Source organism: Emticicia sp. BO119, assembly GCF_013912375.1.
Lineage (GTDB): Bacteria > Bacteroidota > Bacteroidia > Cytophagales > Spirosomataceae > Emticicia.
Genome location: NZ_JACETV010000013.1, coordinates 57672 through 104965 on the forward strand (window position 1 = coordinate 57672; position 47294 = coordinate 104965).

A 47294-nucleotide genomic window follows, 5' to 3' on the forward strand; every position below is an offset into this window, starting at 1 on the left:
TTGATTTTACTCCATAAACCACCCATGCGGCGAATATCCTGTTCACCACTCATGGCATGTATCACGCTACCTGCTGCTAAGAATAGGAGAGCTTTGAAAAAAGCGTGTGTTATAACGTGGAAGAAGCCCGACGTATAAGCAGATACACCCAATCCCATAAACATATATCCTAACTGACTCACAGTCGAATAAGCCAGTACTTTCTTAATATCATTCTGGAAGATACCGATTGTGGCAGCTACAACGGCAGTAGCAACGCCAATCCAGGCTACAAATTCCAGTGTTTCAGGCGCAAGAGTATAGAGAATATTCGAACGAACAATCATATAAATACCCGAAGTAACCATCGTAGCAGCATGGATTAAAGCCGATACCGGAGTAGGGCCAGCCATTGCATCAGGTAACCACGTATATAAAGGTATCTGTGCCGATTTACCCATCGCACCAATGAACAGGAAGCCCGTAATGGCAATGATAGTACTATCGCCTATGGTTAATCCTTTTGCTTTTTCAAATACCTCTGTGTATTCAACCGAGCCAAAATTCAATATAATCAGGAAAATACCGATTAAAAAGCCTAAATCACCAATACGGTTCATAATAAAGGCTTTTCTTGCGGCATTGCCATATTCTGTATTTTTATTCCAGAATCCAATGAGTAGATAAGAACACAAACCTACACCTTCCCAACCAATAAACATCACAATATAATTTGAACCCATCACCAATAATAACATCGAGAATAAGAACAAATTAAGGAACGACATAAACTTGCCATAGCCTTCGTCATCATGCATATAGCCCATCGAATACATATGTATGAGTGTTCCTACACCTGTAATTACAAAAAGCATAATAATAGATAGTTGGTCTATCTGGAATGAGAAGTTAATCTGTAAGGTTCCGACTGTAATCCAGTCAAAAACATTCACAAGAATAGGTTGGTTGGTTTCAACAAGCTGGGTATAGGCTATTACAGTACCAATAAATGATAACAAAGAAGCCCCTACACCGATTGGCCCGGCTAAACTGGTAGGAATTTTACGAAACCCAAGGCCGTTGATTAAAAAACCAATGAGTGGAAATAAAGGTATTAGAGTAATGATTGACATATATTAATAGCCCCGGCCTCAAAGGCATGTTAAATAAGGTTTAAAAACTATTATATTCATGAAGAGATTACCATTTCAATTTATCCAACAAACTGACGTCAATAGAACGGATATTTCTATAAATCATCACAATAATAGCCAGACCAACGGCTACTTCGGCTGCGGCAACTGCCATAATAAAAAATACAAAAACCTGCCCTGATGAATCAGCCCGGTAAGAAGAGAACGCTATCAATAAAAGGTTAACAGCATTAAGCATTAACTCGATTGACATAAATATGATGATAGCATTGCGGCGTATCAATACACCCACGACCCCAATGATGAATAAAATACTTGCCAATAAGACATAATTTAGCAAAGGGACGGTCTGGATAATGTCTGGTATTTTACTTTGCATTTGCAGATTTATGGTTGTTTTCCGAAAAGATTTCGCAAAAATAATGAACAATTATCAATAAACAATTTTCAACCCGAATTTTAACGTCGGTCAATTTCTTAGTAAAATACTATTTTCTGAACTGGAAAATCGTATCCTAAGTGCTAAAAAATCACTTTTCAAGCATCATTTTCAGCTTTATTTCTGTTAATTTTCTTTTGGTGTCTAACGGGAAATCGCCATTAATCATCCAATCATAATATTGAGGTTCTTGCTTTAATACATATTTAACAGCTTTACCATTGTGTTTGCCGAAATTAAACATAATTTCTCCTTTGGCATTACGTGTCATTCTTTGTGCAAAATCAACAATATTTGCCGATGTCAACTGGTGCAATACGTCCATGTCGTTTTTTACGGGCTCGTATTCTTCGCCTTTATCATTTTTCAGTTTAACACCATCATATTTGTCAACCTGCGCACAAAGTACCTCTAAGGTAGCTAAAGTATCTACTTCTGCACTATGTGCTCCGTCTAATTCTTTATGACAATACAAACGATAGGCCGCTGAAAGCGTACGGGGCTCCATCAGGTGGAAAATCCGTTGGGCATCAATCAGCTTGCGGTTCTTCGTATCAAAATCCACATCAATTCTTAAAAACTCTTCTACCAGCATGGGCACATCAAAACGATTGCTGTTAAAGCCCGCCAGATCACAACCTTCTAAAAACTGCGCTAAAGATTTACCTATCTGCTTGAAACTTGGCGCATCTTTCACATCTTCATCATAAATCCCATGTATCATACTCGTCTCAGGCGGAATCGGTACACCCGGATTAATCAATTTTGTCTTTACTTCAACCGTTCCGTCAAGTTTGGCTTTAGCAATACACAATTCTACAATTCTGTCTTTGGTAATATTTACTCCGGTAGTTTCGAGGTCGATTACGGCGAGGGGTTTTCGGAGTTTAAGAGAATGAGTAAGCATTATTGGTTATTTAAATCAAAGATACAAAGGTAGGAAATAATCAAACGGATTGAATTAATGTATCACGATTTTTTAAATCGATGCTATGGACTGGTATAGCAATATATTCTGTTTTGTGTTTCGAATAAGTATCTGATTTGATCATGAGTGGAAAGAGGCGATATCATTAAATGTCACAGAATAATCTTTTAGGCGGTGTATTGCATACAAGCAAAAATGCCACCTCTTACCAAGATGGCATTACCAGAGGGTATATCATTTACTCTCATTTCTTCTCAATCACTTCATCAATCACAAAGAAAGGGCGTTTTTTTACTTCAATATAGATTCTGCCTATGTATTCTCCTAAAATACCTAAGATAATCAGAATAACACCGCCTAAGAAATACATGCCTACTGCCAACGAAGCCGTTCCCGGGGTTTCTTCAGGTGCATGACCAAAAACCTTAAAGCCTATCAATCGATGTAGAACGAAGAAAATGCCCAGGAAAAACGAAGGAATAGAGATAATAAAACCCATATAAGTAGCCAGACGGAGCGGGAAACTTGAAAAGCCAAATAAACCATCTAACGCTAACTGAACTAATTTCTTAAAGGTATATTTTACTTCTCCTGCGGCTCTTTCGGCTCTTTCATAGGTAACACCAACCTGTTTAAATCCGGCAAAGGCACGCATACCGCGTACAAATCTTAATTGTTCAGGCATTTCGTGTACCAGCACGTTTACTACCTTTCTGTCCATCACACAGAAATCACCCGAATCAAGAGGAATCTCAATATCAGAAATCCAGGCTAATATTCTGTAAAAAGTGGAATAAGCCATTTTCTTGAAAAAACCTTCTTTGCGTTTGGTTCTGATGGCAAAAACCACTTCATACCCCTCACGCCATTTATCCAGAAATCTGTGTAATTCTTCCGGCGGGTCTTGCAGATCACCATCCATAATCACAATAGCATCACCTTTAGCCATTTTTATGCCTGCTGAAATAGCAGGTTGATGACCAAAATTGCGAGAAAGTTTGACAACCCTTACATGCACGTCTTTTTCAGCCATCACTCTCATCATGGTTAATGAACTATCACGAGAGCCATCATCAACTAATACAATTTCGTAATCTTCTCCCCAGGAAGGAGCAGCAGCAGTTAATCGATTATATAGATTTTGTAGGTTTTCTTCTTCGTTAAAAATGGGAATTACAATAGAAATCATTATAACAAGGGCTTAGTGCGAATGTTTGAGTCGCAAAGATAGGGTATTTGAAACACAAAAGGGCAAAGAAGAAAGAGATAGCAACAAAAAAGTCCTGCTTTTTTATCGAAGCAAGACTTTCCTTTGAAAACGCGTATGATGTTTAAACGCTTATCCATACCCAAAAGTTTCGCACTTGAAAAATAGTTGTATTATTTTTCAGAATTGTTTCCAAATCCAATCTTTCCAGAAAGTGAAGCACCATAAGGAACAAAATCACTATTCATTCCCATAACCTTACAAGCTTCGGCCGCTACCCTGATAGAGTTATTGGTACTACGTTCATCAGGATAAATATGCGCCATATTAGCTATATACAAGTTTTTGGTTGAAGTTTCGGAAGCAGGTACTTTCTCGGAGAAGTTCAAATCACAAACGGTAGCAGCCGTATTGGTTTTGAAAACATACACATTTTTAATCCAATCTTCCGAAAACTCCGGATTAATACGTTTCAATGGCGGAATCATCACAGCCTTAATATCCTCATTGCTCATTTTTGCCAAATCTTCACTCATGGCAAAGTAGCGTGATAAGTACATAATGTGCGAGCCGTTATACTGTTCTTTCGGAATGAAATTGGTATGCTCAATCACACCCCCAAACGGGAAGCCCTGGTCGGCTACGTTCATCCAGTAGATATGGCTGAATGATTTCTTCAATTCTAAAATTGTACAAACAGCTCCGAAGTACTCAATGCCATTGGCATCCAACGGAGAGTTTTTAATTTTATCAAAATAGATAGAGGGGATAGTTAATAAGAACTTATCGCCGTCATTCCCAATTTGCAGGTTTTTGGTCTTGATGCCCTTTATCTCATTATTCTCAATCTTAAATGCTTCAACAGGTTCATTTTTAATGAGTTCCACACCCATTTCTTCTAATCGTTTCACAAGCGTGTCCATCAATGTTTTCCAGCTTCCCTGAATATAACCTAAACTTTCATCACCATCTTTACGAGACCCCAGACGCTGCGCCATACGACCAATCATCCACGATAACGGCACCTGATTAGAGTAAGGACCAAACTTGATATTAAGCATAGGTTTCCAGAGAGCATCGGTTATGTCTTTGCCTGCCCATTTATAAAACCAGTCCAAAGTAGATATTTCTTCATTTTCACGCCACTTGGCAAATTTCCCCAAAAAAATACTGGTCAGCCCAAAACGGATTTTTCCGATAAATCCAACAGGTTTAAATTTCAACAGGTCGATTGGCGAGTTAAAATTATATATCCTGCCATTTCTGAAAACCCCCATTGTGGTTTTTTTGTAGAAGGCTTTATCTGAAATTCCTAAGTCTTTTAACAACCAACGCAATTCGGCATCTTGCGTAAAAAAGTGATGGTAATAGTATTCCAATTGATTTCCACCTATTTCAAAAGTGTTCAATAATCCGCCAAACTTATCACTCCCCTCAACTATGGTTACTTTAATCCCTTGTTTGGCTGCTATATAAGCTGCTGCCAATCCGGTCATTCCACCACCTATTATATTTAATTTCATATCGAAGGCTATTATTTAGTTTATCTATTGAATGCTGATTGTTTGTTCTTTAATGACTTTAAACTGATTATTTTCCAGCTTGCCGATTTTCATGCTGAATTGTCCACTTGGTAAATCCGGTTTGGCTACAATGGCATCAATCCTGTTGTTGTAGAATCTCCGTGTACTTATAAAGTTGGTAAACTTATTAGCCTGTGTTTCCAAAGGGAATGCCAGACGATTTTTACCATTGCTGAAAATGGCATAATACCCATCATAGCGGGTTCCGAATGGAACAAAAACATTATCCAATTCTATATGGAATGTATTCGAGCCATCAGTTACTTTTACTGTTTCGCTACCTGTATTCGTTACCTGATTTTCGTACAAAGCTTTATTCATTACATCGATTTCCGCCGGAGGGGTATAGTTTTTGAAATGTACCCTGCTAATCCAGAGTATATCATTGACATATTTCATCACACCTGGCACAAAGCCAGCATAATTATATGGAGGGATAGGTAACTTCTGATATTGTGTAATAGGCGCGTGGTCATCCGGATTCCGGGAGTTTTCAAACGCATAATAGTAGTAACGACCATTGTTTTTCCAGTTCAGGATAGTAGTTCCAAAGAAACGGCGTCGGTTCTCTACATCGTCCCAGCTTTCGTAATAAGAAAAAAGATTAAATAGTAAGGTTACCACAATTGAAATCCGCAGATATTTTTTCCATTGACTAACAGGCAAAATATTAAATGAACTCAGATAGAGAATAATAAACAGAATAATGGATACTGTTTTATAACGACTGGCAAAGGCCTGCTCTAAGCCCTGGCTTGCTCTCGAAACTGAAAACGCAGCACCACTCAAAGCCACAAAAACAAAAGCCGCCAATAAATAAAGATTGAATTTCGGATATTGTAATAGTTTCTCGTACAACCGATAAAACCAGTTGTGCATATTCTTTTTCGCTTTAGGCCAGAAACGATAATATAGGAAAGTGAATAGTAGTACCGCCAACCAGCCTATCATGGCCAAACCCACTACAATAGCTATAACATGCTTAACGGTAATATCATAAACCTGCACAGTACTATCAATCGGTGAGCCAAAGAAAGCAAAGAAATCACCTAAGATAATATGTGGGTATTGGGTTATATTCACCATTACATCAGGTCTGATACCCGGCTTCTTAAAATCGTGAAAGTATAACCAGAAACTTAAAATGACAATAACCAGATACAGTATTTTTTCGCTTTTGGTGCGTGCATATAAAACCAAAGGTATGGCGGCCAGAAATGAAAACATCCCATTACCATTGGTAAACATAGCTAAGAAAAACAGCCCATTGGCCAGATAAAAAGCCCATCCTTTTTTATTAAAAAGAAGCAAGCAAAAACCCAGGAGCCCGAAAATAATAACCGTGTTCGGCTGTAAAGAAGTAATAGCCCAGAAAATATTCTCAATAGGTTGAGTATTGAAAATAATAAATATAACTGGCACAAGATAAGCAAGTCCGGCATTAATTTCTTTCAGTAAACGATAGAAAACAAAGGGTAGAATCAAAAGGTAAGATACACCCATCAGCATAAGTATTTTATAATTTACTTCGCCAAAAAGGTTATAACAAAGTAGCGTGCTTAATCTTACGTAAATAATGCGGTGTTCACACATTTGCGAAAACAGCAATTCTATTTTTTCGCCAAAAGTGGTTTGTTGCATCCAACTGGCTAAAAATCCTTCAATACCGTGCCAGTCGTCGTTCCAGCCAATATTAAAAGCATTTTTCTCTACAAAAATATAAAATGCAATGATTGGCGCTAAAATCAGAAAAAATATACCTGCTTTATTTTTCATTTAAAAGTCAATGTGTTTGTGCAATCAATTTAGGATTATCAGAATTTCTCAACAGACTCGACATAATCCTGAAAATGCGCTGCCGGAAGAAAATTAAAATTTACCCGATAGGAGAGAACCGTAAAAACCAATATTAAAGCACTTAAAAAAGCCTGCATTAATATACCGAAAAATATCAGCACTGCCCAGCTGGGAATATAGCTGCTATAAATAAATACTGTAATAATGCCGGCAATAGCAACCAGAATAAGCGATGAAATAGCAATTAATAGCCGAACAGAAACCGTATCAATATAAACCGCTACAGCACTCAGCCCATGTATTACCAAAGAAGTATAATTCATCTTGGATTTGCCGGTATATCTTGTACCACGCTCTAAACCTACTGATTTATATAAAAGCCGCGAACGGATAATGCCACCAGGATAATGGTTCCAGATGTCAGAAACGTGCGTAACCTTATCTAAAAGTTTCTTAGGAATCACCGAAAAATTGCCGAAGTTAATCACTTTCCCCGTCAGGAAAATAAAAGCATATTTATAAATTTTGTAGAAAATCTTAAAGAGGAAGCTTTCCTTTCTTTTGGTACGGCGTGCAAAAAGGATTTCCTTACCTCCATTTCCAGATGCTTCATCAAGCAGTATAGGCAAATGTTCAGGTTTATCTTCGCCGTCGCTATCCATTACCACAAAAAAATCATCATTAGAATGAGCATTCAGATAAGACAACCCAATGGCAATAGCTTTCTGGTGGCCGAGGTTTTTATTCAGATGTAAAACTTCGATGGGATGCCCTTTCAGTTTATCTTTTTCTACTTCCAGGCTTGAGCAGTCGTCAACCACTAATATCCGGTAATCATTGTATTTAGTAGGCGTCAGCACTAATCGAATCTGTTCGATAAGCTGATACAAACAATCCCAGTCATTAAAAAGTGGAGTAACAATGGTAATTTTCATACAATAAACCTCTTAATCTTTTGAGGGTATCTATTCAAAAAATCGGTTGTGCTACAAAATTAGGAAAAATTACGCTCCTATGCTTCAATTTGTTCGTCGTATCGGCTTAAAGTTTCCTTAACGGTTGCATCGTATGCATAATCAAGCCATTCGTTTACATCCATAAACATTTGTTTCCGGTTTTTCAGAAAACCCACATTAGTCACAGATTGTATATTACTCAAACCCCCACGATGTTTTCTATACACGCCCATCGTTTCAGGAATATAATGAATGTCTCCACGTGCCGCTAATTGTATCACCATCGCCCAGTCTCCTGCGGCGGCTCTGCTATGCCAGTCAGCAAAATCATGATTGCGGAAGTAATTACGGTAGAAAGTACTGGCAGTAGCAATAAACCAGCGGTCTTCTAATATGTCCTTTATTGTTGAGTGTATCTTTTGGTCTGGCTCATTAAAAAAATGTTCAGGAGACTTGTCCTCATAAATCACTTTCATATTATGATGGCAAATCATATAGCCTTTGTTGGCCTCCATGAAATCAAACTGCTTTTGCAATTTTAATGGATCCGTCCAGTAATCATCACCTTCACATAGTGCTACATAATCACCTTTGCAGGCTTTTAATAGCATCAAAACATTATTACGCCCGGCAAATTCTTTAGGTTCTTTGGGTCCTTGGTTTTCTTCATGTAGAAAAGCATTAAAAAGATGAGGGTACTGCTCTGCATATTCTCGTATTATAGCGGGAGCATTATCAGTCGAAGCATCATCACCAATCACTATCTCTATCTCAAAATCAGTTTTCTGCATCAGCACTCCGTCAAGCGTCTGACGGATAAACTGCTCATGGTTATAAGTAGGAATACAAACACTGACTTTGGGGTGTTTCATATGTGGCGGTTTTAGCTGTTATTTTTAATGCGATGGGGTAGTAAAGCAAAAAAACTATAAGTCTTACTCAACCATTTAGGGAAGATATACTCTCGTATAATTTCTTTGGTTATGGCTGATGATGGCTTTCCTAAACGGAGATACTGAATAGCAGCTGACACCTGCTTGAAGTATTTATCGACATATTGTTTGCTATCCAACATCATTCGATAATATCGGGCAATGTTTTTATTGAGCGTTTCATGGAAACGATAGTTCAACTCATGGTCAATGCCTTTGTACATCCCTATGCGATTTTTCAAAAACTCGGCATCGGCATATCCGTCTGTAAAACTCATACCACTGTTGCGGTTTTTGCGATAGACCGACATTACCTCCTTCATATACCTGAACTTACCACCTCCTTTACCCAATAAAATATAACGAGGAATATCACCGCTTTTAGACTCATGAAACCATTGAGGATAATGGTTAATAACCCCATGACGGAACAGAATAGCCGAGGTGGCAATAAACCAAACTTCATCTTCTCCGATAAAATCTTCTACAGTTACTATTTCCTTTTGATCCGGTGGGTTTACAAATTGGTTCGGATGAGAATCATCGTCGAAGATGATTTCGGCATTATGAAAACAGGCCACATAATCCGGGTGAGTATCCAGAAAATCAGCCATTTTTTGTAGTTTGCTGTCATCAGTCCAGTAATCATCACCATCCATAGGGGCAATGTATTGCCCTTTGGCTTTTTCTAATGCTCTTAGTGTATTATTTTTTCCGAATCCACCGAGGTTTTTCTCATGGAGCATCGGAACAATAATGTCAGGGTATTGCTGATGATATTCCTTAATAATGGCTTGTGTATTATCAGGCGAGGCATCATCCCCTACCAATATCTCATATCTGAAGTTTACTTTCTGGCTAAGAATGGAATCCAGCGTCTTACGAATGAATTTTTCGTGCTTATACGTCAGAACCATTACACTTACTTTTACCATCTCATTCACTTATTTTATACGCTCCGCAATACGCAATTTCGCACTTCTGGCTCTTGGGTTCAGTTGTCTTTCTTCTTCTGTGGCTTCTATTGCTTTCCTATTAACGGCTTCCAGGGGTTTTAAATCATTTCCAAAAAAATCTTTTTCTACCTCTCCACTAAATTTCCCGCTTCTGATAAAATTTTTCACCAGTCGGTCTTCTAATGAATGGTAAGACATTACTACCAGTCTTCCTCCTTCCGCCAATACGTCAGGTGTTTGTTGCAAAAATTCTTCCAGCACAGCCATTTCCTGATTTACCTCAATGCGCAAAGCCTGAAACACCTGCGCAAAGTACTTGTTTTCTTTACCACGTGGTGTAAACTTCTGCAAGATACCTTTCAGATCGTTGATAGTCTCTATGCTTTTGTTTAATCTGGCCGTATAAATGGCCTGTGCGGCTGTGCGGGCATTTTGTATTTCGCCATACATGCCTAAAATTTTGTGCAGTTGTTCCACCGGATACTCGTTTACGATATTTTTGGCTGTAATATCAGCGTTCTGATTCATGCGCATATCTAACTCGGCATCAAACCTTGTTGAGAAACCGCGCTCAGGTGTATCAATCTGATGGGAAGATATACCTAAATCAGCTAAAATACCATCTACTTTTTTTACGCCAAATAAACGCAGATATTGCTTGAGATTACGAAAATTGGCATCAACAAAGCTAAAATTTTTATTTTCTATCAGTTTAGATTCTGCTTTGGCATCAGCATCCTGATCGAAACCATAGAGTTTACCAGTGGTGAGGTGTTCGAGAATGGCTCTTGAGTGTCCGCCACCACCAAATGTTACGTCTACATAAACGCCATCGGGCTTGATATGAAGGCCATTGAGGCATTCTTTGAGCATAACGGGCACATGGTAGGCAGGCATATAAAGCAATTAAATATCGATAATAATTGCAAAAATAGTGAAAAATGAAAACAATCGTGCAGGCTTCTGTTTTTCTATCAGCAAATCAATAGAAATCAGTAGAATAAAGAAGGACAAGTATTTGCTTTTATACTTCAAGCCTCAATTCATAAGGAACAAATTCATTATATTCAATAAATCGCTTTAAAAGCCTTAAGTACATCGCCCAGCAATAGTTCGAGATTCTATAATGCTCGTTAGCTTCCGGCCAGCCGGTATGGTAAAACTCTACTTGAGTATAGGTGTTTTTATCTATCAGCCAGAAACCTACTTTGCTACCATCCCAGTCATCATCAGATTTGTTAAAAGTCAGCTCAAATTCAGTACAGGGATTGTATTTTGAAACAACCCCTGCCCAGTGGTATTCTTCTCCAAAGACAAATTCGTACACTTCGCCTAACCCAGTTGTACCTCTCGATTCTATGCTCCACCAATTGTTGATACCCTCAGGTGTTGAAATAGTCTCAAATACTTTTTCAGGTGAAGCATTAATAGGGAAATAGTGAAAAATATTAGCCATAATCTTAATGAATTTTAGGTACTGTAATTAGCGAGACCCCTAAGAATACAAAAATTAATCCTGTCATAATAATAGGAGGAAGAAAAGCATAAACCATTATGAGACCAAAACAGATACCAAAAACGATTAAATTAAAAGTGATTATCCCTTTTACCACCTCAGAACTAACCTTTTTCTGAAGTATATACCAGTTAATAAGACCGCCCAATAAGCAAAGCAAAGAAAGGCAAGCACTCAACGGTGTCATTATTTCATTCATTGTTCGGTGAAATCCGGCACCGAAATCGAGTTTATAGGTGCCCATTAAATCTAATAACTCCTTTTCCTTATCATTCTCAGGAATAGGATCAGTAAAAAGACTGATTGAATGAACAATAGCAGTAAGAAACTGCATAATTGAAGCGGCCTTTAGCCAGAAAGTATAATTTTTCATACGCCATATTTAGGTTATAAGGATTAAAAGTAATTCTAAGAATTGAAGAGAAATATCTGCTCAGAAATACCTGAAAAACGCCGACAATAAAAGCAGATAAAATCTCTTATTTTGTGTGAATACTATTCAGATATGGTTTGTGGAGAGGAGCCTGAGATACAAAAATGATTAAAATGTATCTTTATATTTAATATTCATGATACGTATATTAGGTTTAAAGCTAAAAAACTTATCTTATCAATTCAAATATATCATTAAAATAGATTTCTTACGTTTAATTGTTGTTAAGTAAATATTGAATGAAAACAAATTAAACTGCTAATTTTGGTTTTGCAGATAAATAAATTCAGTTACCATTTATTGACAAAAAAGATACACCTTTATCCAAAAACTATATTAAAATCTAATTCTTCATGGCACGACGAGAGGTGTTTGTAAATATCTATGAGCAGATTACAGGTTGGCGGTTTGTTGCAATTATTATATTGCTACTTATAGGTATCGGCATTTTGTATTATTTCAATCAGTTAGGTAAAACCCTTGAAGATCGAGAAAAGAAATACGCCAGACTCTATGCTGAAGGGATTAAATTTACGGTTGAGCAAAGCCTTAATAGCACGTGCGATTATACATATGTGCAGGAAATGCTGGAGGCTAATGAAACAGTACCAATGATTATGGTTTTGAATGGTAGACCTACGCAGTATTCTCAGAATATCCCTGAACTGGAAGATAAAAATATGAAATGGACTGAAAAGGAAAAACTTAATTTCCAGTATGCTGTGGTAGGTGAAATGGGGCAGGAACACCCTCCCATTGAGTTTGTAGTTGGCAAGGATAAAGGATATGTCTATTACAGCAATTCGGTAGTAGTAAAGCAACTGCGGTATTTCCCTTATATTCTATTAGGTACTTTTCTGATTTTTGGCTCTTTGGCCTATATCGCTTATAGTTCATCACGCAAAGCTGAGCAAAACCGTGTATGGGTAGGTTTGGCAAAAGAAACGGCCCATCAGTTAGGTACACCTATATCGGCTCTGATGGCATGGGTAGAAGTATTAAGAGGAAACCCTGAATTTGATGCAAGTATAGGCGATGAAATGGAAAAAGATGTGAAGCGGCTTGAAACCATTACTACCCGTTTCTCAAATATTGGCTCTATTCCACAGATGAGTCAGGAGAAAATAGTGGAAATGGTAGAGCAGACGTTGAAATACCTGGAAAGAAGAATTTCGACTAAAGTAAAAGTACATTTTGCCAGCCATATATCTACTGACACCATGGTACAAGTAAACAGACATTTATTTGAATGGGTAATAGAAAACCTTTGTAAAAATGCCGTAGATGCTATGGTCGGTAAAGGCGAATTATATGTGTCAGTATTACAACTTAATAAAAACCGAATTGCCATTGATGTGATGGATACGGGTAAGGGGATTTCAAAGAGTAATCTTCGTAAAATATTTAAACCAGGCTTTAGTACCAAGAAAAGAGGCTGGGGACTTGGGCTGACATTAGCCAAGCGTATCATCGAAAACTACCATGATGGCAGGCTCTATGTAAAAGATACCCAGGTTGATAAGGGAACAACTTTCAGGATAATATTGGATGCAAAAGGTGTATGACAATTAAAAAAAATTGTCATACATCCATCATTTCGCTCTTAAAAAAGCCAGAATCTCCTTAGCAAAGGCTTCTGAAATTGATGTGCTACCATGATTACCCGGAACGGTTTTCAAGGTAGAATTAGGTATCATTTTAGCTAAGGCAGGAACATCTCCGTTATCACTATCCTGGTCGCCTGAAATGACAAGTACAGGTTTTTTAACTTTGGCTAATTCAGAAGGTAGCGTAGTAGGCTGTACTTTTTGCAGATAACCCATTACCAGGGTATCAACTCCATTTCTTTTAGCACTTTCAATAGCTCCTTTGGTTTCAGGGTATAAATGGGCTTTCCCTGAAAATGCTTCTGCAAACATTTTTCTTCGTTCCCAGTTCGGGTTGGTGAAATCAACACCTGCACCACCAATCACCGCTTTCATGATGTGTTTATCTAATATCAATTGCTTGGCAACCAGAATCGCCCCCCTCGAATAACCTACTACATGGTATTTCTTGAAGCCTAAATGCTTCATTAATTCCATCACATCACGTAGTTCAGCATTATCCTGATAGGCTTCCAAAGCATGCGGTTTATCAGATACCCCGTTTCCTCTTAAATCAACGTTAATCACTTTAAAACCATTATCAGCTAATGTCTGAATCAATACTCCTCTTTTCCACGATTTACTACTACTCATAAATCCATGAAGCAATACTACGGGCGTGCCCTCGCCGGTTACCTCATAATGAATTTTTGTGCCATCGAATGACGTAAATAATGGCTCTCTTTCAGTCTGAGCCAAAGCCAGTAAGGGACATATAAATATCAATAGTAAGATTTTCATAAATGAGAATGTATTTATTTTAATGTACAGTTGATTTTTCTTAATTTGCCATTGAAAGCTATGCTAAAAAAGACAGACTATATTTTTTTGAATTAATAATAACACCCTCCGATACGTTTATGGTAAAAGGTTGTGTTAGCAACAAAACGTTTAGTAACCAACAAACCCGTTGATGAATTGTTTTAGTCTTACTGTACCTTTTAAAAAACGACAAAAACAAGACAATATTTGTGTTTTTTAAAGATTTAATAAAAATAATTGAAGTTTTTCCGGGTTGAGAAATGTTTTGTAACATTTGCCTCAGCGTGGACAAAACGTTTGGTAATCAACAAAATATTTATGAGTTATCCGGCAAGCATGAAAAGGCCTGTTGTTCGGTTGATGAATTAAGGTTATTTACCTTTCCTGACATCCAGACCATAACCTTTCAGAATACCTCTCGCTAAGGCTGTTTTATGTACTTCGTCAGCGCCATCATAAATACGTGCGGCTCTTTCATGCGAATACCAGTGCGACAACAGTATATCGTTAGTCATACCTAATGCTCCGTGTGTCTGTATAGCTCTGTCAATTACCCGAAGCATCATATTAGCCGTAAAGAACTTAATCATTGATATTTCGTCACGCACGGCTGATGCTCCCCGCTCATCTATATTTTTGGCTGTTCGTAGTACCAAAAGGCGTGCTGCATCAATCTCTGCCCTGCTTTCAGCAATGAAACCCTGGATAAACTGTTTCTCTCCTAATGCCACCCCTTCTTCCATTTCTCTTGAAACGGCATACTGACACATTAGCTCAAAACTACGTTCGGCAATACCAATAAAGCGCATACAATGGTGGATTCTGCCCGGCCCTAAGCGTTCCTGGGCTAAAAGAAACCCCGCCCCCTCTATGCCAATCAGGTTAGCCTGAGGTACTCTCACGTTCTCATAGGTCACTTCGGCATGACTTGCCCAGCTATCCCCAGCATGCCCCATAATCGGGATATTCCTTACCAAGGTAAAGCCAGGAGTATCAGTAGGAACCAGTATCTGACTGGCTCTTTTATGTGGAGCTGCATCGGGGTTAGTTACTGCCATTACTACGGCAAAAGCCGCCCCGTCAGCCGATGAAGTAAACCACTTATGTCCGTTTATTAAATAATCATTACCATCTTTCACCGCTGTTGTACCCATACGAGTAGGGTTTGAGCCTGCAAACTCAGGTTCAGTCATAGAGAAACAACTTCTGATAGCACCATCCATCAAAGGTTTCAGGTATTGGTCTTTCAGATGCTCAGGAGCATATTTATGCATAAGTTCAGTATTACCAATATCAGGAGCCTGTGTATTAAACACAAAATGCCCAAAGGGGGTCATGGCTAAAATCTCACTGATTTGCCCGAACTCACACAAGCTTAAGTTTAAGCCTCCGTCTTCTTCAGGCAGATGCAAACCCCATAATCCGGCTTTTTTTACTAAGGTTCTTTTCTGTTGCAGAACAGGTTCTATACAGGAGAAATTATGCGTAAGATTTTCAGTAGTTTCTAAAGGATATAACTCATTTACGACAAATTCTTTGATACGAGGTAATAGCGTACTGATTTTCTCGGTAATAAACAATCGCTCCATAAACAGGTTTTTAAGGTTGAATCTGTAAATATGGCAATAATTTAGCTTTCATGTATTATTTGTAAAATTTAACTCTGATTGTTTTCTCATTTTTTTCATAGAAATAGTTTAATTTTGGGCTTTCAAATTATAAATACCTTTCATCTTTGGGTTCACAAACGAAACTTCCTACCTGCCCCTTTTGAATGAATAAATTCAAGCACTTTTTCCTGTTTTGTTTTTTACAGATGTGTTATTGCCAAAGCTTTGCTGCTGATTCGGTATTTGTTCACCAGATACAGATAAAAGGGAATATCCGTACAAAAGACAAAATCATTCTGCGAGAAGTAGGAGTAAAACCCGGAGATAGCCTGAAAAAAGCTACACTGAATGAAGTATTGGAGATTGACCGTAGGAAAATTGTTAATACTAACCTGTTTATTACCGTAAATATAGCCGTTACAGACATAAGTGATTCGGTGATAGATATAGAGATTGAAGTAAAAGAGCGTCTATACTTTGTGGCTTTTCCGGTGTTTTATTTGGCCGACCGTAATTTTAATGAATGGTGGTATGAACGCAAACGGGATTTAAGGCGGACAATTTATGGCGTATATACCAAGCATTCAAACCTGACAGGAAATAACGACCAGTTGAAGCTAAGAGCTGAATTTGGCTTTGTACCTAATTTTGAAATAGCGTATTCAACGCCCTATTTAGATAAAGATCTGACCAAACGGATTTCTGTAGGGGTATTGTATGTCATGAATAAAACAATGGCTTACCGAACCTGGCAGGATAAACTGCAGTTTTTCCAGAGTGAAAGTAAACAAAGAGAGCGGATATATGTGTATTCGGTTTTTAGTCAGCGTAAAGGGTTTTATCAGAGCCAGCAATTAGAGTTAAGTTATACACAAGTACAGATAGGCGATACCATTGCCATACTGAATCCGAACTATCTGTTAGATGCCCGACAGAAACAAAACTATTTTCTGGCAAGTTATGCATATATATATGATAAGAGAGATAACCGGCAATATGCTTTAGATGGATATTCTGTTAGCTTTGGTGCTACAAAATATGGACTGTTGCCAAGTGATAACGTTAACTTATTGAGCCTATCTGCTGGTTTTACACAATACATTCCCTTAGGTAAGAAGTTCTACGCCAATTATAGTGTGCGAGGCAGAGTTTCTTTTCCAAAGAAACAACCTTTCTTACAAACGTTAGGCTTAGGTTACCGTAACGACCTGGTGAGAGGTTATGAACTATATGTAATAGACGGACAACGATACGGACTTGTAAAAACTAACCTTAAATACCAGTTATTTAACCGCACCTTTGATTTAAAAAAATACCTTAAAATCAAACAATTCAATACTTTTCCGATAGCGGCATACTTAAATTCATTTATTGACGTTGGGTACGTGACGAATGAGTTTTCGGTATTAAATAATAGTCGTCTGGCTAATACATTCATAGCCGGAACCGGTTTAGGACTTGATGTAGTAACATTTTATAACGTAGTCGGCAGACTCAATTATTCATTAAACGGCTTAGGGGAAAGAAGAGTTTTTTTTGCAGTTACAAGAGATTTTTAATGTAAGATTATATTTATAATAGATTAAATACTGATACAATAAGTTCAAAATCATGAAAATCTACATTTTTGTTTTATTTTTGTTTATTCTTGCTTGTAGTAACCCAAAAGAAACCCAGAAAGTGGAAGTAAGTGTCCCATCCCCACCAGCTGCACCAGCCTCAAGCAATGTGCAAAACTTAGCTCGTGCCATCATGGGTACTGGCGAAGGTCTTTTAAGAGGTGTTAAATTTGGCGATTCAATTGAAGAGGTAAAAAAGAAAGAGACAATCGAACTTTTTGAAGAAGAAGATTCGCATATTGGCTATTCTTTTGATACCGACAATCTCGAAACCGTTGATATTCTTTATGAAAGAAATAGTCAGAACCGTGTTTCAGGAATTGAATTAGACATTTATATGAACACCGACCAAGCAAATGAAGGTTTGAAACAAGAACTGAGTAATTTGTTTTCAGTACGCTACGGTAAGCCTGTATCTGAGAATCCGATACTTGTATGGAAAATTAAACCCGCAGGACAAGTCAGCATTAAAGTTGTGAAGAATAAATTGGATAGAGGTCTTGAGGTAAGATTTATGCAACAGCCAAAGTCAATTTAACAACCGGAACCCTCTGAGAGAAATAAGCTTAGAGGGTTTTTTGTAGACTAATTTTGATAGTTTTAAGGGATTCTAACAAAATACATTTCTATATATGGGCATGAAAACAAAACTATTTCCATTTGTCTTGATTAGCAGTCTACTAATAATAGCTTGCGAAGGCCCACAGGGGCCTGATGGAGCAGCTGGACCTCAAGGAGCCAACGGTGCAACCGGCGCAACAGGAAGCACCGGTGCAACCGGATCAGCCGGTGCTACAGGAGCGACAGGTACCACAGGAGCTAAAGGTGATAAAGGAGACTCTGGCGCTCAGGGAACCAACGGCACTAATGGAGAAAAAGGAGATAAAGGCGATCCAGGAACTGCCAATGTGATTTACTCGGGTTGGTTTACACCCAATGCTGGCGACTGGCAGAAAGTATCAGAAATTAACTATACTTATACCATTCCTGAAGGAAAAATTACACAGGATATTGTAGATAGAGGTGTAGTATTAGCTTACAGCCGCCAGAATGCCAACAGTGTGAGTTTTTTGTTACCGTTTACCTTAACTACTGCTTCGAGCATCAGTAATTATAATGTTGGTATGAGTATGGATAAGGTGGTTATCAATTTCTTAGAATTATTAGAGCCATCGGGCAAACCAGCCAATAATTTGCAGTTCCGTTACGTTATTATACCCGGAGGCGTACAAACAAGAGCCAATTTAGATTACACTGATTTTGATGCTGTTGCGCGTGCCTTCGGAATCCCAGAATAGTTTGGAAAATTTGTCAGGAAATGGGATTGTAAAGACACTCTTCGGGGTGTCTTTGCTTTTAATATGCTTTGCATATATTGATTTTGACTTAAAAATCTTGCCCTCAAGTCGATAAATGCCTAAATTAGTATTTTAATTTTATACGCAATTCCACAAAACGACCTACTAAAATGTGTTATCATCTGTCACTAAAAGCCGATTCTGAAAGGCTGAAAGAACGCTACAGAGCCAACCAGTTGAAAAAGCTGGAGAAGTTAGAACCCGTGTACCATACTATTGCTTTTAGTTATATGCCTTGGCCTGTAATTACCTCGGCTGAGCCTGATACTATTCAACTGATGGAATGGGGGTTGATACCTTCCTGGACAAAAAACCATGAGGATGCTATAAAATTGAGAAAAAATACCCCCAATGCACGTATAGAAACCGTTTTTGAAAAAGCGTCTTTCAGACAAGCTGCCCATAAAAAACATTGCCTGGTGCCTGCCACTGGCTTTTTTGAATGGCAGACTATCAAAGGCAAAAAGTATCCTCATTATATTTATCTGAAAGACCAAGAGATTTTCAGCCTTGCCGGAATCTGGGAGACATGGACAGATAAAGAGAGTGGAGAAACAAAAGAAACTTTTTCGATTCTTACTACAGAAGCTAACCCTTTAATGGCAACCATACACAATTCAAAAGAAAGAATGCCCGTTATATTAGCTAAGGAAACTGAACTGGATTGGCTTCATAAAGGGTTTGACGAAACTACCATTGACTCTTTTGCCACACCTTTCGATGAAAACGAAATGGCTGCTTATACCATAAGCCGCAAGATTTCGGAGAGAGATTCCAATACACCTGAGGTACTTAAACCCTATACCTATCCGGAGTTTACACAGACCAGTCTTTTTTAATTGTATGATTATTATGAAAGTTAGAAATTTATCTCTTTATAAGAGCGGTATAGCTATTGTCTTTTTTGCCATGTCTTTAGTGTCGGTTACCAGTTTTGCTCAGAAATGTAACCATGCCAGTGAAGTACAGACGCTTTTTGCACAACTGAAGAGTAATGGCTTTAATGAGCTGGAACCTGTTGACTATCATTACTTTTTCATAGATAGCGACCCCAAAGATATAGTGCATCTGAAAGAGGTATTGATAAAACAGGATTATCAGTATGTAGGTATTGCCAAAGTTCGTGGGAAATACCAGTTGGAGGTCAGTAAAAAAGAGGCTCACACGGCTGGGTCTGCCATCGAGCGGGGAAAAGAACTCAAAGCCATTGCTATTCACAATAATGTCGAAATATTTGATGGCTTTGAATTGAAACTGGAAGATAATAGTAACGACACAGTAGAGAGCGATTTAAAAGAGGAAGTCAATAAAATTCCATCACCGCAGCTTTTTAAAAAAGCGTTGGATTTTTATAACAGAAACGAAACCGAAAAAGCATTGGTCGCATTCGACCGCTGCATCAATTTAGGGATTAATCCTGAAACAAGTTATTATAAGAGGGGGAATTGTAAAACAGCATTAGGTAATGTAAATGGGGCCATCGCAGATCTCGAATCAGTAGTGCGTTTGAATCCAAAACATTATGAAGCTAATTTCAATCTGGGTGGTTTATACCTTGACAAAGAAAATTATGACAGGGCAATTGGTTATTACCAGAGGGCTGTTACGACTAATCCGCAAAGTGATAATGGATTTTACCGATTAGCAGAAGCTTATCAGAGGAAGGGTGATAAAAAAACAGCACTTCAATACTGCGAAAAATCATTAGATGTAAATCCGGGTAATTCCTATGCCAAAGAATTATTAAAGAAACTGAATTGATAATATAGCTACTTACAGATAAGAGGGAGTTGGTATCTGACCAACTCCCTCTGCCATTTTGTGACGTTTTAACATATCTTAAAAATAAATGAATGACAATTTGTCATTTGTTTTCTTAGACAAATAAAAAATATATGCCATTTTGTCTTGATTTTTGTGGTGGTATACAAATTGATAATATAGATACGTCGCCACAAGGTTGTGGCAAATAAATGTTAAACAAGATAAAATTTATAAAAACCATGGCAACATTAGTAAGAAGTTTCGGTCCAACATTTCCATCTGTATTACAAAACATTTTTAATGATTTTGAGCGCGTAGCGCCTACACATCAGCATTCATTCCCTGCAGTAAATGTATTAGAGGCTGAGAATGAATACAAGATTGAGTTAGCAGCTCCAGGCTTGAAAAAAGAAGATTTTAAAATCAATGTTCACGAAAATGTTTTGACAATTTCGGCCGAACAAAAAACGGAAAGCGAAGAAAACAAAGACAACGGTAAGTACACCCGTAAAGAATTTAATTATTCTTCATTCAAACGTTCGTTTACTTTACCAAAAACAATTGATGGCGATAAAATCGTGGCTTCTTATAATGAAGGAGTTTTAGGCTTGTCATTGCCTAAAAAAGAAGAAGCAAAACCAAAAGAACCACGTTTAATTGAAATTGCATAAGCAGTTAAGATGTTTTATAAAAGGGCAGGATTCTAAAGCGTTTCTTGCCCTTTAATTATATCAGAAAAGCCCATCGTTAAAATTTGTTAAAAAACAATAGTACTTCGAATTATCATAAATAGTTTTGCGTTAGATTTGTATAAAACAACAAAACACTATTTTTTGTTACCCTATAAAAAAAGAGAGTCGGATTTGAAAATATTTTACTTATGATTGGAGTCCCGATCAGTGTAATCAGAATAATTCAGTTTTAAATCAGCAGTCAAGAACTATGAACAACACATTAAAAACAATCGGTATTGCTCTTGCCAGTAGTATCGTTACCATAGGTGGGTATCGTATGCTGGGTTTTGAAGGAAAAGATGTAATTTTTAACGAAGCCTCATCACCAACCTCTATCAATCGTTTAGCCAACTACCCGGGAGGTGGCGCCGTTCCGGGCGATTTCACCTATGCAGCAGAATTATCAACTCCTTCAGTAGTACACATCAAAGCAAAATCATCACGAATGGTGCGTCAACAACGCTCTATCTTCGATGATTTCTTCGGCGATGATTCTCCGTTTGGCATGCCACGCGGTGGCGGCGGAAGTCAGCAACAAGAATCTTCGGGTTCGGGTGTAATCATTTCAAACGATGGATACATTGCCACTAACAACCACGTAGTAGAAGGTGCTGATGAATTAGAAGTAGTAACTTCTGATCACCGTTCTTATAAAGCTAAAGTTTTAGGTACAGATCCATCGACTGATATTGCAGTTATTAAAATAGAAGGTTCAAACTTCCCTGCAATGGCATTTGCTAACTCTGATAACGTAAAAGTAGGCGAGTGGGTATTAGCGGTAGGTAACCCTTTCAACCTGGAGTCTACCGTAACTGCAGGTATTGTGAGCGCAAAAGGTCGTAGTATCGGTATTTTAGCACAAAAGCAACAACAGATGTTCAGACGTAACGGCGATGACCGTCAACAAAGAACAAGCGATGCTATTGAGTCATTTATTCAGACGGATGCAGCTGTAAACCCTGGAAACAGCGGTGGAGCATTAGTAAATCTGAAAGGTGAGTTAATCGGTATTAATACAGCTATTGCAAGCCCGAATGGTGCTTATGCTGGTTATGCCTTTGCAGTTCCGTCAAGCATTGTGAAGAAAGTAACCGCCGATATTGTGAAATACGGTAACGTACAACGTGGATATTTAGGAATTAATCTGGTAGAGTTAGATAGCAAACGTGCAGAAGAAGTTGGTTCTAAGGTATCTGAAGGTATCTATGTAGCCGATGTAGTTGATAACGGTGCTGCTAAAGCTGCCGGTATCCAGAAAGGCGATGTAATTGTAAAAGTAGATGGTGTAGATACTAAAAGCGGTCCAAGATTACAGGAAATGATTGGTCGTAAACGTCCGGGAGAATCAGCAACTGTTACTGTATCACGCGATGGTAAACTGAAAGACTTTGAAGTAACCTTACGCAACCGTGATGGAGGCAAAGACTTTCTGAAAAAAGAAGTAGTTGAAAGCAACAGTACTTTTGAAAAGTTAGGTGTTGATTTAGCCGAACTTTCATCAGCAGAAAAACAAAAATTCGGTGTGTCGGGTGGTGTGGTAGTAAAGAGAATTTATGATGGTGATATTGCAGACTATACTCAAATGCGTGAAGGATTTGTGGTATTGAAAGTAGGCGAAAAGAAAGTCAACAATGTAAACGACTTCAAAGCAGCGATTAAAGAAGCGAAACAAAATGGAGATGAAGGAGTCATGATTTGTGGTACTTATCAAAGTGCATCACGTACGACTTGTTATGGTTTGAGTTTGGAATAGTGGCGCAGAGAATAGCGTAAAACAAAAATCCCAGCCTGATGGTTGGGATTTTTTTGTGCCTGTATAGTAACATTCATACATTCTATTGTAAGTAAATAATAAAAACAATACCAGTATTTGTATGCGTCAGGGTTTTCAGTATATTCGCACGCACTCAATACCTAAACACCAGACATGGACTCACGTCGAAACTTCATCCAAAAACTATCCGCTATTACAGGAGTATCTCTTCTGCCATCGCTGAAAGTACTTTCTAAAGATAACCTGGTTAGAATCAGTCAGTTAAAGCCTGATAAAACAGCAGAAGAATTAGCTTCTGATGAAGATTACTGGTATCAGATTCAGCAAGCATATACTGTTTCCCCCCAAATTGTCAACTTGAATAATGGCGGTGTTAGTCCTGCCCCTTTAGTAGTGCAAAATGCGGTTGAGCGTTATGGCAAATTGGCAAATGAAGCTCCCAGTTATTTTATGTGGCGCATCTTAGACCAAGGCAGAGAACCGCTGAGGGAAAACCTGGCAAAATATGCCGGAGTATCATCTGAAGAGGTTGCCATTAACCGTAATGCAACTGAGGCGTTAGATACGGTCATATTAGGTTTGCCATTGCAACGAGGAGACGAGATTGTCATGTCTCTTTATGATTACCCCAATATGTTGCATGCCTACCGACAAAGAGAATTGAGAGAGGGACTTAAAATCAATTATGTTGATTTGGATTTGCCTGCTGAAGACAATGATTTGATTGTAAAAAAGTATGTGGCGCAAATGACCCCTAAAACCAAAGTAGTACATATTACGCATGTCATAAACTGGAATGGCCAGATATTACCTGTCAAACGAATTGCAGACGAAGCACATAAAAGAGGAATTGAAGTAGTAATTGACGGCGCACACTCATTTGCCCATTTAGAATATAAAATCCCTGATTTAGGAGGTGATTATTACGGCACAAGTTTGCATAAATGGCTATCAGCCCCAATCGGCTCAGGTATGCTATGGATGAAGAAAGAGAAGATCAGCAAAGTATTCCCATTGCTACCAAATGATAAACCAAATTCAGATAATATCAGAAAATTTGAGAACCTTGGTACAAGATCTTTTATGATTGAACAGGCCATTGGTCAGGCACTTAATTTTCAGTTGGCTATTGGCAATGCCCGCAAGGAAGCACGCTTAAGATACCTGAAAAACTACTGGGCAAAAGAAGCACAAAGTAATATTCCTAAATTTAAACTAAATACATCACTCAAACAGGAGTTTTCGGGTGCCTTAGCACACTTTGGTATAGAGGGTTTAGAAGGAGGAAAAATTGAGGGGGAATTATTAGGTAAATTTAAAATTCATACCTCACCTGTGAAATGGGAGAAACTGGATGGCGTTCGCGTAACTCCGCACGTTTACACTACTTTGAATGATTTGGATAGATTGCTAGATGGTATTAAACATATAGCTAAGACATAAAAAAAGGTGGAGATTTCTCCACCTTTTCTATATCTATGAGAATCTTATTTAACTACTTCAACTTTCACCAACAATAAGAATTCATCCATCTCAATCTCACTGGCATCCTGAATACCGTCTTGTAAGATATTTAAAGAGAGTGCCTGTACTTCTTGACAGATATACTCTTTATTTGCTGCTATCGCTGTTACAAGTGCCTCATTATTATTTTGTAACGTGATATTGATTTTGTCAGTTACCTCAAAACCATTGTCTTTTCTGTAGTTCTGGATACGATTCACAAAATCACGGGCGATGCCCTCATTCCTTAACTCTTCTGAGATTGTCATATCTAAAGCTACTGTAATGCCTCCCTCGCTGGCTACTAACCATCCCGGAACATCTTCTGTCAATATCTCCACATCTTCCAATTTCAGGTATGAGAAAGCTGCCAAAGCCGAGTTCGTGAAAAGCTCACCGCCTTTCTCTAATTCTTTCAATTGCTCGGCTGTCATAGAATTGATAAAGTTACCTACTTCTTTCATATCTTTGCCATACTTAGGGCCTAAGACTTTGAAATTAGGTTTTACTTTCTTCTTCAGGATACCCGAATCATCATCCAGGTATTCAACAGCTTTGATATTTACTTCCGACTTGATGATTTCTTCTACATGGCGGATTTTCTCACGTGTGCTTTCAGACAATACCGGAATCAACACTCTTTGCAAAGGCTGACGAACCTTGATTTTATGTCCTTTACGCAACGAGTGAACCAAAGAAGATATTCTCTGCGCCAAATCCATCGATTCTTCTAAATCCGCATCAACCATGCTCGCATCATACTCATTCCATTGCGTAAAGTGTACTGACTCGTGCAAGAAATGAGTTCTCTTCGCTTTCGCTTCTTCACGGATACAATCAGTCATATTTCTATACAACCAATCGCCATAGAACGGAGCGATAGGCGACATCAATTGCGAAACAACCACCAAACAATGTTGAAGCGTTTCATAAGCGGCTTGCTTATTCTCTGTCATTTCGCCTTGCCAGAAACGACGACGGCACAAACGCACATACCAGTTAGAGAGTTGGTCGCAAACAAAATCCTGTACCAATCGCCCTGCTTTCGTAGGGTTATAGGTTTCGTATTGCTCGCCCACTTCCTTTACCAATGTATTTAATTTTGATAGAATCCAACGGTCCATTTCGGGCAAACGCTCGTATGGCACACGGTCAGACTCCGTCATTTTATAATTATCCAGATTGGCATACAGCGCAAAGAAATTGTATGTATTGGTAAGCGTACCAAAGAACTTACGTTGCACTTCCGTGATTCCCTCGATATTAAACTTCAGGTTATCCCAGGGCTCTGCATTGGTAATCATATACCAGCGGGTTGGGTCTGCACCGAAATTCTTAAGCGTTTCAAACGGATTCACCGCATTACCCAAACGCTTCGACATCTTATTGCCATTTTTATCCAATACCAATCCGGTTGATACCACGTTTTTAAAGGCAATAGAATCATATAACATACCCGAAATAGCATGCAAGGTAAAGAACCAGCCACGGGTCTGGTCAACACCCTCTGAAATGAAATCGGCCGGATAGCTATTATCAAAGATTTCCTTGTTTTCAAACGGATAATGCCATTGTGCAAAAGGCATTGCTCCTGAATCAAACCAGACATCTATCAGGTCGCTTTCACGTTGCATCACTTTGCCACTTGTCGAAACCAGATATACCTCATCTACATAAGGTCGGTGTAAATCTTCTTTTTTTTCAGCTAACAACTCCAGGAAATAAGCATTCTTCTGTTTTTGTTCTGCTGATAACGCATCATCTTTCAAGGCATGAGTAATGCCATTTTTCAACTCTTCTAAAGATCCTATACAAACCTCCTCGCCATCTTCACTTCTCCAGATTGGTAGTGGTGTTCCCCAGTAACGGCTACGAGATAAGTTCCAGTCAACGGCATTTTCCAGCCAGTTACCAAAACGTCCGGTACCGGTGCTTTCCGGTTGCCAGTTAATGGTTTTATTTAGAGCCACCAATCGGTCTTTCATAGCCGTAGTGCGGATAAACCAGCTATCCAGAGGATAATACAATACAGGTTTATCAGTACGCCAGCAATGTGGGTAAGGGTGGTCAAACTTCTGAACGTTGAAAGCCTTATTTTCAGTTTTTAGTTTGATACTGATACGCTCATCAACCGACAAATATTTATCACGGCCTTGTTTCTGGCACTCTGTTTCTTTTTCTGCTTCTGTCAGATATTGCTCTTTTACATATTCCAGAGCAAAATCTGTAATCTCTTTTACAAAACGGCCACGTTTGTCAACAATCGGTACATCTTTGCCTGTTTCATCCTTAACCATGATGGGCGGAATACCATTTTGTTGTGCTACACGAAAGTCGTCAGCACCAAAGGTAGGCGAAGTATGCACAACCCCTGTACCGTCTTCTGTAGTCACAAAATCACCGATGATTACCCTGAATGCGGCTACCTCAGGTTGCACATAAGGCAATAATTGTTCGTATTCAATACCTTCTAGTTCTGAACCATTAAATTCTCCAAGAATCGTCCATGGAATCAGTTTTTTATCTGATGTTTCAAAACCTTCAAAATCTCCATCGTGCCCTTTTTCTGATAAATATTTGCTTACCAGAACTTTTGCCAAAACCACATTTACAGGTAAATAAGTATATGGATTAAAGGTCTTCACCAATACATAATCAATATTTTTACCTACCGTAAGCGCAGAGTTAGCAGGAAGTGTCCAGGGCGTAGTTGTCCATGCTAATATATAGACATTATCTTCTTGTGCTGCTTCAAATAAAAAGTCCGATTTCTCCGATTTTTTTACTTTAAACTGGGCCGTCAAAGAAGTATCCTTTACTTCCTTATAAGTACCAGGCATATTCAACTCATGTGACGAAAGCCCTGTTCCGGCCGCAGGAGAGTATGGCTGAATGGTATAGCCTTTATATAATAAACCTTTGTTGTAAAACTCTTTCAGCAAATACCAGATACTCTCTATGTATTCGTTTTTATAAGTGATATAGGGATCATCCAAATCAACCCAATAACCCATTTTTTCGGTCAGGTCATTCCACTGGTCTGTAAAACGCATCACCGTTTCACGACATTGCTTATTATAATCTTCAACCGAAATCTTAACACCTATATCTTCTTTGGTAATACCCAGTTCTTTTTCTACTTGTAACTCAATCGGCAATCCATGTGTATCCCAGCCGCCTTTACGTTTTACCTGATACCCACGAAGTGTTTTATAGCGACAAAAAATATCTTTAATCGTACGAGCCATCACATGGTGAATACCCGGCGTTCCATTTGCTGAGGGTGGTCCTTCAAAGAAAGTAAAAGTAGGTGCACCCTCTCTTACCTCGATAGATTGCTCGAATATTTTGTTCTCTTTCCAGAATTCAAGAATCTCGTCAGCAATTGCTGCGTAGTTGACTGATTTATACTCTTTGTAGTGCATAATAATAAGCGAAAATGGGTCCTTACCCAAATAGAGTGCAAAGATACGCATTTTTAGTCCAAGGCGTAATACTGATAGCAGAGATTTAGGCTGCCATATAGATAGAAAACAGATTTAAGACAAAAAAAATCAAGAAATGAGATTAAATCTTACCAGACAACCTTTCATACATTAAACCTTGGTCTGTTTTTCTCAATCTAAACCAATGTACCTTAACCATTAAGCTATGTTACAAAAGCATGCCCAACATCTATTCTGGCGAGCCGGATTCGGAGAAACGCTTTCTGTTGTGAAAGAGGCCGAAAAACATTCCGCAAAGCAGGTTTTCAAAAAAATGCTAAAAGAATCAGAAAACTTCGTGCCTATTGCTGTGGTAGAACCGCCTGATGTAGCCGGAGATTTTAGAAAGTTGCGGGAAATGAGAATGGAAAAGAAAGAGAATGGTGCAGGAGGATTCGACCGCGACAAGCTGAAAGAACTTCAAAAAGAACGAAGAGAAGAACAAGCCAAACTGAATATTGCCTGGCTTGATTTAATGAGTATAGATAAAGGTGTTTTAAGAGAAAAAATGGCTTTTTTCTGGCATGGGCATTTAGTCGCGAGGAGTATCAACGCTTCCTTTTCACAGAGTTATGTCAATACACTTCGCAAATATGCGCTGGGTAACTTTGGAGATTTGTTGCTGGCGGTTTCAAAAGAACCATCCATGCTGCAATTCCTAAATAATAAGCAGAATAAAAAACGAAGCCCTAACGAAAACTTCGCCCGTGAATTAATGGAGCTATTTACACTTGGGCGAGGAAATTATACAGAGAAAGACATCAAAGAAGTAGCCAAAGCTTTCACCGGTTGGGATTTTGACATCAAAGGCAATTTCATCTTCCGTGAAAGACAGCATGATGAAGAAGAAAAAACGGTTTTTGGTAAAAAGGGATTCTTCAAGGGGGAGGACATTATTCAGATGATTTTGGAGAATAAACAAACGGCTGTCTTTATTACCACTAAAATCTATCAGAATTTCGTCAACGAAAACACTTCTAATCCCTGGCATCAGGGAAAAATAAAAGATTTAGCTGCAAAATTTTACAAAACGAACTACGATATAGCCGACCTGCTCGAAAATATCTATACTTCAGATTGGTTTTATGACAAGCAGAATATTGGTACTCATGTCAAATCTCCGGTTGAATTATTAGTTGGCTTAAAAAGAACTTTAGGGCTAAGTTTCGAAGAAGAACAGACGAACCTCTTTATTCAAAGGGTATTAGGTCAGGTATTGTTATACCCACCTAATGTAGCAGGCTGGCCGGGCGGCAAAAACTGGATTGATAGCTCAAGTCTACTATTCAGAATGCAAATTCCGGCATTGATTTTTACGGATAAACAGCCTGAAATAAATGCCAAAAGTGATGGTGATATTAATACCGACTATCAGACCCGCAAAAGAAGTTTCCGCGCTAATATAAACTGGGAAATCTATGCCAAAGATTTTCCTGATAAAGAACCAAAACTCATGGCTGAAATAAATGATTTTGTTTTGCAGGTTTCTTCAACTAAAGCAGTTGTTCAAGGCATTCAGGATAAAATCAAAACTGATTCCAAACCTGAAAATGTCAAAAAAGCTTCAATAGCACTGATGATGCTACCGGAGTATCAGCTTTGCTGATGTCTCCCCAATGAGTTTAAAAGATTTTCTACTATTCAAAATATATATAGCTATGGCATTACGAAGAGAGTTTATCAAACAATCCGCTTTAGCAACAGTAGGAGGGATGTTAATACCTAATTTTCTGAAAGCCTACGAAAGAGAGCATTTGGGTATTAGTCAGACATCAAATAAAACCTTAGTCATTGTTCAACTATCAGGCGGAAACGATGGACTGAATACAATTATTCCATTCCGCAACGACATCTACTACCAATCCCGACCAACGATAGGCATTGCGCCTGATAAAGTGCTAAAATTGAATGATAATTTAGGGCTGAATCCGGCTATGGATGGCATTCGTCGCTTATATGACGAGGGCTTGGTAAGTATTATTAATAATGTGGGTTATCCTAATCCCGACCGCTCACATTTCCGTTCGATGGATATCTGGCACACAGCCAGTGAATCAACAGAGTACCTGAACACCGGTTGGATAGGCCGCTATTTAGATAATAATTGCGAAGGTAAATGTGTGCCATATCGTGCCTTGGAAATAGATGATACCTTGAGTTTATCAATGAAGGGAGAGAAGGTAAAAGCATTAGCAGTAAAGGATCCTGAAAAATTATATAAGCAGGTAAGCAGAGAGTTTGTCAACAAAGTTTCTCAGGTTACGCCAATGGGTCAGAACGAAAATCTGGCGTATATGTATAAAACGTTGGCTGAAACTTCATCTTCTGCCGAGTTTTTACACGCCAAATCAAAGTTTTATAAAAGCCAGAGCCAATACCCACAGGGTGAATTAGGGCAAAGACTTAAAACTATTGCCGAGTTGATTGTGTCCGAAATGCCAACGAATGTCTACTATGTAAGTATTTCAGGTTTTGATACCCACTTCAATCAGTTAAATCAGCAGGAAAGGTTATTGAAAAACTATGCTGACTCCATGAATACATTTGTAAGCGATTTACAGAAAAATAATAAACTGAATGAAGTAGTTATCATGACTTTTTCGGAGTTTGGCAGAAGAGTAAAACAAAATGCCAGCGTAGGCACAGACCACGGCACAGCTAATAATGTTTTTCTGATAGGTGGGAACCTAAAACGCCCGAAAGTATTGAATGAAGCACCGGATTTAACTAATCTGGATGAAGGTGATTTAAAGTTTTCACTTGATTTCCGACAAATTTATGCCTCACTACTACAAGACTGGTTGGACATGAAAGGTAAAATAGTGTTGGGAAAAGAATTTGAGAGCCTGCGTTTAGTCTGATTAGTTATATTTTTAGCACAAAAGATAAATATGACCATTAAATAAAAAACAAAAGAAAAACAGAATTATTGTTGTCTTGATACGTTATTTATTAGGAAATTTGTAGTCCGGATATTTGCTAATTTTTAAAAGTAAATGAAGAGTTTATTGAGAATAATTGTACTTCTTCTTGTTTCAATTTCAGCCTATTCTCAAGGCATTTGCGATATGACAGCCGCGAATGGTATTGAAGTAGGTAATTTTGATGCTACTGTTGTGGCTTGTGTTGGTCAACAAGTCGATGTTAAAGACTTATCAGGTGGAACTAATATAAAGTATGTCTTCGGTTATAGTGGGCAAGCCATCTCAGCACTTCCAGGCATTCCTGCTAAAGATGGGCCTAATGCCGACTGGGCTTTTGCGCAACCAGCTAACTACATTGTCTTACAATATGGGAAGAAAAACGGGAAAGATATGTATGCCTGTAAAGTAGTTACGGTAAGAGCCACTAATAAACCAGACGTTAGCTACGAGGCATGTAACAATTCTATTCTTAGACTGACTATCAGAGATACTCCTGCTAATAATTACACTTCTTATAGAATTAAATGGAGTGATGGAAGTATAGTCAATGTGCCTGTAGCAACAGTACTGCCATATACTATTCAAAAGAGTTTTCCTGCTGCTCCAACCCAGAACGTTCTTGTAGAAGGGTTTGGTTCTACACTAACTAGTTGTCCGGCAGCTACACCAATGACTATTATCATGGATAGAGGTGATATGTTTCCTAGGATTGAGAAAATTGATTTAAATGAAGCAGGGACAGAAGCTACAATTACACTTGAGGGTAACCCTGATGCTGAATATAATATTTTCAGTCGCTCAATTGACCAGCAAGGGAATCTAGCAAATCCTTTGCCTAACAAGGTAAAGGCCGGAACCTTTAAAATGCCTGTAACTGATAAAACAAAAAGTCAGTGTTTTCTTGTTGCGAGATTAGGTACTGTCTGTTCAGAATATTCAAATGAGGTTTGTACTATGCCTTTTAAACTGGAAGCGAGTGATGATGATAATAAATTAACTTGGAATGGGTTTACAGTTGGACGAGTCCCAAAGACCGCAGCCTACACGAATATTAATCAATCAGAGACGAAGATCATCAGAAGTGAGGATGGAACAACAACAAGTACTACATTTAATAATGTATCCAGTCCTTTTTTAGATGATGCGGCTGATTGCAATAAAAAATACTGTTATACACTTTCGACAAAAGTTACTAGCTCCTATGCCGGATATACAGGTTCTACTTATATAGAGACAGCGGTAGTTTCTCAGACCCAATGTATTGATAGAAAAACTATTGTACCAGATGCCTTGACAGAAACTGTTGCAAGTGTAAATGATAACAACACAGTAAAAATAGATTTTAGAGATAATAGTAACTGGAAACTGGATATTGAAAAATACCGACTTCATCAGCTAGACAATAGTAGTTTTGAAAAAATAGATAGTATTCCATCTACGGCTTCAAAGAATTTTTTAGACGGATCTGTAGATGCCAGTAAAGAATCATATTGTTATGCAATAGATTTTATAGATAAATGCGGGAGTACTTCAGCACTATCTCCATCATTCTGTACCATCTTTCTATCGGAAGCGTCTAAAAATGAATTAGTATGGACCGATAGACCCCCTTTTGGTGATACAGGCATTGATACTTTTGAAGTAGAAAGCTATGATGAACATACTGGGGCAATATCTACTGTAATTTCTTTAGCTGCAACTCAATTGAAGTATATACCAAATTTAAGTAAGTTTGAAGAAGAGGCCAAATTTAGAATAAAAACTACTGGATCAGATGGTACAATAAGTTATTCTAATATTTATACAATGCCTGTATCTGTTAAACTACTTTTACCAGACGCCTTTACACCAAACAATGATGGATGGAATGATAATCTTGAAGTAAAAGGTACATTCAGAAGAATTGCTAACTTTGACTTTCAGATTTATAACAGATGGGGAAATCCTGTCTTTAGTTCTGATAATCCACTTAGAACTTGGGACGGGAGTTTTCAAGGAACTTCAGCACCTGTTGATACTTATACTTATAAAATTTACGCTAAATTATTCGATGGAACAGAAGTAAATAAGACTGGTAGATTTTTGCTTATAAGATAAAACATACTCTATGATAAAAAATTTCCTTACACTCCTTTCTATATTATTTTTTCTGAATAGTTATACTAATGCTCAAAATCAAAAAATACTTTCAGATATTAAGTATCAAGTAGGAACGGGCACTTACCTATCAGGAAAGACTCCATTCTGGATGCGAGCCAATAAATATGGTCTTATACCAATTGAAGGCCCTTTTGTAGCCTTACAAGCTAGTGCTCACAAAGAATATGACTCTACTAAGAATGACCTTAAGAAAATAAGAAAATTTAGCTTTGGATATGGTGTTCAGCTTGCGGTGAATGCGGGCAAGCAGAGTCAAATATTTTTGCCGGAAGCCTATGTAAAGTTTCGTTTTAAGAGCTTTGAATTTTATACAGGACGAAGAAAAGAGATAGTAGGGCTTGTTGATACAACTCTCGGTGCTGGTTCTTTTATTTGGTCTGGTAATGCGTTACCAATGCCTAAAGTCCAAATAGCGATACCCAATTACACCTCAATTATTGGCCATGGGTTAATTTCTATTAAAGGTGCTTATGTCCATGGCTGGTTTGGTAATCAACACTATACGAAAGGATATTATTTACACCAAAAATGGATATATGGTAAAATCGGCCGAGATTCATGGAACGTAAATTTCTATGGAGGAATCAACCATCAAGTGCAATGGGGGGGGTATTCAGAGATTTTTAAAGACAATACTTTTTATACAAGAGATGGCTTCTTTTCAGCAGATCCCTTCGTTTATTTAAATATCGTTTTACCCTTTGGGTGGAAAATTCCTCCAAATGCAAGATACAATGGGTACGAAACACTTAATCGGTTCGGGAATCATTTGGGGAGTGTAGATTTAGGCGTTCTAATAAAGACATCGTTGGCGGATATTTCTTTCTATCGTCAAACCCCTTATGAAGATGGTCAAATGCCGGAAGTTTTTTTATCAATGGATGGGAATTATTCATTGAGTTTTGATTTTAAAAATGAAAAACAGCAGTTATATAAAATTAACTTCGGCTATATTGATTCTAGAAGGCAGGGTAAAGGTATTACTAAATTTGCCAAATGGATAGGGAAAAAAGAAACCCACTATGGAGAGAGGCAAGACTATTTTAATCATGGGCAGTATAGAGACGGGTGGGCATATTTAGATAATTCTATTGGAAATGCTTTAATTCTTCCAAATATAGACCTTGTAAAAAAAATAAAACTGAATGAGTACCCTGTATTTACTGTTGATAATCGTATTCAGGCATATTATATCGCTTTAATGGGGAAAGCTGGTAAATATAATTACGAGATAAAATCTTCATTAGTTTCAAGTTTGGGCTCCTTTAGTTTTAGAAGAGATAAAAACGATGAACAATTTTCCAGCTTAATTTCTGTTAGCTACCCTATTATAAAGCAAAATGTTAATTTGAAATTTAATTTAGCCTTAGATCAAGGCCAACTCTATGGTAAGAATATAGGTATTAGTTTTTTTATTATTAAAAAATGGTAGTAATTTGCAAAAAACACCTATCTATGCATTTAGTATATAAAATTATTCTTTTATTTTTTCTAACTAAGTTCTGCGCTTTAGGGCAAAGTTTTTTTAAAAAGATAAATTATGAATTAGAAAGCGGTATTTATCTTTCAACTTCTGGAAAAACACCATTTTTAATCCACGCAAATCAATATGGCATAGTTCCATTAGAGACTCCTTTTATTGCCCTGAAAGGAGCTGCTGTTAAAGAATATGACTCTACATATACTAGCAATAATAAATTAAATAGATTTTCTTACGGATATGGAGTAAATACTATTTTAAATGTTGGAAAAGCAAATCAGATACTCTTACCAGAAGCGTATTTCAAGATAAGATATGGTGTATTTGAATTTTATGTCGGACGACGGAAAGAATTGGTAGGACTTGTTGATACCACACTTTCTTCAGGTTCATATATTTGGTCAGGAAATGCTTTGCCTTTACCTAAAATTCAATTGTCCATTCCTAATTACACGCCAATTCTTGGAAATGGATTGATCTCTATCAAAGGAGCTTTTAGTCATGGCTTGTTTGATAATGGGAAAGTCCGAAACTTTTATCTTCATCAAAAATATCTCTACGCAAGGCTAGGAAAGCCAAATTGGAAAATTAAACTTTATTCAGGGTTTAGTCATCAAGTTCAATGGGGGGGACAACCAGTAACACCATTTATTGACAATCTAACGGGAGATTTAATTTCAAGATTTCCATCAGATTTCAACACTTACTTAAAAGTAGTGACTGGTGTAAGCCTGAATAAGAATGGAGAAGGTTTGAATACCGGAAGTCCTAAGAATGAAGCTTGGAATAGAGCAGGCAATCATTTAGGATCAATTGATTTGGCTACAGAATTTAATTTAAGAAATTTTGATATATTATTTTATAGACAAAGTATCTATGATGATGGATCTTTGTTTTATTTAAACAATATACAAGATGGTTTATTGGGAATTTCTATAAAAAGGAAAAATGCATTTAAAGGGATTATTCGGATTAATTTTGAATATCTGAATACAATGAATCAAGGTGGAAGACCTGAGGATAGAAATGATGATATTCCACAATTAAGGGGGGGGGATAACTATTTTAATAATTCAATTTATCCAGATAGTTGGACTTATAGAAATAATACTATTGGAACACCATTATTATCGCCTATTAATTTTGTAGATAAGAATGTCTTAGCCAATAGAAATTTGGAGAAATATTCTTCTTCGTATATCCTAAATAGAGTAGAATCATATTCCTTCGGAATAGAGGGTAAAGGGAAAAATGTAGAATATTGCTCAAAAATAGTATTAATTCATAACTTAGGTAGTTACTTTTTACCGATAAATGATAGAGCTACTACATTTTTATGCAAGTTTAAATATAATTTACTTAAATTTAGTATAATTACTAATATTGCAGTAAATGAGGGTAAATTATTCCCATACACTTTAGGTGGTTATTTAGCTATTCAAAGAACTTTCTTCTAATGTATCTAAATTTTCATAAATCGAATTGTTACTAATATATTCTGGAATTAATTTTTTTAGCTCTGTAACAATAAGATTATTGTCGGTCTTAGCAATAGCCAGTTCTATATTTTTTATGGCTATGTTTAATAAATCATAATCTTCAGGTATAACTTTAGCAATCATGATTTTATGATGATAAGTCGGTTGAGTATTTTCATTACTGTTTAATAACTCTTCATACAACTTCTCACCTGGTCTTAAACCTGTAAAAGTAATTTGAATATCTCTACCTAACTCAAGTCCTGATAATTGCACCATTTTCTTTGCCAAGTCTAATATTTTTACAGGCTTGCCCATGTCAAAGACATAAATTTCTCCACCTTTCCCCATCGTTCCTGCTTCAAGTACTAATTGACATGCCTCAGGAATTGTCATAAAGTATCTGATAATATCTTTATGCGTTACTGTAATAGGGCCACCTTTCTCAATTTGTTTTTTAAACAAAGGAATTACAGAACCATTCGAGCCAAGTACATTACCAAAACGAGTTATAATAAATCTTGTGTTGTTATTATGATGACTATCTAACCCTTGTACATACATTTCAGCTAAACGCTTGGTAGCTCCCATTACATTAGTTGGATTTACGGCTTTATCAGTCGAAATCATAACAAATTTTTCTGTATTATATTTAGATGCAAGATTTGCAACAATTTTTGTTCCCAACATATTCACTCTAACAGCTTGATAAGGATTCTTTTCCATTAAAGGAACATGCTTATATGCAGCCGCATGAAATATTACTTGCGGTTGTTCCTCATAAAAAAGGTTATCCATTAATTTTTCATTAGTTACATCGTAGACATCAACTCTTATATTGGGTACTTCTCTATCTTCAGATAATGATGTACGAATTAGTTCGCTTTCTAAGTCATACAATGCTGATTCAGCTTGATCTACCAAAATAATCTTTTTTGGAGAAAATTTTATTAATTGCTTTACTAATTCACTTCCGATTGAACCAGCTGCTCCAGTCACCAAAATTCTTTTATTATTAATGAATCTTTCTACAAACTTGTTATTAATAGCAATTGGGTCCCTTTCTAGAAGGTCATCAATTTCAATCCTTTGTATTTGCTTGGTAGTTAGTTCTCCTTTTATCCACTTATTAATAGGGGGTATAGACTTTAAAATAATTCCTTTTGTAAGGAAATCTTCTGCGATTTTTGCTTTAGCCAATGGACTAATATTTTGTATAGCAAATATTACTTCAATATTTTCTTCTTTTGAATTAGAATTAGTTAGATACTTCTCAATAGCTTCATCTCTAGATAGTACTCTAATCCCCTCAACAGTTTTATTAATTTTTTGAGAGTTATCGTCTATAAAACACAAAACCTTGTAATTCTTAACTTTATCATTTAATAAACTATTTTTCGTTATCAAGCCCATATATCCTGTTCCATAAATAATTACAGAACTGGTTAGTTTAATTTTTCTAAAGAAAGAGTCATATAAACCCTTTACAAGGAAACGACTAAAAATAAGAGCAAAAAGAGTAATAAAGTAGCTTATGATAGTGATTCGAGGAGGTATACACAGATAGATAATATTATGATAACAACCGAAATTAGAAAGTAAGAAAATGAAAATACTACTTATAGTTACAACTTTTAGTAATAAAGCTGCATCTTCCATACTTGTGTGTCTAATGATACCTTCGTATGATTTAAAGAAAATAAAGAATATGGCTCTAATACTTAAGACAAACAATAAGTGGTACTTATAAATAGAAGGTTCTACATAAGTTAATTCAAAGTTAAAATGGACAAAAATAGCTATTGTAAATGTAACAAAGCAGATAAGTAAATCAACCAAAAGAATTAACCATTTCGAAGCAAACTTTTCGGTATATTTACGTAAAAAGTTGGTCATAGGGAAATATATTTTATTGTTATGGATAGAAAATTAAACAAATATAGTTACTGTTTAATTTAAGACAAACTTTTACGGGAAAACAACTTGGAAATTTATTAATCGGTAATTCGAAATAATAAATAAACTAAAAAACTATTGTTGCTCATAGGATTGTGCAAATAAAAAACCCTTTGGCTTATTGTCAAAGGGTTTTTTCTAAGATTTAATTATTTTTGCTCAATAGCTTTTCTAAAGTTTACATTTTCAGCTTTCAACGACTTAATCTCTTTATTCATTTCAATTATATAAAGAGTTAATTCTTCAATTTTTTCCATTAATTTCGCGCTTGTTTGCGAAACATCCAAGCCATTTTTAGACATATCTTCAGCAGAAGGCACATTTGGTAGATGTTTATTTTCTTTTACAAAAGACTCAACTTTATCTAAAGACATTAACTGATAAGATGGTTCAAAAACATAATCAGCCCAATCATTAGTACCTTTCACGGCAACTTTTATCTTTTCAGTAATAATACCATCTTGTACAATCAAACGGTATGAATTAGCTGTTGAAGTTAAAGCGCCTGGCATTGGGAAGGATGAATCAAAATTACCTACCGCTAAAAAACCGACAGTTGATGATTTTGTAGCACCTAAGTTAATTTTCAAATTTTTATTATCAAATTCGCCTTTAATAAGTGGATTTGCTGTGCTAGAGTTAGCTATATATAATTTGTCGGAACCTAGTTCGCTTCTACCTGCCTGATATCCTAGAAGGATATTATTTGAACCTGTACTGTTTTCCCCAGCTCCCCAGCCTATTGCTAAATTATTAGCACCTGTTAAATTATTGTATAAAGAGTATGTACCAATTGCTAAATTATTGTTTCCAGTTGTGTTTTTTCTTAAACTAGATCTTCCAATACCAACGTTATCACTACCAGTAGTATTATCATACAAAGTTGTTGAACCAATAGCCATATTACTAGAACCAGTCGTTAAACTAAATAATGTAAGTGCACCTACCCCAGTATTAGCAGTACCTGTTATTGCTGCTCTTTTATCATATACACCAACTGCACTTCCAGCACTTTTGTATCCAGCAAAGTAGTTAAAATTAACATTATCTATATAACCAGACAAGTAATTCCCAGAAACAATTCTAAAAGGTTCTGAATTTTTAGTTCCTATAAAGCTGCCTGCTGGGGCAGTGTTGCCTAACAATGTCCAGTCTCCGTCTACACCAGCAATCGAATTTGATTTTGCATCTGCGCCTAATGTTTTCCATTCATCACCATTGTAAAAATAAAATCCAGCTACCATATCGGTCTGATAAATCAACAAACCTTTAGCTGGACTTTGAATAGCTGAACGTTGTTGTAATGTCATACGTGGAGTTAAAAAACCTTTAGTTTGAGAATTTAGATCTAAAACTGCTGATTGATCTGGCTTTGTAGTACCAATACCCACATTGTCTTTTTGCGCGAAAACACTACTAAAAGTAGTAATGCTGAGAAATAATAATACAAGTTTTTTCATAACAATATAAAATTTAAATGCTCCTCTTATTTTTATGCAACGAAGATATAGGAAAGTTTTAGAGAATTAAAACATTTAAGATAAATTTTATTTAATGGTAAAGCAAATTTATTTAATAATTTTTAAAACGGTTTCAAAAATTACTTTAATGTCATTAGAGAGGTTTTTTCTACTATTAATGTACGCTAAATTAATGTTTATTTTCTCAGGCATAATTTCAGTAATATAAGTTTTTTCTGGATTTTCAGATTGAGCTAATATTTCATTTTCATAGAAAAACTTTAAAGATGCATAGTCAGTTATTCCCGGTTTATGTTTTAATACTTCTCTTTGAGCATTAGTATAAAAGTCTACATACTTTTTTACCTCTGGTCGTGGTCCAACAAAACTCATCTCTCCTTTTAATATATTTATTAATTGAGGTAACTCATCAAGTTTATATTTGCGCAAATAATAGCCAATTTTTGTTATTCTATAGTCATTCATGCCGATAGTTAATAAGCTCTTTTTATCAGAGTTCATATACATAGTTCTAAATTTAAATAACCTAAATGGTTTTTCATTTTGCCCAATTCGCTCTTGTAGATAAAAGAAACTTCCTTTACTTTCAAGTTTAATAAACAAGCATATTAAAAAAACGATTGGACTAATAAGCAACAAACCTAATAAGGAAAGAAAAAAATCAAATACTCTTTTCATTGCATTATTGTTTCATTATATGATTCTATAATAGCATTTGCAATAATAGATATCTGTTCATCAGTAAGTGAGAAATATACTGGAAGGGATATTTCACTTTCCCATAGTTTCTTACTCACAGGAAAATCATTCATTTTATAGCCTAAATTCTTGTAAAAAGTTAATTCAGGTAAAGGTTTATAATGGACATTTACTGAAACATCTTTGTCAAAAACCTTTTTTATTATTTCATTTCTTTGTAAAATAGTGCAACCTTTAATTCTTAAAAGATACAGGTGATATGAAGATTCTCTATAAAGATCAATGGTAGTAGGTAAAAGAGCCCATTCATAATTTCTTAGAATGGTATTATATTTTTCTACTATTTGCTTTCTTCTAATTAAGATCTCAGATTTATATCTTTTTAGCTCAACTAAACCAATAGAAGCAAGAATATCAGTCATATTACACTTATATCCAGAAGTTATAACATCATATTCCCATGCGCCTTTCTGAGTTTTTGCTAAGGCATCCTTAGTTTGGCCATGTAAAGACCAAATATTTAGTTCTTTATAGACTTCACTGTTATCAAATGGTTCGGGTAGGTTTATACATATTGCTCCTCCTTCAGCAGTAGTTAGGTTTTTTACAGCATGAAATGAAAATACTGTAAAATCAGCAAAAGCTCCTACGTAAGCATTATCAATTAATCCTCCAAAGGAATGAGCAGCATCTGAAAGTAGTAAAATTTTACCTAGTTTCTGTTGCTTTTCATTATTAGGCTGAAAAATGTCCCTATTTTCATAAATTACTTTATTTAAGGCACTGTAATTTACTGGTAAGCCACCTATATCTACGGGAATAATAGCTTTTGTTTTTGAAGTTATAGCTTTTTTAACAGCTTCAATATCTATACAAAAATCTTCGGTAACATCTACCATTACAGGAGTTGCTCCACAATGAATAATTATATTTGCTGTTGCACAGTAAGTGTAAGCAGGAATAATAATTTCATCGCCTGGCTGTATTCCAAACCAATGTAATAGCAATTCTGCTCCTGCAGTCCAAGAGTTTACGGCCAAAACGTGAGAAATATTGCAGAATTTCGCAATCTTATGTTCAAATTCTTTTGTTTTAGGGCCTGTTGTTATCCACCCTGAATTTAATGTTTCAGTAACAGCCTCAATAATGCTATTGTCAATATATGGAGGAGAAAATGGAATCATTTATATTATTTTTTTATTACTGCTATTAAATGTGTTCTTAAAAAAGGTAAAAAAAAGTTAAGAATATTATATAGTTTCCCAATTCGTCTGCCAATAGGAGGAGCTAAAGTAACATTATAAAATTCTATATCTTTTGCCAATGGAAAAAGCATTTTTATTTCTTTTTTGCCAATCCCTTTTACATCTAGATTATTAGGATTGTTATACTTAAAATCATACCAAAGAATAATTCCAGTTGTTTTTACCATTTCCCACATAGTATCTGCTAGCTTTTTTTTGAATTCATCATCTAATATTGAAGTGAAAACGGTAGATTGAAAAACTATATCAAATTCTTCATTATAATTAAGTTCACAAGCATCACCAATATAAATATTTGGAATAGGTAGATTTTTTTTTAAAACAGCTCCTCTATCTTCAAGTAATTCATTTGCATATATATTTGTAAAAGGAATCCCCATTCGGTGAAAAAACAATAAGTTACTCCCAGTTCCGGCTCCTATTTCAATTATCTTAATTTTACTTAATTGAGAAGTGAATTTTCTTACTATCTTAGTATAAATAAATTCTCGTTCTGATTGAATAAAGAAGCTGAAAATCCAATTAGTATCATGATTTTTCCCCTTTCTTTTATCATATCTAAGTTTAATTTTTAATACTTCGCTATTTTTATCCATATAATAATAATTTGCTTAGGATTGTATATTTAGAGTTACAGTTATATGAAACATAGAATTTAGTATTGCATATGCATTTTACAAAGAAAAATTCAAACAATTAAAAATACAATCATTAATAAAATAGGACTTTCGCTTAGAGATGGATTATAAAGCTAAAATCTGCGGTTTTCTTAATTACATTTTTAAAAAATCTGTCAATAATTTATTTCTAACTTGATATAAAGATTGATTTAGCTCTTTGGCTTTGATTTTAATAGATAACTAAGCGTAATAACAAAAAGCTAAGTGGTTTCTTTGTGAATGAGCGGTACGACATTGGCACTTTTCAGCGCCAGCTAATTGTTTTTACCCTTTGTGAGACTCCTCAACCTGCCATCTGACGGCATTACTTTCTTTTCCGTCGTTAGCCCTAAAGTTGTGGTCTAGGGAATTAGTAATCACCAAGTCAATGTGCCCGTCTTGGGACACTATCTTGAACAGTTTCACTAAGAAAGGAACCTCTTTTAACTTGACCATATTACCCATTTGAAGTGTCTTTTCAGATCATTCAATAATATCAAGATGAATGTATCCTTGCTCTTTACTGATACTAACTGTACGATTGCTCTTTAGTGTTGTAAAGAAAGTCCAACCGCTTCGGTTTATCAGTTTGAGATTATCTACTGAAGCATACCAACTATCAAATAAGATAGTTCGTGCTTTGAGATTTTTATCAGTAATAGCTCTGAGAAACATCTCCTGAAAATGATCATTCTTGGTTTTGCCATCTGTATCAGGTGTATAAATGCGATAATCAATCGGGTAAAAATCGCCATCCTTACCTGATGAATGTATTAAATTTACTAATTCAATACCTTTAACGGTTCCATGTTCATTACCAGAATATTGTTTCTTGACTAATTCTTTAAAACGTGTGTATCGCCTATATTGAACGTTATCATCACAGATAAGATAACTTTCAGAATCATCTTGTTTGAATACGGCTTTGTTAGTTCTCATAGTTGTTAGTCAGTAAAGCTTTCCCGTTTTAGAAAATCACATATTGAATCACGGCTAACATTATCTAAATGATTTGCAAAATTCGTACTTGTATAATCGAGTGATATACTCAATAAATATTCAACATATTGTTTTTTCGTTAGCATATAAACAATTTAACCATTTTTAAAAGATTTCGCAAAGGCGAAAGTCTTATAAAAAATTCTTAGATAGATTTTTACTCTAGAATAAAATCTATAAAATCTTGTGCAATAATATTACGATCGAACTTTAATTTAACAAGTTTTAACCCATTTTCTCCTAATTCTTTTTGTAAGTTAGTATTATTGTAAAGGTTTATTATTTGCTCTTTTAATTCTATTTCATTTTCTGGCTCAAAATATAGAGCACATTGTCCTTGAACAGCAAAAATTTCTTTTGCCTCACCATCAACTCCTAATAAAATAGGCTTTTTAGTAACAAGATTTTCGAATATTTTTGATGGAATAGCACCTTTAAACAAATCTATTTTTCGCAATGGAACAATACTTGCGTTGATAGCATTTAATATATCATACATTTTATCTTTTTTTTGCCCATTTAAAAAAACAACATTTTCTAACTGAAGTTTTTCTTTTATGGATATTAAGCTATCTTTCTCAGGGCCTTCTCCAACAATAAAAAATTTTATTTTAGAGTAATCTCCAAGAAGATTGGCAGCTTTTAGTATTACTTCTAAACCTTGAGCATGGCCAATAATTCCCGCATATAATAGTAAAAAAAAGTCTTTGCTTATTCCCATTTCACGTCTCCAATCATTAAGTACATACTTATTTTTATATGATAATAAATTGACGCCATTTTTTAACCAGAATATTTTCTTATCTGGAAATCTGTCCTTTATATTTTTTACAATACCTTGCGTTTGCCCAGTTATATAATCTGACTTTTTATAAATATATTCTTCAAGATAAATACTATACTTTAAGAGAAACTTATTAGTTACTAACCCTAATTTTTCTGCTGTTTCTGGCCATAAGTCTGAAACGTTAAAGATAAGTTTTGATTTTTTTAACCATGATAAGAAAATGGCAGAAATTCCCAAAAAGAGAGGAGGTGATTCACATAATATATAGTCATATTTTTTTCTTAAAAAAAGACAAGCTATTACAGAACTAAATACAAAAGAGAAATAATTGAGTAATCGCTTAAAGAAAGTTTTTTTTGAAGGCACATATATCCATGAGTGGATAATTGTCAATTGGTTTACCTTTTTTCGTACTATAAATTTATTTCTAAATTCTTTATGAATCTTCATTTCGGGATAATTTGGCAACGCTGTTAAAACAGTTACATCAAATTCTTTTTGAGACAGAAAATTTGCTAACTCCCATAGTCTATTTTGAGGTGCTCCAACCTCGGGTGGAAAGTATTGAGTTAAAATTAATATAGTTTTCAACTTTTTATAAGGCGTGGTTATTTAAAAAATCTACAATTTTATTACCAGCATCTCCCTGCCCATACAAGGTCGTATTAAAATAATTATTAGTGTTAAGCATGTAATGAAACGCATATAGTATTCTTTCCTTATTAGTTCCAACACATATATTATAGCCATTATCTACTAGCTCTTTCCATTCTGTTTGATCTCTCAATGTTATACAATTCTTTTGGAAATAATATGCCTCTTTTTGCAAGCCTCCACTATCGGTCATCACTAGTTTACAGTGTTTTAACAATTCAATCATATCAAAATATCCAACAGGCTCAATAACTGTAAAATTCATGTTTAGCCCACTTCTTTGGATAATTTTCTTTGTTCGTGGATGTATAGGTAATATTATAGGGCATGTAAGACTAATTTCATTTAAAGAATTTACTATATTTTCTAAGCGAATTATAGAATCAGTATTTTCGGCTCTGTGTATTGTAGATAATATAAAAGGTTGATTAATATTAAGATATTTTATAATATTAGATTTTTTGCTTGCATGTTCAGCATAGAATAGAGCAGCATCAAACATTACATCTCCGCTTTCTACAATTTTACAAGGAAAATTATTAAATCCTTCCCTTTGTAAGTTTTCATATGCTATTTTTGTAGGACAAAATAATATATCGCTTATTCTATCAGTAATAATACGATTTATCTCCTCAGGCATTTTCATTTCAAAACTACGAAGTCCTGCTTCAACGTGTATTACAGGAATACATAGTTTTTTTGCTGCTAATGCTCCAGCTAAAGTAGAATTTGTATCACCATACACAAGCATATAATCAGGTTTCTCTTGTAGTAGTATATTTTCAATTCCTTCTAGCATTTGTCCTGTCATAGCACTATGTGAGAGGCCATTTATATTCAGGTTTATATGTGGTTTAGGTATTTGCATTTCTTCAAAGAAAATATCAGACATTTGCGAGTCAAAATGTTGCCCTGTATGAATAATCAATTCTTGGATATTAGAATATTGGGCAAAGGCTCTGCTCACAACGGCTGCTTTAATAAATTGTGGACGTGCACCCACTACGGTGATTATTTTCACTTTTTTATTATTATTTTATTATAAAAATTAATTAACTTTTTTTCCTCATTCTCCCAATTGTACTTATCCAGTACTAACCTTCGTCCATTATTACCCATCTTTTTGGATACTTCAGGATTATTAACTAAATAATTCAGTGCAGCTAAAATTTCATCAGATGAATTAGGATTTATACAAATTCCACAAAAATTATCGACAATAATTTCTTTCCATAAGGGAAAATTTGAACCAATAATTGCTAACCCATTAGCCATATATTCAAATATTTTATTAGGCTGAGCATTAATATGATTAGGTTCTGGTAAAAAATTTACTATGCCTATAAAACTTTCAGACCATAGATTAATAAGCTTTTCTCTATTTAAATTGCCATGATATACAATTTGATCTGTTTCTTTTAAAATATTTTTTTTTAAAGATTCATTTTCAAATTCGCCAGCTAGTTGTAAAACATGATTACTGCCTCTAATAGCATTTAATAAGAAATAAATGCCTCTAATCGAAGTGATACCGCCCGTATAGCATATTTTATTTCTAATAGCAGAATTATTGTGAAGATTCTTATTTAAAAGAAGTTCATCTAATAATGGATAGTTATTAATATTAACTGTATTAACATTTATTTTTTCAAATCTTTTGGCAATAGAAGGAGTAGCAGCAATAATCCCATCAAAAAATATAGAGAAAAAATCTTCTATAATTTCAAAGCTAAAGGAGAGTATTTTTTTGAATATAGGATTTATATAGGATTTGCTTAACAATTGCCTTGGCAGGTCTTCATGTGAATCATAGATTACCTTCTTTCTTCTAAGTTTCAGGAGATACCCAAAAGGTAGCAATTCTGGATCGTGAAAGTGGTAAATATCTGCATTAAGCTCAATTGCTGTTTGGTAAACACTATAAGTAGAGTTTAACATCCTTTTCAATCTACTATTTTTTTTGCCTACATCTATAATTTTCACTCCTTTTCTCTCTTCATTTCCTTTGCTGTCAGCTACTATAAAAAAAACTTTAAATCCACTTTTGACAAGAGAATTACATTCCTTGTGAAAAATTCGTATATCGTCTCTTGAATGTACTGAGGAGAGGTGACAAATAATTTTACACATCTTTATAAAAATTATTTTCTATTTTTTAAATGCTTAAAGTAGATAAAAGACTAAAGGTGAGAAGCTATAATATTCATAATTTTTTTTAGCTTTAAACATTGCCAAATTTGTTGGTTGTACTACCAAATTTTCAAAGAAATTAACCATTCAACATCTTTTGATAAAATTACTTACTTTGTATTTTACTCATATTGTCTCAAATGCAATTAATTGGACACTTTAATTGATTTAATTGTTTTGTAAATCAGCTTCATGAATGGGATTTTTCATGTCTACATTCCTTTGAAGTAAATATTTATAGGGGCTTTTATACCCCAAGCCTCCATGAATTCTGTTAAAGTTATAAAACTCTCTGAAACGGTTCATAATGTCTCTTACATTTTCTAAATTTTCAAATTCCATTCTTTGGCAAACAGCACTTTCGAGTATTGAATGATACGATTCAATATGCGCATTTTGCTGAGGAGTTGCAGGTAGAGTAAACTCC

The 47294-nt window shown here is 35.8% G+C and carries 39 protein-coding genes (1 of these 39 only partly in view); 14 read left to right on the forward strand and 25 right to left on the reverse strand.

Translation table 11 applies throughout. The annotated features are described in order from the left end of the window. The 12 genes from nuoL to H1R81_RS26230 all read right to left on the reverse strand — a co-directional run. A protein-coding gene (gene nuoL, locus H1R81_RS26175; protein ID WP_181843717.1) for an NADH-quinone oxidoreductase subunit L crosses the window boundary here: on the reverse strand, positions 1-1112 show its 5' portion. Its footprint begins 832 nt before the window's first position; only the first 1112 of its 1944 coding nucleotides appear in the window; it begins with the start codon at positions 1110-1112; its stop codon lies beyond the left edge, outside the window. A gap of 67 nt (positions 1113-1179) precedes the next feature. Then, positions 1180-1512: an NADH-quinone oxidoreductase subunit NuoK gene (gene nuoK, locus H1R81_RS26180; protein WP_181843718.1), complete on the reverse strand. Its 333-nt coding sequence runs from the start codon at positions 1510-1512 to the stop codon at positions 1180-1182. A 151-nt stretch (positions 1513-1663) separates the two neighbouring features. Then, entirely contained in the window at positions 1664-2479 is an 816-nt protein-coding gene (locus H1R81_RS26185) for a 3'-5' exonuclease (protein WP_181843719.1), read from the reverse strand. A gap of 265 nt (positions 2480-2744) precedes the next feature. Then, positions 2745-3689, reverse strand: coding sequence for a glycosyltransferase family 2 protein (locus H1R81_RS26190; RefSeq protein WP_181843720.1), 945 nt, complete (start codon positions 3687-3689; stop codon positions 2745-2747). 191 nt (positions 3690-3880) lie between these two features. Beyond that, the gene (locus tag H1R81_RS26195; protein ID WP_181843721.1) at positions 3881-5230 is read right to left on the reverse strand and encodes an NAD(P)/FAD-dependent oxidoreductase; all 1350 of its coding nucleotides are present in this window, start codon (positions 5228-5230) and stop codon (positions 3881-3883) included. Positions 5231-5254: 24 nt separating this feature from the next. Next, on the reverse strand, positions 5255-7066 hold the full coding sequence (locus H1R81_RS26200; protein WP_181843722.1) for a hypothetical protein: 1812 nt from the start codon (positions 7064-7066) through the stop codon (positions 5255-5257). Positions 7067-7104: 38 nt separating this feature from the next. Beyond that, a complete protein-coding gene (locus H1R81_RS26205; RefSeq protein WP_181843723.1) occupies positions 7105-8022 on the reverse strand; it encodes a glycosyltransferase in 918 nt (305 codons plus the stop codon). A gap of 77 nt (positions 8023-8099) precedes the next feature. Further along, entirely contained in the window at positions 8100-8915 is an 816-nt protein-coding gene (locus tag H1R81_RS26210; RefSeq protein WP_181843724.1) for a glycosyltransferase, read from the reverse strand. 11 nt (positions 8916-8926) lie between these two features. After that, entirely contained in the window at positions 8927-9910 is a 984-nt protein-coding gene (locus tag H1R81_RS26215; RefSeq protein WP_181843725.1) for a glycosyltransferase family 2 protein, read from the reverse strand. Between the two features lie 9 nt (positions 9911-9919). Beyond that, positions 9920-10828: a 16S rRNA (cytosine(1402)-N(4))-methyltransferase RsmH gene (gene rsmH, locus H1R81_RS26220; RefSeq protein WP_181843726.1), complete on the reverse strand. Its 909-nt coding sequence runs from the start codon at positions 10826-10828 to the stop codon at positions 9920-9922. Positions 10829-10955: 127 nt separating this feature from the next. Then, complete coding sequence (locus H1R81_RS26225; RefSeq protein ID WP_181843727.1) at positions 10956-11387, reverse strand: SRPBCC domain-containing protein; 432 nt, start codon at positions 11385-11387, stop codon at positions 10956-10958. A 4-nt stretch (positions 11388-11391) separates the two neighbouring features. Continuing rightward, on the reverse strand, positions 11392-11820 hold the full coding sequence (locus H1R81_RS26230; protein ID WP_181843728.1) for an LIC_13387 family protein: 429 nt from the start codon (positions 11818-11820) through the stop codon (positions 11392-11394). A gap of 413 nt (positions 11821-12233) precedes the next feature. Between H1R81_RS26230 and H1R81_RS26235 the strand changes: the two genes are divergently transcribed. Continuing rightward, positions 12234-13445, forward strand: a complete 1212-nt coding sequence (locus H1R81_RS26235) for a PAS domain-containing sensor histidine kinase (RefSeq protein WP_181843729.1) — start codon at positions 12234-12236, stop codon at positions 13443-13445. A 27-nt stretch (positions 13446-13472) separates the two neighbouring features. On the opposite strand, the gene H1R81_RS26240 is transcribed toward H1R81_RS26235, so the two are convergent. Further along, positions 13473-14267, reverse strand: a complete 795-nt coding sequence (locus tag H1R81_RS26240) for an alpha/beta fold hydrolase (RefSeq protein ID WP_181843730.1) — start codon at positions 14265-14267, stop codon at positions 13473-13475. A gap of 392 nt (positions 14268-14659) precedes the next feature. Next, complete coding sequence (locus H1R81_RS26245; RefSeq protein WP_181843731.1) at positions 14660-15877, reverse strand: acyl-CoA dehydrogenase family protein; 1218 nt, start codon at positions 15875-15877, stop codon at positions 14660-14662. A 185-nt stretch (positions 15878-16062) separates the two neighbouring features. Between H1R81_RS26245 and H1R81_RS26250 the strand changes: the two genes are divergently transcribed. From H1R81_RS26250 to H1R81_RS26285, 8 genes are all read left to right on the forward strand, one after another. Beyond that, positions 16063-17457 (forward strand): BamA/TamA family outer membrane protein, encoded by a 1395-nt coding sequence (locus tag H1R81_RS26250; RefSeq protein ID WP_181843732.1) that lies wholly within the window; start codon positions 16063-16065, stop codon positions 17455-17457. Between the two features lie 52 nt (positions 17458-17509). After that, a complete protein-coding gene (locus H1R81_RS26255) occupies positions 17510-18055 on the forward strand; it encodes a hypothetical protein (protein ID WP_181843733.1) in 546 nt (181 codons plus the stop codon). Between the two features lie 100 nt (positions 18056-18155). Then, complete coding sequence (locus tag H1R81_RS26260; protein ID WP_220275323.1) at positions 18156-18815, forward strand: collagen-like protein; 660 nt, start codon at positions 18156-18158, stop codon at positions 18813-18815. A gap of 170 nt (positions 18816-18985) precedes the next feature. After that, the gene (locus tag H1R81_RS26265) at positions 18986-19714 is read left to right on the forward strand and encodes an SOS response-associated peptidase (RefSeq protein ID WP_181843735.1); all 729 of its coding nucleotides are present in this window, start codon (positions 18986-18988) and stop codon (positions 19712-19714) included. A gap of 13 nt (positions 19715-19727) precedes the next feature. After that, the gene (locus H1R81_RS26270) at positions 19728-20636 is read left to right on the forward strand and encodes a tetratricopeptide repeat protein (protein WP_181843736.1); all 909 of its coding nucleotides are present in this window, start codon (positions 19728-19730) and stop codon (positions 20634-20636) included. A 242-nt stretch (positions 20637-20878) separates the two neighbouring features. After that, positions 20879-21310 (forward strand): Hsp20/alpha crystallin family protein, encoded by a 432-nt coding sequence (locus tag H1R81_RS26275; protein WP_181843737.1) that lies wholly within the window; start codon positions 20879-20881, stop codon positions 21308-21310. A gap of 271 nt (positions 21311-21581) precedes the next feature. Further along, on the forward strand, positions 21582-23126 hold the full coding sequence (locus H1R81_RS26280; RefSeq protein ID WP_181843738.1) for a Do family serine endopeptidase: 1545 nt from the start codon (positions 21582-21584) through the stop codon (positions 23124-23126). A gap of 174 nt (positions 23127-23300) precedes the next feature. Beyond that, complete coding sequence (locus H1R81_RS26285; RefSeq protein WP_181843739.1) at positions 23301-24590, forward strand: aminotransferase class V-fold PLP-dependent enzyme; 1290 nt, start codon at positions 23301-23303, stop codon at positions 24588-24590. 44 nt (positions 24591-24634) lie between these two features. On the opposite strand, the gene ileS is transcribed toward H1R81_RS26285, so the two are convergent. Beyond that, a complete protein-coding gene (gene ileS, locus H1R81_RS26290) occupies positions 24635-28075 on the reverse strand; it encodes an isoleucine--tRNA ligase (protein ID WP_181843758.1) in 3441 nt (1146 codons plus the stop codon). A 226-nt stretch (positions 28076-28301) separates the two neighbouring features. On the opposite strand from ileS, the gene H1R81_RS26295 reads away from it, so the two are divergent. The 5 genes from H1R81_RS26295 (at position 28302) to H1R81_RS26315 (ending at position 36156) form a co-directional block, all read left to right on the forward strand. Continuing rightward, positions 28302-29741 carry a DUF1800 family protein gene (locus H1R81_RS26295; RefSeq protein WP_181843740.1) on the forward strand — a complete coding sequence of 480 codons (1440 nt, stop codon included), beginning with the start codon at positions 28302-28304 and terminating at the stop codon, positions 29739-29741. 52 nt (positions 29742-29793) lie between these two features. Continuing rightward, positions 29794-30996: a DUF1501 domain-containing protein gene (locus H1R81_RS26300; RefSeq protein ID WP_181843741.1), complete on the forward strand. Its 1203-nt coding sequence runs from the start codon at positions 29794-29796 to the stop codon at positions 30994-30996. Positions 30997-31203: 207 nt separating this feature from the next. Next, positions 31204-33156 (forward strand): gliding motility-associated C-terminal domain-containing protein, encoded by a 1953-nt coding sequence (locus tag H1R81_RS26305; RefSeq protein ID WP_181843742.1) that lies wholly within the window; start codon positions 31204-31206, stop codon positions 33154-33156. 10 nt (positions 33157-33166) lie between these two features. Then, entirely contained in the window at positions 33167-34651 is a 1485-nt protein-coding gene (locus tag H1R81_RS26310) for a capsule assembly Wzi family protein (RefSeq protein WP_181843743.1), read from the forward strand. A gap of 23 nt (positions 34652-34674) precedes the next feature. After that, on the forward strand, positions 34675-36156 hold the full coding sequence (locus tag H1R81_RS26315) for a capsule assembly Wzi family protein (protein ID WP_181843744.1): 1482 nt from the start codon (positions 34675-34677) through the stop codon (positions 36154-36156). On the opposite strand, the gene H1R81_RS26320 is transcribed toward H1R81_RS26315, so the two are convergent. The 10 genes from H1R81_RS26320 to H1R81_RS26365 form a co-directional block, all read right to left on the reverse strand. Continuing rightward, positions 36130-38073: a nucleoside-diphosphate sugar epimerase/dehydratase gene (locus H1R81_RS26320; protein ID WP_181843745.1), complete on the reverse strand. Its 1944-nt coding sequence runs from the start codon at positions 38071-38073 to the stop codon at positions 36130-36132. The two genes, H1R81_RS26315 and H1R81_RS26320, sit on opposite strands and share 27 nt — an antisense overlap. Before the next feature lie 209 nt (positions 38074-38282). Further along, positions 38283-39593, reverse strand: coding sequence for a hypothetical protein (locus tag H1R81_RS26325; RefSeq protein WP_181843746.1), 1311 nt, complete (start codon positions 39591-39593; stop codon positions 38283-38285). A 108-nt stretch (positions 39594-39701) separates the two neighbouring features. Continuing rightward, on the reverse strand, positions 39702-40292 hold the full coding sequence (locus H1R81_RS26330; RefSeq protein WP_181843747.1) for a sugar transferase: 591 nt from the start codon (positions 40290-40292) through the stop codon (positions 39702-39704). After that, on the reverse strand, positions 40289-41497 hold the full coding sequence (locus tag H1R81_RS26335) for a DegT/DnrJ/EryC1/StrS aminotransferase family protein (protein ID WP_181843748.1): 1209 nt from the start codon (positions 41495-41497) through the stop codon (positions 40289-40291). The genes H1R81_RS26330 and H1R81_RS26335 overlap by 4 nt, the downstream gene beginning before the upstream one ends. Positions 41498-41502: 5 nt before the next feature. Beyond that, positions 41503-42174, reverse strand: coding sequence for a methyltransferase domain-containing protein (locus tag H1R81_RS26340; RefSeq protein ID WP_181843749.1), 672 nt, complete (start codon positions 42172-42174; stop codon positions 41503-41505). 546 nt (positions 42175-42720) lie between these two features. Beyond that, positions 42721-43176 carry a transposase gene (locus H1R81_RS27365; RefSeq protein ID WP_220275324.1) on the reverse strand — a complete coding sequence of 152 codons (456 nt, stop codon included), beginning with the start codon at positions 43174-43176 and terminating at the stop codon, positions 42721-42723. 217 nt (positions 43177-43393) lie between these two features. Beyond that, positions 43394-44614, reverse strand: a complete 1221-nt coding sequence (locus H1R81_RS26350) for a glycosyltransferase family 4 protein (protein ID WP_181843750.1) — start codon at positions 44612-44614, stop codon at positions 43394-43396. 4 nt (positions 44615-44618) lie between these two features. Continuing rightward, a complete protein-coding gene (wecB, locus tag H1R81_RS26355; protein ID WP_181843751.1) occupies positions 44619-45698 on the reverse strand; it encodes a non-hydrolyzing UDP-N-acetylglucosamine 2-epimerase in 1080 nt (359 codons plus the stop codon). After that, complete coding sequence (locus tag H1R81_RS26360) at positions 45695-46807, reverse strand: glycosyltransferase (RefSeq protein WP_181843752.1); 1113 nt, start codon at positions 46805-46807, stop codon at positions 45695-45697. Before H1R81_RS26360 ends, wecB begins: the two co-directional genes overlap by 4 nt. 228 nt (positions 46808-47035) lie before the next feature. After that, positions 47036-47294: integrase core domain-containing protein (locus H1R81_RS26365; RefSeq protein ID WP_181843753.1), on the reverse strand; the 259-nt coding region annotated here is incomplete at its 5' end.

Bases quoted from the DNA above. Each gene is read 5' to 3' on its own strand.
- nuoK (WP_181843718.1), bottom strand. From the start codon at position 1,512: ATGCAAAGTAAAATACCAGACATTATCCAGACCGTCCCTTTGCTAAAT.
- H1R81_RS26185 (WP_181843719.1), bottom strand. From the start codon at position 2,479: ATGCTTACTCATTCTCTTAAACTCCGAAAACCCCTCGCCGTAATCGAC.
- H1R81_RS26190 (WP_181843720.1), bottom strand. From the start codon at position 3,689: ATGATTTCTATTGTAATTCCCATTTTTAACGAAGAAGAAAACCTACAA.
- H1R81_RS26195 (WP_181843721.1), bottom strand. From the start codon at position 5,230: ATGAAATTAAATATAATAGGTGGTGGAATGACCGGATTGGCAGCAGCT.
- H1R81_RS26200 (WP_181843722.1), bottom strand. From the start codon at position 7,066: ATGAAAAATAAAGCAGGTATATTTTTTCTGATTTTAGCGCCAATCATT.
- H1R81_RS26205 (WP_181843723.1), bottom strand. From the start codon at position 8,022: ATGAAAATTACCATTGTTACTCCACTTTTTAATGACTGGGATTGTTTG.
- H1R81_RS26210 (WP_181843724.1), bottom strand. From the start codon at position 8,915: ATGAAACACCCCAAAGTCAGTGTTTGTATTCCTACTTATAACCATGAG.
- H1R81_RS26215 (WP_181843725.1), bottom strand. From the start codon at position 9,910: ATGGTAAAAGTAAGTGTAATGGTTCTGACGTATAAGCACGAAAAATTC.
- rsmH (WP_181843726.1), bottom strand. From the start codon at position 10,828: ATGCCTGCCTACCATGTGCCCGTTATGCTCAAAGAATGCCTCAATGGC.
- H1R81_RS26225 (WP_181843727.1), bottom strand. From the start codon at position 11,387: ATGGCTAATATTTTTCACTATTTCCCTATTAATGCTTCACCTGAAAAA.
- H1R81_RS26230 (WP_181843728.1), bottom strand. From the start codon at position 11,820: ATGAAAAATTATACTTTCTGGCTAAAGGCCGCTTCAATTATGCAGTTT.
- H1R81_RS26235 (WP_181843729.1), top strand. From the start codon at position 12,234: ATGGCACGACGAGAGGTGTTTGTAAATATCTATGAGCAGATTACAGGT.
- H1R81_RS26240 (WP_181843730.1), bottom strand. From the start codon at position 14,267: ATGAAAATCTTACTATTGATATTTATATGTCCCTTACTGGCTTTGGCT.
- H1R81_RS26245 (WP_181843731.1), bottom strand. From the start codon at position 15,877: ATGGAGCGATTGTTTATTACCGAGAAAATCAGTACGCTATTACCTCGT.
- H1R81_RS26250 (WP_181843732.1), top strand. From the start codon at position 16,063: ATGAATAAATTCAAGCACTTTTTCCTGTTTTGTTTTTTACAGATGTGT.
- H1R81_RS26255 (WP_181843733.1), top strand. From the start codon at position 17,510: ATGAAAATCTACATTTTTGTTTTATTTTTGTTTATTCTTGCTTGTAGT.
- H1R81_RS26260 (WP_220275323.1), top strand. From the start codon at position 18,156: ATGAAAACAAAACTATTTCCATTTGTCTTGATTAGCAGTCTACTAATA.
- H1R81_RS26265 (WP_181843735.1), top strand. From the start codon at position 18,986: ATGTGTTATCATCTGTCACTAAAAGCCGATTCTGAAAGGCTGAAAGAA.
- H1R81_RS26270 (WP_181843736.1), top strand. From the start codon at position 19,728: ATGAAAGTTAGAAATTTATCTCTTTATAAGAGCGGTATAGCTATTGTC.
- H1R81_RS26275 (WP_181843737.1), top strand. From the start codon at position 20,879: ATGGCAACATTAGTAAGAAGTTTCGGTCCAACATTTCCATCTGTATTA.
- H1R81_RS26280 (WP_181843738.1), top strand. From the start codon at position 21,582: ATGAACAACACATTAAAAACAATCGGTATTGCTCTTGCCAGTAGTATC.
- H1R81_RS26285 (WP_181843739.1), top strand. From the start codon at position 23,301: ATGGACTCACGTCGAAACTTCATCCAAAAACTATCCGCTATTACAGGA.
- ileS (WP_181843758.1), bottom strand. From the start codon at position 28,075: ATGCACTACAAAGAGTATAAATCAGTCAACTACGCAGCAATTGCTGAC.
- H1R81_RS26295 (WP_181843740.1), top strand. From the start codon at position 28,302: ATGTTACAAAAGCATGCCCAACATCTATTCTGGCGAGCCGGATTCGGA.
- H1R81_RS26300 (WP_181843741.1), top strand. From the start codon at position 29,794: ATGGCATTACGAAGAGAGTTTATCAAACAATCCGCTTTAGCAACAGTA.
- H1R81_RS26305 (WP_181843742.1), top strand. From the start codon at position 31,204: ATGACAGCCGCGAATGGTATTGAAGTAGGTAATTTTGATGCTACTGTT.
- H1R81_RS26310 (WP_181843743.1), top strand. From the start codon at position 33,167: ATGATAAAAAATTTCCTTACACTCCTTTCTATATTATTTTTTCTGAAT.
- H1R81_RS26315 (WP_181843744.1), top strand. From the start codon at position 34,675: ATGCATTTAGTATATAAAATTATTCTTTTATTTTTTCTAACTAAGTTC.
- H1R81_RS26320 (WP_181843745.1), bottom strand. From the start codon at position 38,073: ATGACCAACTTTTTACGTAAATATACCGAAAAGTTTGCTTCGAAATGG.
- H1R81_RS26325 (WP_181843746.1), bottom strand. From the start codon at position 39,593: ATGAAAAAACTTGTATTATTATTTCTCAGCATTACTACTTTTAGTAGT.
- H1R81_RS26330 (WP_181843747.1), bottom strand. From the start codon at position 40,292: ATGAAAAGAGTATTTGATTTTTTTCTTTCCTTATTAGGTTTGTTGCTT.
- H1R81_RS26335 (WP_181843748.1), bottom strand. From the start codon at position 41,497: ATGATTCCATTTTCTCCTCCATATATTGACAATAGCATTATTGAGGCT.
- H1R81_RS26340 (WP_181843749.1), bottom strand. From the start codon at position 42,174: ATGGATAAAAATAGCGAAGTATTAAAAATTAAACTTAGATATGATAAA.
- H1R81_RS27365 (WP_220275324.1), bottom strand. From the start codon at position 43,176: ATGAGAACTAACAAAGCCGTATTCAAACAAGATGATTCTGAAAGTTAT.
- H1R81_RS26360 (WP_181843752.1), bottom strand. From the start codon at position 46,807: ATGTGTAAAATTATTTGTCACCTCTCCTCAGTACATTCAAGAGACGAT.